The sequence below is a fragment of the Baaleninema sp. genome (assembly GCF_049974805.1).
In the GTDB taxonomy this organism is placed as follows: Bacteria; Cyanobacteriota; Cyanobacteriia; order Cyanobacteriales; family Geitlerinemataceae; genus Baaleninema.
In genome coordinates this window covers 1-42,311 of the sequence record NZ_JBNGCO010000022.1, presented here as the reverse complement: position 1 = coordinate 42,311, position 42,311 = coordinate 1, and the positions used below count along the sequence as shown (strand labels likewise).

Below are 42,311 nucleotides of genomic sequence, written 5' to 3'. Positions count from 1 at the left end.
GAAACTGAAGAAGTAGAAACTGAAGAAGTAGAAACTGAAGAAGTAGAAACTGAAGAAGTAGAAACTGAAGAAGTAGAAACTGAAGAAGTAGAAACTGAAGAAGTAGAAACTGAAGAAGTAGAAACTGAAGAAGTAGAAACTGAAGCTGAATTAGAAGAGTCGGGGGAAGAAGAAAGACTCGATCGCGAATTCGCCGTATTTGAATCCCTTCTCGGTGAAGAAGAAACCGAATACGAAGAGCATATCGAACAGGAAATTCTCGAAGAGGTGGTCAAAGCCGAAGCCGAACCGTCAGAAGCCGAAATTCTCGCTGCGTTTGAAACAGAAGTCGAAGAAATAGAAGTCGAAGAAATAGAAGTCGAAGAGGAATTCGAGGAAGACGCCGCAGCGAACGAGTTAACCGCTGTCGAAAGCGAATCCTTATCCGAACCCATCGCCGAGGCGGTTGAGGACGCGGAGGCGGACGCGGACGCAGAAATCGCCGAGGCTGCGATCGCTCCTTTTCTCTGGTCTGACGAAGACGACAGCGAGGACGAAGAGTCTTCCGAGTCCCCCGGTGTCGTAACGGCCAGCGATACCATTTCAACCTTAAACGAACTGCGAGGGGAATCCCTGGCCGCCGCCGACGATCGCCTCGACGACGAAGACGACGAAAACCCACAACTTCTCAGTCCCGATGAAGATGTCTTACTTCCCGAAGACAGGGAGACGGAATCGGGAAGCCATCGCAATGGCCGCGACTTCGATCTCGACGAGACCACGCGAAACCAACTCGAAGCCGATCTTCAAGACCTCGAACGTCCCGAAACCGCCTTAGACTGGGCCCTCGATTCCCCGACCGAATCTCAACCCCCCTCACAGCGAACGTCCGACAAGGTAGTGGAGGAGTTAGAACAGGCGTTCGAGGAACTCGCGGAGGCGTTTTTCGACGGCGACGAAGAAGAATTCGTCAATCCCTTCGTGTTTCGAGAAGAGTCCTTAGAAGACGCCGCCGTTTCTCCCCCGCGTCCGCCACTTCCGCCACCGCCTCGCCGCGTCAGCGTTCCGCCACCGATTTGGCTGGAAAACGACCACCATCGAAGCTGGTATTTGGGTCTCGATTGGACTGACGCTGGACTGTCGGCGGTTCTGTTCGATCGCGAGACGAATTCCCTCTATCCGTTGGGGTGGGAACGGGAAAGCCACAGTTCCCCAGTGTTTCAGCTTCCCTCAGTGGCCGTTCGGTCGGAGGAGGGTTGGACGGTGGGATTCGACGCCATGAGTGAAACCGGCGAGGAAAACGAACTTCGGATAAACCCGTTTCAGCCAGGTCTGGAAGTCGGCGTTCCGTGGACTGACGAAACCGGACGCGATCGCCCAGTGGTACAGTGGACGGAAACGATCGAACTTCCCTTATCGGAAGTCTGCGACGCCTTGCGATCGCTCCTCGAACAAGTCAAAACCGCTCGACCTTACGAAGGGTCTCCTCCCGTTCCCGCTAAGGTTCCCGATATCGCCTCGCTTTTTTCCAAACTCGGCGGCGTCGTGGTGGGAGAAACCGCCAATTCTGAGGAAGCTTATCGCTTCAACTTGCGAGAAGCGATTTTGAAAGCGGGACTCACCCCCCGTCCCGACCGTGTATTTTTCCTCGATCGCGCGATCGCCACGCTGTTTTTTGAATTACACCACAGCGAAGATTCCCAGGAGTCGCCACCGTCCCCGTCCTCCCCTCGCGGAAGTCTGTTAGTCATGGTTGCGGGACTCGACGGACTGTCGGTGACTTTAGCCAACCTCGTGGAGGGGAAAGAACGCCTCGTTCCTCAACCGTTCGTGTCTCGCTGTTTCCCCTACGGAAAACGAGCCGTCGAGGAAGATATTGTGGTGAAGGGGATTTTGGAAAACGACCCCGAGTTATCTCAGCAATTCGGCCTCAGCCAGAGCGATCGCGTTCCCGAAACCGGCCGTCCCGACCTTGAAACCCGCATTGCGTTTCGCCAGCGACTCAACAGTTCGCCGTCCTGGCCTCACCTACAAGAACTGATTGCAGACATCGACACCGCTCTCGCCGAGATCCATTACATCGAATTTGAGTTGAACGGTCGTCGCCACCGCCTCGATCGCCAAACCCTCGATCGCCAAATTCTCCGACCCTGGCTAGAATGGCTCAATCGGGAATTCAACCAACTGTTGAGCGTAACGGGGATATCCGTAGAAGGAATCGATCGCGTTCTGTGTCTCGGCGATTCCCTTCTGCGATCGAGTCTCGTTGGATGGTTGCGGTACAAATTACCGAACGCCGTTCGCCTCGAGACGCCGACGCTTCCCCTCGGCGTCAGCGAAACGGCGATGGGGTTGGCGTTGTTACCCCACTTTCAAGAAACTTTCGATGTGACCGAAACCTCGGGAGACTTTTTAGAACGCCATCAATACAGCGATTGGTTTCTGTTTCGCGAACTCCTCGAAACCTGTCCCGACGGGTCGTTTTCCGTACCCGACATCTTCGAGCGCCTGGAACAGCGAGGAATTCCCACCCGTCGAACCGGCGATCGCATCGCGCGTTTTCTCGACGGCGAACTTCCCTCGGGTCTCGTTCCCACCCCGCCCAACGAGGCTTGGTTGACCGCCGAATCCCGAGAATTACCCCGATACGCCAGACTTCGCGAAACTCCTACCTTCGTCCGAGACGACGATCGAACCTATCGGTCTAACCCCGAACAACGCAACCGCTGGCGTCAGTATTTCCAATTCCTGACCCGCCACAGCCGCCAAACCCTCCGCGACCCCCTCAGTGCAAAACTCGCCAACAGTAAACCGTGAGTGACGATCGATCGCCTCTCCGCGATCGTTTATCGTCCGATCGGTGGCGTTTTAATTGTTTTTTTAATCAATTCATAGGACGAACGGATTCGTGGAAAAGCATCAACGTTTTCTATCAATTATATATTATAGGAGTTGCGTACTTGTCGGTTAAGAAACCCGATTTTTTCGTCCCCGAATAACGAGATTTTGTTTAAAAAACGAGTTTTTGTATCAGTTCTATTTGCTAAAAATCTATAAAAATCTATATTGCGAATAAAACAACAAAACCGCGTTAATTCAACGCGGTTGTAGAAACCCGAAACAAGGGTAATTTGAAAATTTCAGAAGCGGATTCTGTCTAAGATAATCAAGGAGCAAACGGTCTGCAATACCCTTCGCCAGGGCTATACGACATCGTTTTAACAATACCCAATTCCGGACTTTAAACCCGCTTAAAAAATCAAATTGGCAATTACAAATCGCTCGCTTTATCTTCGGTCGCCTCGATATTTTGAGCGTAAGCTTCCAACAAGGTACTAACTTGCGAAAGAACCTCTTTCGGATCGGTTTTTCCGAGAAGTTGTCGTTCGGGGAAGAAATCCGGATGTGCCAAGTTTTGCTGAATCGCGTCGCTCACTTGCTTGGCAATCAAATCTAACAATTGTTCTTTCGCCCGCGCTCTTTGGAAGTTGGCCCCTTCTTCCGTCGTCGCGTAGAGGGGAGGGAGTCGGTTGAGGGCGTAGGCGGCAATATCTCCCACATCGAGCGTCCTATCGGTTGTCGCCTCAATTTCTGCCACCTTGGCGATGGTTTCCGAGAGAACCAACTCTTCCATGACGTTAATAAACTGCTTGCGAGGCAGTACCACCACGTCCCCGGTTAACAGGGCCCCCATCAAGCGATCGAGCGCCATATATTCCTCGATCGAGAGTTCGGAAGCCGTATTACAGATTCGTCCCACCTCCGCTTCCATGACGGGCGTGAGATAACCATCTGCCAGCGCCTGTTCGACAATTTTGACAATACTCATAGCCTATTCGTTATGCGTTACATCGATGTTGAAGTCTCCGGCTCAGTCGGTAGATGGATGCGACGGGGGAGATCGCAAAAAAAAGACATTCCGGGTGGGCGAGAAACTCTGAAATTATACTGCTTTCGTCGGCGCGATCGAAACGGCAATCGATGGCTCGATCGTCGGACGTTTAACATCAGACTTAAAACCTCAGCCTTAAACCTCAGCCTTGAAATTCCGTTGCAACCGTCCGAAAACCCCGATCGCCCAACGGTTCAACTCTATTTCAACCCCAAGTGTTGCCAAGGATAAGGATCGACCGATTCGCCGCGCACGTAAAGCCCCCAGTGCAAATGAGGGCCCGTAGAAATTCCCGTCGAACCCACGCCCCCAATCGTCTGACCGGCTTCGACCATTTGTCCTTCTCGCACGTCAATGCGGCTCAAATGGATATAAATCGTCGTAACACCCTGACCGTGATCGATGCCCACGGTATTTCCGTGTAACTCGAAGCCCTCTTCAACGCGCCCCACCAAAGCCACCCGTCCGGCTGCGGCCGCCCGAACTGGCGCACCCGTGGCGGCGGCGTAGTCGATGCCGCGATGGTAGTAATTACCCGCCCACTCTCCGTTATAGTAGCGGCGCACGCCGTACACCGTCGTCACCGGGCCGTCGCTCGGAGTCAGAAACGGCCCCGTCCAAAACCGCTGCGGCGTCACCAATTGTTTGAAAGCATCCACGAGATCGAACTCGTAATCCGTCCCTTCAATGGCATTGGTTTCGGCAGAAAGCCAAATCTCTTGAATGGGAAAATCGCGATCGCCCACATTCACCGACACCGTTTCCACCGTTCCGTCGCCGCTCACCTGCAACTGACGCACACCCGGACGTTCCAAAGGCGTCGTCGGTAAAAACGCCCGATAGCGGTTTGTCCCCACCGGAAAGGTCTCGTACCGCCGTCCGTTAGCCGTAACCGTCGGCACCGTAGCGTTGTCCGTCTCCGTTTCCACCAACACCGACAAGGTATCCCCCAACCGGGGATTGTCAGGAACTACGCGCACTTCCAACGCCGCCGCCGGGGAAGCCAGGGCAGCCAGTGTCACCGTCGCGGCCGACACCGCTGAAGAGAGAAATCCGCTTGGAGGGCTAAAACAAAAGGTTCGATCGCAGGTCATGATTAACGTCTTCGCCTACCGCCAAAACTCGCTATCTTGATTTTGAAAGCTTAACACTTTTCCTTTTTCTCCTTTCGCCCGTGCAAGAAGACTTCCGTCTGATTTTAGATTTAGTCACCGTTTTGGCGGCCGCCGCCGCTGGCGGTTTGCTGGCTTCCCTGTTGCGCCAACCCGTCCTCCTGGGCTATCTCCTCGGCGGCGTCGCCGTCGGCCCCACCGGCCTGGGTTGGATTAAAGAACTCGTACAAGTCGAAACCCTCGCCCAGTTCGGCGTGGCCTTTTTGTTGTTCGCCTTGGGGGTGGAATTTTCCCTCACAGAACTGCAAAAAGTCCGGGGTATCGCCCTCGGCGGCGGTGCGTTGCAAATTCTCCTCACCATCGCGGTCGCCACCGTCGTCCTCCCCCTCGTCGGTTGGGCCAGCGACCCCATCCAAGGCGTGTTTTTAGGGGCGACGCTTTCCCTTTCCTCCACGGCGGTCGTCCTCAAAACCCTGATGGAACGCAACCAAACGGAAACCCCCCACGGTCAAGTCATGTTGGGGATTCTGGTGGTGCAGGACTTAGCCCTGGGGCTGATGCTGGCGGTTCTTCCGGCGTTGAACGCTTCCCCGGAAGAGTTGGGACTCGCCGTCGCTTGGGCGTTGCTGAAAATCGTACTTTTCGGTTTGGCGGCGGTGGCGGCGGGGAAATGGGCGATTCCGCCTCTGTTGAGGTTTTTGGCGCAGCGAGAAAGCGACGAACTGTTTTTGTTGGGAGTGGTCGCCCTCTGTTTGGGGATTGCTATTTTGACCGATCGATTGGGCTTTTCCATTGAAATGGGGGCGTTCGTGGCGGGGTTGACCATTTCGGAAGTGGAATATGCCGACCAAACTCTAACTTACGTGGAACCTCTGCGAGATGTGTTTTCGGCCCTGTTTTTCGTGTCGGTGGGAATGCTCATCGACCCTCTGTTTCTCTGGCAACATCTGGATTCTATTTTGGGGTTCGTGGCCTTGGTGGTGTTGGGAAAATCCCTCATCGTGGTTCCTCTGGTGCGTCTGTTCGGCTACGACTTGAAAACGTCGATTTTGGTGGGGTTGGGTTTGGCGCAAATCGGGGAATTTTCCTTCGTCTTGGCCAGTAAGGGGCAGATGTTAGGGTTGGTGTCCAAGTCGGTGTATTTGCCGATTGCGGGAACTACCGCCCTGACGCTGGTGGTGACGCCGTTTATTTTGCGAGGGGTGCCGATGTTGTTGAATTGGCTGGAAACGCAGCCGATGTTTCAGTCCTATTTTGAGGGGACTGCGGCGGCGGTGGTGGAACCGGAAGACAGCGTTCTGGAGGGTCATGTGGTGGTTTGTGGATACGGCCGGGTGGGGCGAAATTTGGTGGGGCGATTGCGGGAAACGCCCAATTGTCCGGTGTTGGCGATCGATCGATCGGAAGCGGCCATCGCACAGGCCCGCACGGATGGTATTGCGTATTTGTACGGGAACGCTTCCAGTTTGCGGGTGTTGGAGGGGGCGCATCTCGATCGCGCCCGCACGATGGCCATCGCGCTTCCGGATGCGATGAGTACGCGGCTGTGTTTGAAACGGGCTTTGGAGTTGGCGCCAGACCTCGATATTGTGGTTCAGGCGAACCGGGAACAGGATATCGAACTGCTGTATCAACTGGGGGCGAAAGAGGTGGTACAGCCGCAGTTTGAGGGTAGTTTGGAGCTTTTATCGCACCTGTTGGCGGCGTTGGGACTTTCGCCGTTTCGCATTTCTCGGGAAGTGGAACAGATTCGCAACAGTCATTATTTGGAGTTGCGTCCGCAGCGGGAACCGGATGTGGTGGCGCGAGACTTGCAGGTGGCGGCGCAGGAGTTAAACAGCCGTTGGTTGTCGTTACCGACGGGATCGCCGCTTTTGGGGATGACGTTGGAACAGGCGAATTTACGACAGCTTACGGGGGTGACGCTGATGGCGATTCAGCGTCAGGAAGGGGAGGAAATCGATTATCCCGATGCGACGACGGCGTTGTTACCGAAGGATCGTTTGTTGGTGGTGGGAGAGGATGCGGAGTTGGCGGCGTTTCAGCAGTTGGCGACGGGAGAAGTAGCGGTTCTGGAGAATCGCCCCGCCTCTGTGTGGTTGCAGGTTTCGCAGGACAGTCCGGCGGTCGATCGAACGTTGGCGGAGTTGGACTGGCGCCGTCGGTTTCGGGTGCAGGTTCGATCGATTCGGCGAAAGGGACGTTTTATCCGTTTCCCTCACGGGGGGACGCCAGTGCGATCGGGCGATCGCCTATTGTTGTGCGGGAAGGAAAAGCAGATCGATCGCCTGCGGGAGTGGGCGAAATCCAGCGAAACCGTCGAGGAAGAAATAGTTTCAGAATAGAAGAACGCCTATAGAAGATCCCCAGAATTCCAGCCGAATTATAAGATCCCCGGCATCTTGGAGATGCCGGGGATCTCGTCACGACGATCTAGCCACGACAGAAATCTCGCGACGAGATGAGAAATCGCCAACTTCTCAAAAAACGCTCAAACCGACTCAAAAGCCCAGCAAGTTTCCGATGGCGTTCAACACGCTTTGATAAAAGTTGCCTTCCAATTCTCGGAACAGTTGAAAGGGTTCCCCCGGAGCGCCGAAAAACGGACGCAACGTCCAACCGAGTTGGCTACCCACAAAGGCAAAGAGAAACAACCAGGCTTGTAACAGGTTTTTGCGGTTTTGATGGCCGTTTACATCGTCTTGATGGGACATCATTTGCATCTCTTGATAGAGAAAGAATACCCCGACCACTCCCGTCAATCCAAAGATAGCAACGTTGAGCAGAATAAAGAAACTATAATCGGGAGCCGTAATCAGGAAAAACAGCGTGACAGGGGCGAAACTAAAGAGTAAAATACTAATAGAAGCCAGGGATGCCGTCAGGACTGCCAGATGTTGAGTCAAGCTTTTTCGAGACCCAAATAAAACGTTAAAAAAGTAGAGAGTTGGGAAACAAACAATGGCAGTCATGAGGTATAAAATCGGAACTTTGACTGCCGAAGAAAGGGTTTGCATCCAGGTGCTAAACGAGCCGATAATTGCACCGTAAACCGCAAAAAAAATCGAACTAGAAAAGAGCAGGGCTGTGATTTTGTATTTAACCTGTTTTCCTTGAGAGATTTCTGCCATGAATCCCACGCGATCGCGCAAGAGACTCATGAGGACGGAAAAGTAGCCTTCAACGGGTTGTCGTTTCTGAATTGTCATGTTTGACCTCGGTTAGGCATATCTCGAAAGGTATTGTTAATAAATGCCGTATTCGCGATGCGATCGAACGCTTCGGGGTTGAGGGAAAAAGTATCGGCGGCGTTATTCTCGAACTTGCAATTTTCAAGAACGATGGCGTTGGCGAGATTGGCATCAAATATCGCGGAATACTCGTCCGATACGGCATTATCGTTAAACTCACAACCGTTGAATTCGATTCCGGAAGAGTCGGGGGCATAAATTAAGGTAAATTTCTGATTGTAGGCAAACTCGCAATCGATAAACTGACTGTCGGTGACGGAAATTAAAGAGGCGATGCCGTAGGTACAATGGCGGACAGAGGTATTGCGGGCGATGAAATTTTGGGTGTTGCGGAGGATAAATCCGTAAGTGCCGCTACCGAACAGATTGCTATTTTTAATTTCGATTTGGTGGCATCCGGCTAAGCCGAGAACGCCGCCGCTGCAATAGCCTGTATCGGGGAAATGTCCCAGTTCCAAGTTGTCTAAAACGACGTTTTGGGCGTTAATCAAACTGAGAGCGGTGGCGTATCGGGGGCGTACCAGCAATCGGGGCGATCGCGCTCCCAATCCGATAATTTTTAAATTCTCGACGCCGTAAATATGGAATTGTTCGCCGTCGTGAACCGCCTCGAAGTTCACCGCATCGCTGGCGGCGGATCGATCGACATTCGTTAAATCGTAACTTCCGGGGTTGACGAAAATGGTACGGTTGGAACCGATGGCTTCGAGGAAGGCTTCGGCGGTACTGACGTAAATCTCGGTGTCGTCTGGGGTAGCGTCGGGGGTGGCGTCTGGGGTTGTCTCAGCAGCGACGCGGTGTCGTTGCGTTTCCACCGCAACCGAAGCCACCGCCGCCGCCAGACTCCAGCTTAAAAACCGTCGCCGACTCGTCAATGGCTTCCCGTTCGTGCGATCGATTGGTGTCATGGCTTTCTCCTCACTGGGCAATGGCTGCCTAAAATAGTTATCAGTTTCGATCGATACCCTTCCAGAAACCGCCCGTCATGCAAGTTGAATTTCACATTCTCCGACAAACCCGCGATCGCGCCCCTCGCATCCAAAGCTACACCCTCGACGTGGAACCGAGCGACACGATTCTAACCTGTCTCAATCGGATTAAATGGGAACAAGACGGAAGCCTCGCCTTTCGCAAAAACTGCCGCAATACCATCTGTGGCAGTTGTTCGATGCGAATTAACGGACGTTCTGCCCTCGCTTGTAAGGAAAACGTGGGAAGCGAACTGAAACGGCTGGAAACGACGAACGGGAACGTTCCGGCGATCGCGATCGCCCCCATGGGCAATATGCCCGTGATTAAAGACTTAGTAGTGGATATGACGCGGTTTTGGGACGATCTCGATGCCGTCGATCCCTACGTGAGTAGCAACGCGCGACGGGTTCCCGAACGGGAGTTTCTGCAATCCCCCGAAGAACGGGAAAAATTCGACAGCAGCGGAAACTGCATCCTCTGCGGGGCTTGTTACTCCGAATGCAACGCTTTAGAAGTCAACGAGAATTTTGTCGGACCCCACGCCTTGGCGAAAGCCCAGCGCCTGGTGTTCGACTCCCGTGACGATCGCACCGAGGAACGATTGGAAAATTACAACAATGCAAATTCCGGCGTGTGGGGCTGTACCCGCTGTTATTACTGTAATTCCGTCTGTCCGATGGAGGTGGCACCGCTCGATCGCATCGGCGAGGTGAAAAGCCAAATCCTCGAACAGAGCGATCCTCAAACCAGTACCGCCGTGCGTCACCGTAAGGTTCTCGTGGAGTTAGTGCGCGAGGGGGGCTGGATTGACGAACGCAAGTTTGGCGTGCAGGTGGTGGGGAACTACTTCCGCGATATCCGAGGGTTGTTGAGTATTGCGCCGTTGGGGTTGCGGTTGTTGGTTTCCGGTAAGCTGCCTCTCGGGTTCGATCCTTCAGAGGGAACGGCGGAAGTTCGCGGGATTGTCGATCGCGTGCGAGCCGAAACGAAGTCTTAAGCGATCGATTTCACCCTAGATTCTGCCAGATCCCCCACATCTCCAAGATGTCGGGGATCTTATACGTCTTGGGCTTGAAAGTCGCCAAGCGGCAACAGTCGACGCCGAAAAAAGGCACAAAAAAAAGCCCGTGACGAGACTTGAACTCGTGACCTCACCCTTACCAAGGGTGTGCTCTACCGCTGAGCTACACGGGCGCTGAAGATGGGCCGGGCTGGATTCGAACCAGCGTAGGCGTAGCCAGCGGATTTACAGTCCGCCCCCATTAACCACTCGGGCACCGACCCTCATTTCTTCAGTTGTCGTGACCACCGTTTCTGTGTCACAGATTTATATCTTAGCACAGCTATTTGAAATTGCAACCCCCTTTCGGAAAAAAAGTTGAATTTCCGCTAAAACGGCGGTAGGCGGGGCGATCGCGCCCCCCTCAGACGCCACCGAAATCGCCCATAGCCCCCTTCAGGGGAAGGACATTAGGGTATAAACGTCTCGTCTGATGCCTGAGTCGGCGGCGGACGTCGGGTCACTTTCGGGCGTTTGGAACCCTTCAACCCCACCCACGCGATATTGAAGTAACAGGCGGCTAACAGCAAACTCGACAATCCCAACCGGGCGATCGACTTCCAAACCCCCAGCTTGGAGGCTTCCTTGGCTTCCTTACTCTGTTGTTGAACCTTTTCGAGCAAACTCGTGCGAATCCCCTGAATTTGGCGGTCTAACGCTTGCGGATTTTCGCGCAACTCCTGCAACTGAGCTAACTCTTCCTCTGATAGCGGTTCGTCCCCCACCAACTCCCGAACCATCGTCTCTGAATCCGGCGACTCCTCCAAAAGTCTCAGATACAGTTGTTTTTGCTGCTGAAGCTGCACGTCGATTTGTTCGATACTGGCCGCTGCCTTCTCGTCGATAGTTGTCATGGCTTGACGACTCGCTGCGATCGCCGACAACGCATGAATCGGAATCACGATCGCGAAAATTGCCGCCAGAACGGCCGACAAACGAAACGCCAGGGTTTTCGTAGATTGAACCCATTTATCGGTTTCCTTAGCCCGCCCCACCATCGTCTCAAAGCCAATCCCCCCGAAAATCGCTCCGATTCCGATTAACGGAACCACCCCCTGCTCGACAATTTGCGAAGTGAAGTTCAGCCACCACGTCACCTCACCGAGGTTTAAAGGGAACAGTAACAGCAGGTAGTTAAGTAGCGATATAAAAATTAAGGTCGTACCGGCCAGTTTTAAGGCTCTGGCTGCTTGAGCTAGTGTTTTTTTTCGCTCTTGTACCTTCATCTGAAAAATCCACCGATAGAATTATGGCAACTGGAATTAAATCGTCCTAGGACTTACGCAGCAGGCCAGTGGTTAACGAAATTCCGTGATTTCCGCCCCCAGACAGGAACCCAACACTAGATTTCTTGACCGACAACTGCGTAACTCCTGGGTATTTTTCCGCTCTCGCCCAACTTCCCTAAAATAGGGAATCGCTGAAGGGAGAGAAATCGGCATCGATGTCGCCCTGACTTGGCAATGGTTACATGGTCGCCTGAACTCTTCACCAACGTCAATTTATTGACTTTACAAAAGCTGCATAAATTCACTTTTTTACTTCACAATTTCTTTACATACAATTGAATTGACGCTTTAGTTTACCTCGGATACCATTAAATTAGGTATTGTATTTTTTGCTTTATTCCTAGCAAGAACCCTTCTCCTTGTCAGCATTTTAAAATTCCGAACAAACACGGAAGACATTGCTTGCAACATACAAAATTTACGTAAAAACACAGAGACCCGAACCATGTCCATCGCGAAAAAGCACCTCGCTGCCCTAACCTCAACCGCCTTGTTACTACTCGGTAGCGTCGCCGCTGCCCCCGCGAAGGCGTTACCCATTTTCGGCACCGAGAGCGACCACGACCTTCAAATGATTGTTGATGGAGAAGTGGCCCTCGACAACATGCAAACGAACTTCCTCAATAGCTTGTCGAGCCGCTTAGTTGCCGATACTGAGGTTGCCAGTTTTGCCGAAAAACCGACAGCTCTCCTGCAAGACCCCAGCCGTATGGATAATCTATACGCCGGAACTTCCGTCGATCCGAGCAGTCCCCCCACAAGTGGCATGGTATTTACCAAAGAAGGTTGTAGTGTTGCCGCTGACTGTGGCTTAAAAGCGATCGGACTGGCGAACACCCTCAAATGTGCGTCTTCGGGATACGATCCCGAAGCCTGGGCGAAATGTTTGCGGGAGAAAGATTACGACGCTTACATGGCGGCGACTGCTTGCACTTGGGGAAATTGCCCCGGCTTTACCGCCCTTCCCGGTGAAGGGGTTTACGCTTGCTCGCAACCGGAAGGTTTAGGGGTCTTCGCCACGCCGGGAAATCTCAGCGAGACCATCGCCCTCAATTAAGCCGCCTCACCGTTTTAAAGTTCTCACTCCCTACGTCCTCCTTTTCTGGGGGGCGTTTTTTTGCGATCGAGCGAGAATCGATCTCTCGCCTCCTCCAGAATTCGCCGCCAATGCCACACTAGAAACGTTGCCAACCCGCAGAACTCACGATGACTTCGACCCTCTACCGTCAAATTCAAACGTTCTACGACAGTTCCACCGAACTCTGGGAGCAAGTTTGGGGCGAACACCTCCACCACGGCTATTACGGCGATCGAAATCCGCAAAACCTCGATCGCCGACAAGCCCAAATCGACCTTCTCGAACAACTCCTACAGTGGGTCGAAACCTGCGGTAACGCCACCCCGCTCTCGTCTAACACCCAAGTTCTCGATGTCGGATGCGGCGTCGGCGGAAGCAGCCTCTACCTTTCCCGCAAATACGACACCAAAGCCACCGGAATCACCCTCAGCCCCGTTCAAGCCCAACGGGCCGCCGAACGCGCCGCCGAAGCCCGACGGAGCGGCTCTCTGGGCTTCCTCGTCGCCGACGCCCTCAACGTTCCCTTCACCGATAACAGCTTCGATTGGGTGTGGTCTCTCGAAAGCGGCGAACATATGCCCGACAAAACCCAATTTATCGAAGAATGTTACCGCCTCCTCAAACCCGGCGGTACTTTCGTCCTGGCCACCTGGTGTCACCGCCCCATCTCGGAAAGCCAAGGACGCCTCACCGCTTCAGAAGTTCAGCATTTATCGGAAATTTACCAGATTTACCACCTGCCTTACGTGATTTCTCTGCCCGAATACGCCGAAATCGCCCAGAAAACGGGATTTCAAAACGTAAAAACCGATGATTGGTCCGAAGCCGTCGCCCCCTTTTGGAACGACGTTCTCAATTCCGCCTTCGATCCGGCAGTGGTTTTGGGTATCCTGCAATCGGGATGGGAAACCCTACGCGGGGCGTTAGCCATCGGTTTGATGCGCGACGGCTACCAACGGGGTTTGATTCGTTACGGCGTCCTCTGTGGAACTAAACCCGTGGTTTAGACTGAAAATCGTGAAAAACCCATATTCCTGACAGTTGCATGGATTCTACACCGATCGCCCAATGGCACAAGACTCGATCGATCCTTTATGCCTTTTGGAAGTTTAGCCGCCCCCATACCATCGTCGGTACGAGTTTGAGCGTTTGGGGATTGTTCGCCCTAGCGGTGGGCGTCGGCGAATTCACCACCGCCAGTTTACTTCCGCCGCTGTGGGCGTGGTTGGCGTGTTTGTGCGGGAACCTCTACATCGTCGGTTTGAACCAACTCGAAGATATTGAGATCGATCGCGTCAACAAACCCCATCTTCCCCTGGCGTCGGGGGAATTTTCCCCCTCTCAAGGAAGAGGGATTGTCGGTTTGACGGGAATCGCTGCTCTCGCCGTCGCCGCAACTCAGGGAATTTGGCTGTTTGCGACTGTCGCCGTCAGTCTCGCCTTGGGAACGGCGTACTCGCTTCCGCCGCTGCGGTTGAAACGGTTTCCCTTTTGGGCGTCGTTTTGTATCTTTACCGTGCGCGGTGTGGTGGTGAATTTGGGGCTGTTTCTTCACTTCAACGATGGATTTCCCCTGTCGCCGGAAGTTTGGGCGTTGACGCTGTTCGTGTTGGGCTTTACCTTCGCTATTGCCATTTTTAAAGATATTCCCGATTTCGAGGGAGACAAACGCTATAACATCTCAACCCTGACGATTCGTCTGGGGGCCTCTGCGGTGTCTCGCCTCGCTTTAATTGTCATTTCGCTGTGCGATGTAGCGATGGCGGTGGGGGGGTGGTTGTGGCTTCCCGACGCCAACGGAACTCTCGTCGTGACGACACATTTGGCGGTGTTGGCGTTGTTGTGGTGGCGTCGTCGGAATTTGGATTTGGACGATCGAACTTCGATCTCCCGGTTTTACCAATTTATCTGGAAGCTCTTTTTCCTCGAATACATTATGTTTCCGATGTCTTGTCTGTTGCAGTGAACGGCGAACCCTGTCTCATCATCCCCTCATCCCCTCATCCCCTCATCCCCTCATCTCCTCATCCCCATCTCGCATAATATGAGTGATGCACTCATCCTTAAGGGACTCAACATAAAGGAGTTGTCATGGACGTTAAAACTTTAATTCTCGCGATTACCCCGGTTTTCGTGGTCTTGTGCCTGTTTTTCGGGACGCGGAACGGATACTACGATACCGATAAGTACCACGGAAACGGATCGGCTCACTAAATCCTTGGTTTTTGAGGGATTTAGCTTGAAATAGCCGCGATCGCATCGAGTTCGGACAAACAACGACAAACGACCTCGTTTCCGAACTCTCGATCGAACCCCGTTTTCAAGACCGATCGATCGCACCCGCTCGCGCGGGTGTTTTGTTATGTAACCCTGACATTCAATTGACAGCCAAAGCCGTTAACTGTAATAATAAACACAGACAGAAAACCAATCGTTCATCCTCTTCGCGCCGCACGGCTCGAGTTGTAGAGAGCCAACGGGCGGGAGGACGGAAGTAGGGAGAGATCCTGAAGGAACGCGCCTCTATCGAACCCGATACACAGTCACGACACGTAATGGAGGCGAAAACCATGAAACTCTGCTATCGCGGTATCCCCTACGATTACACTCCCCCTGAAGTGGAAACCACCCCGAGCGATCTGGTGGGAACCTACCGGGGAATTGACGTGCGATTCCGCAATCCCAAGAAACCCTTGGTCTTGCAACCGACCCTCGACCTGAAATATCGCGGCGTCGCCTATCGCACCAACGGCGCACCTGCTGAAGACGCGCCCAAACCGACGGTTCAACCAGAAACCGTTCCGGCACCCGTCGCCGAAGTTGCACCGGAACCCGCTATGGCGGTCTCTTTGCAACAACGGATGCGCGAGTTGATGCTCAAAGGCGAAGTGGCCACGCGCCAACGCCAACAAACCATGTTGAACCGCTTGGCGTCTGAAGTCGGCTTAACGGTCGATGTGGACGAATACTGGCGTCAGTTCCATCGCTTCGTCGATGCGGGCGATCGCGCCACCTACGGTCCGAGTGCAGTGGCCGTAAGCTAAGCTAAAGCTAAGAGAAGAGATTTCGTAACGATAACTGCTAGGGGCAAACGCCGTTTGCCCCGACTAGCACCATGATAAAGCTCGATCGATGAAATTCAGAGATCGAGCTTTTTTCGCTTAAGCTGGGTTTCCACTCACCACAGAGACAGATCCCCCCGCAAAGGTGGGAGACACCCCTGTTTTAAACTTTGATTCTCTATAAAATCTCGGAATTCCTAACGGAAATTTTCGGGATTGAAGCGGGGGTTCTTGGGAGAAGACGGGGCGGGAGAATGGCTGTAATTAGAATCCGTTAACTGCGCACCCGTGCCACCGTCAGCGGGGTCGAGAAACGGTCGCAAGTCTACCCAAGCCGAACTTTGAGGCGCTCGATCGCCCGAAAGTCCGCCCGGTAAATCGATACCCAACAACTCTTCAATTTCGCGAATTTCTCGACCTTCTCCCGTTAACGCCATCACCGCATCGGTGGAAGTTCCCGCATCGGCGAGGACGATATTTTCAAACACTAAATCCCGAGTTTGTTGAGGGTCTTGACCGGGAGGAACCGTCAAAACAATGCGACAGGCGGGATTGGCTTGAGTGGTCACGCAAACGATATCGTAACCGTTTTCGACCGCCGTTCCCAACTCCAACAACCCATCGGGGCGATAGGACTCCAGACGGCGGCTAATTTCCTCACAGCGACGTTGTGGCGTCCATCCGCCGCCGAGTTGCGTCGGCGACGCCCAAGCGTAGCCCCGACCCGGTTGGCTTTCGGGATAGTACATCACCGTGTACTGGTTGTTAATCCCTTCACAGGTGAAGCGAGGGGAACTGGTGTCGGGGGATGGCGGCGTCGGTTCGGACTCCGACGGTTCCGAGGAGGGGGGAAGTTCGGGAATTTGCGCGATCGCCGTTCCCATCGTTCCTAAGAGAACCGCGACGCCGACCGCCAGAGAGGTTTTCGGACCGATCGATCGAGCAATAGAGTTAAACATAGTCCATCAAATCGTAACAGCACGGCGGACGACCCCGACGCAACAAGAGGGTTCGCAAGACCGCTCGTTACGTTCAGACGGATTTCTCCGCAAAAAGTTGCCAAAACCCCAGCGAGATCGCCCCAAACTGTACCGTGCTTGACAAAACTTCATCTTTCCCTGCTACCATCGGAAAGTTAATAATCCGCAATCATCTATAAAATACAGAGCATATGACTGCGATCGCTTCAGAGCCGAAGCCTGTCACGACGGTTCCCAAGGAATTTCTCGGACCCCCCGAAGCGTTAATCAATCCAACAGTCTTGTTGATGTTGGGCGCCACGGGATTAGTCGTGTTATCAGTCCTCGGCTACTGGGTTTGGAACTTTCCGGGTTTTATCTGCTTTCTGATGAACGTCACCGCCCTCCACATGGCGGGAACCGTGATTCACGACGCCTCCCACAACGTCGCCCATAAGAATAAAGTCGCCAACGCCGTCCTCGGCCACAGCAGCGCCCTCATGCTCGGCTTCGCGTTTCCAGTCTTTACGCGAGTCCACATGCAACACCACGCCAACGTCAACGATCCGGAAAACGATCCGGATCATTTTGTATCGACAGGCGGACCGTTATGGATGATTGCGGCGCGGTTTTTCTACCACGAAATCTTTTTCTTCAAACGTCGGCTCTGGCGGAAATACGAACTTCTCGAATGGTTTCTCAGCCGAGCCTTCCTGTTTACGGTGGTCGGATTGGGAATTTACTACGGCTTTGTCGGCTACATTTTAAATTACTGGTTTTCGGCGGCGCTGGTGGTGGGATTGGCGCTCGGTTTGTTTTTCGACTATCTTCCCCACCGCCCCTTTAAAGAACGCGATCGCTGGAAAAACGCCCGCGTCTATCCCAGTCGCATCCTCAACGTGCTGATTTTGGGACAGAACTATCACCTCATTCACCATCTCTGGCCCTCGATTCCCTGGTACGGCTATCAAGGAGCCTACTACGCCACCAAATCCCTCCTCGATGAAAAAGGCGCCGATCAATCTCTGGGGATTTTTCAGGGGGGTAAAAACTTCTTTAGCTTCCTCTACGACGTATTTTTGGGGATTCGCTTTCACAGTAACAAGGCGAAAGTAAAATAGGTGTGGCGATCGATCCCCCTTTCGACGCGATGGTGAGAATTGTTACAATGTATTAAGCGATCTCACATCGGTGGCAGATTTTTTATGGATGTTCGAACCGCAACACCGCCCAAAGGCGCGATCGAAACCGCTCCGGATTCTCTCGAAGCGTCCGATCGACCCCTTGAAGAAGCGTTGCTCGAGCCGATCGAAGGAAACGACGACTTCGACGACGACAACAAAGCCTTACGCTACGACCCCGAGATGGTTTCGGCTCGCTATCGCAAGCGGCCGTTTCGCGTCTGGGGTCGCTTCTTAGAAATCGTCTGGCCGTTTCTGATGTTCTTCCTGAGTCTGTGGTGGGATCGCCGGACGGGGAACACAGCCAAACACGAAGGCCGCCGAGCCGTCCGCTTGCGGGAAATCCTCACCGAACTCGGTCCGGCGTACATCAAAATCGGACAAGCTCTCTCGACGCGCCCCGACTTGGTACCGCCGCTGTACCTGGACGAACTGGGTAAACTACAAGACCAACTTCCGCCGTTTCCCAACGAAGTGGCCTATCGCTTCATCGAAGAAGAACTCGGCGCACCTCCCGATAAAATTTACGCCGAACTCTCCGAGCGTCCCGTCGCGGCGGCGTCCTTGGGACAGGTTTACAAAGGAAAACTCAAAAGCGGCGAAACCGTGGCGGTGAAAGTTCAGCGTCCCGACTTGCTCGAACGAGTCGCCCTCGATATCTATCTGCTGCGAACTCTGGCGCAAATCACGCAGAAGACCATCACACGGCTTCGCAGCGACCTCGTAGCCATCATGGACGAGTTCGCCTGTCGTATTTTCGAGGAAATGGACTACAGCCACGAAGCCCGCAACGCCGAACGCTTCGCGTCGCTGTACGGTCACGTTAAAGGCATTTACGTCCCCTGCATTTACGAAGACTATACCCGTCGTCGCGTGTTGACGATGGAGTGGATTACGGGAACGAAACTCACCAACCTCGAGGCGATTCGCGAACAGAACATTGACGCCCGACATATCATCGAAGTGGGGGTGCAATGTTCGTTGCGACAACTCCTCGAACACGGCTTTTTCCACGCCGACCCCCACCCCGGAAATCTGCTGGCCATGCCGGACGGACGCTTGGCGTATCTGGATTTTGGCATGATGAGCGAGGTCAAGACCTATCAGCGTTACGGCCTCATCGAAGCGGTGGTTCACTTGGTCAACCGAGATTTTGAAGGGTTGGCGCAGGATTACGTCAAGCTGGAGTTTTTGACGCCAGATACGGACCTGACGCCCATCGTTCCGGCGTTGGCGTCGGTGTTTAACAACGCCTTGGGGGCCAGCGTGGCGGAGTTGAACTTTAAGAGCATTACCGACCAGTTGTCGGCGTTGATGTACGAGTATCCGTTTCGGGTTCCGGCTTATTACGCCCTGATTATTCGATCGCTCGTGACCCTCGAAGGGATTGCGATTAACGTCGATCCGAATTTTAAGGTGTTGAGTAAGGCGTATCCTTATGTGGCGAAACGGTTGCTGACAGACCCGTCGCCGCAGTTGCGATCGTCGCTGCGAGAGTTGCTGTTTAAGGAAGGACAGTTCCGCTGGAACCGTTTGGAGAACCTGTTGAGAAACGCTAAAGACAGTGACGATTACGATTTAGCTAATGCGTTGAATCAGGCTTTGGACTTTCTGTTTTCCGAACGGGGCGAGTTCATCCGCGAGCGCATTGTGGACGAAGTGGTGAAAAACGTCGATTTGCTGTCTCAGGATGCGGTGCAGAATACGAATACGGCGTTACGGGACTGGTTGAACTTGTCTCGCAACGGTAGCCGTCCGGCGCAACCGCAGAAAATGACGGAGAGCGATCGAGAAAACCTAGAACGGGTCAAGCGGATTTGGGACATCCTGCAAGATACCCCCGGTTTCGACCCCATGCAACTGGTGCGTTTGGTTCCCGACTTGTTAGCTAAACCGGAAACGCAACAGATGGGACAGGAAATCGTAGGGAATTTGGCTCAGCGAGCGGCGGCGCGGTTGATTCGCAGCGTCTTCCTCGCCGATGAGCCGAAACGCCAGGCTCCCGTTCGCTATTCCAACAAACGCGCCTTACCTCCGGCGCGATCGGCTTAGGGATTTCGCCGTCTCGATCGTTCGGTTCTCCACTTGCTCGTTGGAAAGTTTTTCGCCGCCGCGTTTGAGGCAACGCGGCGGCGTCTTTTCGTCAAAAGCAGTCGTGAAAACCGTCTTCCGTCGCCGGATTCCCGATATCTGACCCCCTGGCACGTTAGAATATTTGTACTATAATGAGAACTGTAAGGAAAAAAAAGGAACGACATCGCGCCATACAGGGGGCCTTAATGGTTTCGACGTGTTGGAGAAATCCGAAGCGTGATGCAGGCCGAGAGTGAGTCTCCTCTCGTAAATCCAAGGCTCAAACTAAAAAGTAACTGCGAACAACATCGTTCCTTTCGCTCGTAAGGCAGCTGCTGTTGCCTAAAAACCTCTAACAGGTTCGAGCACTCATAGTCTGACTCCGTTAAGGGCTATGGGTAAACCCCAACGGATGCGCTAGTTCGTCGCCTCTGGTCGGCGCTCTAGCAAAGACTCTACCAGAGCATCCCGCCATCCGGGATAATGGATGGTCCCCGCTCTGAGGGTAAAAAGAGCTAAGCCTGTGAACGATCGTGAGGTCACTACCCAAGGCGGACACGGGTTCGATTCCCGTAGGCTCCATTTCAAACGCTCACTGAATCCCCAATTTGATAAGCGACCCGGTTTCTTTGGAAATTGGGTCGTTTTTTAGGGAGGGGATGAGGGGATGAGGGGATGGGGAGATGGGGAGATGGGGAGAAACTGTTCTCTGTTCCCTGTAAAAGCGGTTTTTGGGATTCGATCGAATTGAAATTGTTCGATAGTTTTTGATTTATTTAAATTATACGAAATTATAACAAAATAAAGCTCTGTTGCCTTGGGACTGGTATAACGTCTGAAATGCCTTGAAATTATCTCTAAGGTGGCTTTTATCTCGTGATTGCTGAAATCGCTCTCGGGTTGAGTCGATCGATTTCCTCAAAATAATTTACAAAAAGTTGAAAATATTTAAAATAAAAAACATTTTATCGTTTTAATAAAAAATGACTCGAAGAGTGACAGTTTGTCGAAAAATAAGATACGGTTTGTGTAGCGATTTCAAAAGCGTTTTAATTACTCAAAATGTCCGATTCGATCGATCGACCGGGAATTGACCGCGTTCCGATAATACGACCGTTTGCGCCCCAGCCTACGGCTGACGGATCTCGTACCTTTTACTCTGAGGAATTTGGCGAATTTTTTCACTCGCATCACGGCGCCAAACAAGAAGCCGAGTCGAAATTCGTTCGATCGACCTTTCTACACGAACAAGCGAGAAAACCGGTTATCCATCTTCTGGATATTTGCTACGGATTGGGTTATAATACCGCCGCCGCACTCGAAACGATTTGGCGGGAAAATCCCTATTGTCAGGTGGTTTGGATGGGTTTAGAATCCGACGCAACGGTAGCATCCGCCGCCATTACGCATCACCTTCTCGACGATTGGTCGAACGACGTACAATGGCGTTTGGCGGAAATCGCCCGACATCAGGAGTTTGAAGACACTTATTTTCGCGGGAAACTCTGGTTGGGAGACGCGCGAGATACGATTTTAAAGGTGCGCGAGTCGGGATTTGGCGCCGATGCGATTTTTCTCGATCCCTTTTCGCCGCCGAATTGTCCGCAGTTGTGGACGGTGGAGTTTTTGCGCTATGTCGCCGACTGTCTGAAACCAACGGGGTATTTAGCCACTTATTCCTGTGCGGCGTCGGTGCGATCGGCGTTATTGGAAGCGGGGTTGAAAATCGGTTCGACGTCGCCTATGGGACGAAAAACGCCGGGAACGGTCGCCAGTTGGAGCGATCGCAAGCTTCCGCCACTGTCGCAACGGGAGTGGGAACACTTACAAACTCGCGCCGCTGTTCCCTATCGCGATCCTACGTTGTCAGACGTTCCCGAAACCATCCGAAACCGCCGTCATGGGGAACAGGAAACCAGCGATCGCGAACCGACAACGCAGTGGAAAAAACGCTGGAAATCTTCAAATAGTTGATAATTGACAACTTCTCCCCATCCCATCATCCCATCATCCCATCATCCCGATCTAGGGGGATCGAACAGACGGTTTGGACGGGGAAGGCTTCGACGAGTCCGATTTCGCATAGGGTTACGTTGTCGAACAAATCGCTCGATCGCACGATTTCGAGTGCTTTGGCGATTTCGTCCGGTTTGAGGTGTTGTGCGATGGTGCAGTGGGGAACCCAGCGATGGGGTTGGTAGTATTCGATCGATACAGCGTCGATCGCTTTCAACTGTTGGTGAAATTGCTGGTGTAATTGTAAGAGCGATTGGGTGACGACGGGGGCGAGGAAGATAATCCCTTCGTCGGTGGGAAATACGCCGACGGAGGAAAATTGTAATTCCAAGCTGGATTCCTGTCGGGAAATCGTTGAGACGAGGGTGGCGAGTTCGCTGGCGTTCCCGTCTGCGAGAACGGCGAGACTGATGTGGGGACGAGAGTGAAATCGCGCGGGGCTTCCCGAGGCGATCGATCGCACCTTTTCCCAAAGCTGGCGAATTCGGTTGGAGGAGTTTTCGTCGAAATAGAGTTCGACGGAGTAGGTTTTGTGAGACAACATGGTACTTCGATCGACCCAAATTCCACTGTACTCTCGATTCTCTCTAGAAACGAACTAGAAACGAAGCCGATTCGACAAAATCGACTAGAGAAGACGCACGGTGTCGGGAACGGAGGACAAACACAGTTGTAACAAAGGATCGTCAGGGGAACGTTCGTAGGCTTCGATGTAGAGTTGCGTTAACAGATGGCGCACTCGTTCGCCGGAAAGGGTTGGGCTGCGGTATCCCGGCGCGATCGCCAACAGCATTTCTGTGGGGAGATCTCCGGCTAACGGTGGAAGGATATACCGCACGTTTTCGAGGAATTTCGCCCCGAGACGGCGGTAAAAGTCCAGTCGTCGGGTGGAAAATTTATCTTCGTCGTTGGGACGTTCGGCTTCGATGAGAAGATAGCGATCGCGCGGTTTGAGGTGTTTCAACAAATCTTTTAAAAACGCCGAACCGATTCCGCGATTGCGATAAGCGGCGTCGGTGGCGATATAACCGAGGAGAACGAGATCGCTATCCTGAAGGCTGTAGAGAATTGTCATGAAGACGACGGTTTCGCCGTCTTTTCCAATCCAGAGTTCGTAAACGCCTCGGGTGATGCGATCGATAACTTTTGCGCGGCTGACTCGTTCCCTGGCTGGAAACGCCGCTTCGTAGATGTCAAGCGCCCTGGCGCAGTCGTCGCCGCCAACGTCGTCGGTTTGGAAAAATCGAATCACGGGAAACTTCCACTCAAACGATTTTCGTATCGTACACCCGAAACCTAGGACTCTTGGGGATTTTCCCCATTCTTCCGATTGTCGTCTCGATTGTCTGGTTTTTGCAAACTCTGTACCATCGCCTCTCGTCGCTGTTGGATATCGGCGGCGTTGGGGCTGAGTTTTTCGGCGATTCCGTAAGATCGAATGGCTTCGATGGGGCGGTGGAGTTGTTCGAGGATGTCGCAGCGTCGTACCCAGGCGTCGTAATTCCCCGGTTGTAGCTGAATGGCGCGATCGATGGTGGCGAGGGCTTCCGGGTAGCGCATCAGTTTCAATAAAACCTCACTGCGTTTCAGCCACAGCGGAAGGCGATCGGGCCATAGCGTCAACGCCAAATCGTAAGTGTTGAGGGCGTCTTCGTAACGTTCTAAGCGTTCGAGGAGGCTTCCCTGTTTGAGGCGAACGGAAATTTGAGTCGGTTGGAGTTCTTGGGCTTGGTTGTAGGTGGCGATGGCCTCGTCGTAGCGTTTGAGTTGTTCGAGACAGTGGCCGCGTTCCAGCAGCGCCCGATAGGACCACATATCCACAGGTAAGGCCACCTGTACCACTTTATCGTAAGCGGCGATGGCCTTATCGTACCGTTGCAAGTTAGCTAAGACTTCGCCGCGATAGTACCAGGCTTCGGCGTAATCGGCTTGAATTTGAATGGCGTTGTCAAAGGCGATAATGGCGTCTCGATCGCGGTTGAGGAGATAGAGGACTTTTCCCCGTCCCAGCCAACTGGGGGCGAAATCCGGGTTGAGATGAGTGGATTTGTCGAAGGCGTCGAGGGCTTCGGAATATTTTTGACTTTCGTAGAGGGCGATGCCTTTACCGTACCAGGCTTGGGCGGAGTTCGGCTGAAGTTCCAAGGCGCGATCGAAACAAGCCACCGCCGCTTCTCCCCATTGGTGGCGCATGGCCATCCCTTTGAGAATCCAGGGTTCTACAGCGTTGGGTTGCTGTCCGATGGCGCGATCGTAAGTGGCGATCGCTTCCGTGTAGCGTTGAAGAGATTCGAGGAGGCGTCCCCGCGTCAGCCACAAATCCACCCGTTCCGGTTGCAGTTGTAAGACGCGATCGAGGGCGGCGAGGGCGTTATCGTATTGTTGCAAGAATTCCTCGCACTGAGCTAATTTCAGCCACAGCAGCCAATCCTGGGGGGACAGTTGCGTGGCGTGGCGATAGGCGATCGCCGCCTCGGAAAACTGGCGAATTTCCACGAGTAAATCCCCGAGGTGACTCCACGCGGGGAGAAGGTTGGGTTTCAGGCGCAGGGTTTGGCGATAAGCGTCGATGGCGTCGTTATATCGCCGCAGTTCCGCGAAGCCTTGGGCTTGGTAATACCAGGGTTCGTAGCGGTTGGCCTGGATTTGGGTGGCGCGATCGAGGGAGGCGATCGATTCTTCGTACCGCTGCATTTGATATAACAGGCGTCCCCGCAGCAACCATCCCCAAACGTCGTTGGCGTTGAGTTGGAGGGCGCGATCGTAAGCGGCGAGGGCTTCGCTGTCGCGGTTGAGTTTCGCCAACGCCTGACCCCGCCGCAACCACGCCGGACGAAATCGCGGGTTGAGTTGGAGGGCGCGATCGTAGCAAACCACAGCGTTTTCGTACTGGCGGGATTGGTACCAGCGATTTCCTTTTTTATATTCTGGGGAGATTCCCAACAGACGAGAGGACATCCCCGCCATCCACTGTTTGACGCGCTGTCCCAGGGGCGGTTGAGGGGGAGTCCCTTGCGGTTGGGGTGGGGGAGGGGAAGACGCTTCGGTAGTGGAACCCGTCACCGTCTCGGGAGTCGAGTCGGTGTCCGGTTGCGACGATGACGCGTTCGCCTGAAGGTCGAATCCGGATGGGTTCGTCATATCGATGGTGCGGTAAACCTCGTTGGATGGTGTTATTATAGGCGCTTCGAGCGAGAGTCAGCAATTCTGAAAACGGGGCGATCGATCGGGCGTTAACTCTGATACCATCGAAAGCGATCGCAAAAAGATCGATCGCCGTTTTAACCTCTTTTTTTTATCCTTTATTTTATCCGATTTAATTCATGGACTTTTCGGCAGTTCGTCAGAGCGATACCTCTGGTAATTTTTTACGAAAATCGCAAGATTTACAGGCTGAAGTTTCTCGGTTAAAGCGTGAAATTCAAGAAAATCCTGAAGCTTACAGTCTTTACGAAAAGCTCGGCGGCTTGTTGGAGAAGCTACAGAATAAATCAGCGGCAATGACGGCTTATCAAATCGCAGTCCGCTTGGGAACAAATACCGCGAATACTTTTTTTCGCATTGGGTTTTTATATCAAAAGCAAGAACGATACCGCGACGCTATACCATTTTATTTTAAGTGTTTGCAATTTCAACCCAAGTCTTGGATGGCCATTGCAAACCTTTCGTCTTCGTATTTTGGCTTAAAAAATTACGATAAATCCCTAGAATACCAAGATTTACTCAAAAAAGTCGATCGCGATCGCGTCAATACTGGTATCTACCAACTTCTCGGAAAGCACTATTTAGAAACCAGCCAGTTTTCAAAAGCCGTTCGTTGTTGTCAGTCGAGTTTAGAACTCGCCCCCAATGCAAATAGCTATACCAATCTTGGGATTGCTTATCGAAAGTTGGGGGATTTAGAGAAATCGATCGAATCCTATCGTCAATCGTTGAAAATCGACCCCGATTCAAGTTGGACGCATTTCAGCTTGGGAAACGTCCTGTCTCAATCCGGGCAAAATATACAAGCCTTAGAAAGCTATAAAAAAGCACTAATTCTTTATCCCAGTCGAATAGAAATTCACGAAAGATGTGGGGTTGTAGAATTAAGACTTGGTAACTTAGAATCCGCATTAAATTATTATATAAAATACCTAGGCTTTTGTCAAGATAATTACAAAATATATCAAGCGATCGCCCGAATTTTTCAGCAAAAAGGACAAAAACAAGCGGCTCAACTGTGCCTTCAAGGAAAACTTCCGCCCCAAATCGAATCGAAAATCGAGCATTTTAACGCCACTCGTTGGGAATCGTCGAAGCTGTCCGCAAAATCCTTCGATCGCTATTCCATTTACGAACCGGAAGTCTTTCAAATGTCGCCACCCAAAACGGTCGATCGAACCCTTCACCCCACCTTTCGATCGCAAAAGCGATATCTCCCCGAAAACTTCGTCTTAAAAATTCCCAACGGGCAAGCCTTATACCACTTCGACACCAGCATTTCAACATCAGACAAACAACTGGTATCTGACGTTTCCTCAGCTCGAGATATTTTGCGCCTAGAAAATCAAACTCCCAATCAACACATAAACGGACGAGTGGCATTTATTCCGTTGCGACTTGGCGAAAATTACTATCACTGGACGTTTGACATTTTACCCAGGCTCCACTTGCTCAGAAAAGCGGGATTCGACTGGAATTCCCTCAATGCGATCGTCGTCAACCCGATTCAATTTCCCTTTCAACGACAAAGCCTCGAAGCCTTAAACATCGATATCAGCAAAATTCGCGACGCCAACGGCTTAAACTTTACAGCAGACGAACTGCTCGTTCCCACCTTAATAGGAGACGTAACGAGTACCCCAACAAAATGGATCTGCGAGTTCTTACGAGAGATGTTTCTCCCGAACCCTCATCCCCAACCGACTCAACGCATTTACCTACGCCGTCAAAATACCAAATATCGCCGCGTTCTCAACGAAGAAGAAGTCATTCGATTTGTTGGAGAATACGGCTTTAAACCCGTTTCTTTAGAACAACTTTCCGTTCGAGAACAAGTCCAAACTTTGGCGACAGCTGAAGCCGTCGTCGCGCCTCACGGCGCCGGAAACACAAACTTAGTCTATTGCGCTCCCGATACGCCAGTCGTCGAAATTTTCGCCCCCGATTACGTCGTCGATTACTATTGGGCGATCGCCGATCGCGTGGGACTCGATTACGCCTATCTCCTAGCGGACGATCCCGCTACCTACCACCTTTCACGAGGGGAACGTCCGCCGCAATATTTCGGTTCTCACTGTCAAGATATTGTGGTGAATCTCGAAGCCTTAGAAGCCATTTTAAAAAAAGTGGGAGTCGATCGATCCCTTGCGTCCCGCCGCCCGCGCTAAAATAAAATCCGAAATCCAAGTATCTGCCGTATCCCGTTATAGCTCAACCCAAGCACTTAACAGAACCTTATATGGTTTCCGATTCTCCAACTCCCACCGAACGCGACGTTGTATCCGAACTGACAGAGACTTCCGAACCCACCCCCTCCGGAGGACTCAACCTGCACCGCCACATCCGCCTCAAAAGCGACGGCGGCCACCTCATCGTTCAGCTTCCGCCTCAAAGCGACAGCGACGCCGCCGGAGAATTGACTTGGCTGGAATTGTGGCAGCAACTCAAACATCGCCTGCAAGCCAGCGATCGATCCTGGCAACCCAACACCCGCGTTCGCGTCATGGCTGGCGATCGACTCCTCGACAGTCGCCAACTCCAAGAACTCGACGACGCTCTCAGCGAGGCACAACTCAAGCTCGATCGCATCTTCACCCGTCGGCGTCAAACCGCCGTCGCCGCCGCCACCGCCGGCTATTCCGTCGAACAACCCCTGCCCCAAGACTTACTCCAACAAGACGACGAACCCACCGCAACCGCTCTCGCCGAACCCCTATATCTCCAAACCACCCTGCGATCGGGCACCGAAATCCGCCACCCCGGAAACGTCGTACTCGTCGGCGATGTCAATCCCGGCGCCGAGGTAATAGCAGAAGGCGATATCCTAATCTGGGGTCGGTTGCGCGGAGTCGCTCACGCCGGCGCCGCCGGAAACCGCCAAGCCTTGATTATGGCCTTACAAATGGAGCCGACACAGATTCGCATCGCCGATTCAGTCGCCCGTGCGCCATCCGACAAACCCAGTCAATATTATCCTGAAGTGGCTTACGTCACGCCCCAGGGAATTCGTATTAGTCGAACAACGGATTTCGTTCGTCCGACTTCTACCATTTCCAAAAGCAATTGACGCGATCGCACCCTCGATCGACCCTCGCACCCTGGCGTCACCCCTCGATGTCAGCCTAACCAATGGTACATTGAGACCTGTACGCCAGTTGACGCGATCGACCCAGAGGCCACCCCTCTTTCCTGACCGTATAGTTTTTATCGTTACCACGTAATGAGTCGCATAATTGTCATCACCTCTGGCAAAGGCGGGGTGGGAAAAACCACAACCACCGCGAACCTTGGCATGGCACTGGCGAAACGAAACCGCAAAGTCGTTTTAGTCGATGCCGATTTCGGGCTTCGGAACCTCGACCTGTTGTTAGGATTAGAAAACCGCGTCGTCTATACCGCCGTCGAAGCCATTGCTGGAGAATGTCGGCTCGACCAAGCCTTAGTCAGAGACAAACGCCACAGCCAACTCGCCCTACTTCCAGCGGCTCAAAACCGCATGAAAGACGCCGTTAGCCCCACACAAATGAAACAATTAGTCATGGGGTTAGCGAAAAAGTTCGATTACGTCATCGTCGATTCCCCAGCGGGAATCGAACAGGGATTTCAAAACGCCGTATCCGCCGCTCGAGAAGCCGTAGTAGTGACGACACCGGAAATCGCCGCCGTTCGCGACGCCGACCGAGTTGTTGGCTTACTCGAAGCCAACGGAATTCGCAAAATTCGCCTCATCGTCAACCGCATCCGTCCGGAGATGGTGGAAGCCAACGACATGATGTCCGTCGAAGACGTACAGGAATTGTTGGCGGTGGAGTTGTTGGGAATTATCCCCGACGACGAACGGGTTATCGTGTCTACTAACCGAGGCGAACCCTTGGTGTTGTCCGAAGACCCCTCTCTCGCCGGACAAGCCTTCGATAATGTCGCCCGCCGTTTGGAAGGCGAAACGGTGGATTTTCTGGAACTGACAACGCCGCCAGAAGGCTTTTTGTCCCGTCTGCGAAAACTTCTCACGTCTCGGATTCTGTAGCTTCAATTCTGTAGCTTGAATGTAATCTTTACTCAAACCACTGGCTGATGTTAATGGAATGGCTCGCCCGATTGTGGCCGCGATCGAACAAAAAAAACAGTCGTAACGACGTCAAACAACGGCTCAAACTCGTGATCGCCCACGATCGCGTTGATTTAAACGCCACAACAGTCGAGGCGATGCAGAAAGAAATCCTCGACGTGGTATCTCGCTACGTCGAACTCGACACAGAAGGGTTGAACTTCGCTCTCCAAAGCGACAAACGCATGACTTCCCTCACGGCGAACCTTCCCATCCGTCGGGTGAAACCCGCCTCCGACGAAGCCTCCTCTGAAACCGAAGAGACGGAAAAGGTTTCCTTAGAAATCGAGTTAGCCAGTCCCAGCGAACCCGCTGAAGTGGAAGAGGCGACAGCGGAAGAAGCGGAGGAGGAGACGGAGAAAACTCAAGATTGAACGGAGTATGGGTCGAAGGGCGATCGAATTTTGCGTATATTAAATACTGTTAAGCAAGATCGATCGCACTCAAACAACAAACCCGTGAACCTCCAACAGTCTTTCAAACTCAATTATCTCCATCAGTGGTTAACCGACGACTCCCTCAGTACCCTCTGGGAAGACAGCCTAACAGTATTGTGGGGAGACTGGCTCGATTTACGAGTTCGCGTCGCTCAAGTCGCCGCCTCCGGACTCATCTCGCCGCTGATTTACATCGTCGCTTTCGGCTTGGGATTGGGGAGTTCCATTCGTCCCGGCACTGCCATCGGTGGCGATTACAGCAGTTACCTACAGTTTATTTTACCGGGGATGGTGGCGTTATCGTCCATGGCTATTAGCTTCGGCGGTACCACCTTCTCTATTTGCGGCGAACGCCTTTATAGTAAAACCTTTGAAGAAATCCTGCTGCTCCCGGTTCATCCCCTGGCGTTGCACCTGGGTAAAATGATGGCTGGAATCGTCCGAGGGTTGATGACTTCGGTTTCCGTGATGGTGGTTTCTGTGCTGTTTCTCGGTTTTTCGGGCGGCGGATTTCCCGTGATTTGGAGTTTCTTCAATCCTCTATTTTTACTGGTGTTAGTGTTAAACTGCGCCGTATTTTCCGGCTTAGGCGTTATCGTTGGCTTAAACGTAAAATCCATTGAAAGCGTCGGTTTGCTCAACAACTTTCTCATCGTTCCCATGTCGTTTTTAGGGGCGACATTTTTCGACCCCGCGACGCTTCCCACAGCTTTAAAAGTGGTGGTGTTTTGTTTACCGTTGACTTATACCAGCGTTGGATTGCGCTCTGCGGCTTACGACTCGTTTTCTAATTTTACCTGGTTTAGTCTTCCGGTGTTGTTGGTAGTGGCGATCGTCTTATCCTTTATCGGAGCCTATCAATTTTCAACGCAACAAGATTAGTCAGTAATTAAGTAGCCGTGTTGTATAAAATGCGGCTACTACGAGATTTATTAAAACTCGATGGGTTGGATAATTCACCACATAGAAACAGCGTACACAGACAGTTTTGGGGTGTACCTCACCTTACCTTAAAAAAAATAACCTTCGCGTAGGTTGGATGAAACGGAGTGGAACCCAACAGCCACTCGTTCGCTGAATTTAGATTTTGAAAATTCCCCCGAATCTCGAGTAAATATGACAGTAAAAAAGGCTCTTCGCCGTTTAGGGTGACAGAAAAACTGACTTCACGAGATTTCAGGGGTTTTGGCTCTCGATTCTCCAGGTATTTGTATTTTGCTATACATTTTCCCCCGCAAACGGCGGAGACCCGTAAAAAAACGATACAACCTGAGTATTTTTGACTTTTAAATAACTCGCTATAAATTGTTTTTTTATTGTCTAAAATAGATTCATAAAATAGATTTATTAAATACACTTTTAAAATATAATTGCTATAGTAGAAACAAGCCGAAACTCCTTTTGAATCTTATGCCATTTGAATATCCGCAAACGAAAACCATCGAACAAGTCGATACCTATCACGGTACAGCCATTAGCGACCCCTACCGCTGGCTAGAAGACCCCGATTCCGACGATTCTCGGGCGTGGATCGACGCGCAAAACCAACTGACCTTTAAATTCCTCGAAAACATCAAAAGCCGTTCAAAAATCAAAGAGCGCGTCACGCAACTTTGGAATTACGAAAAATACGGCACGCCGTTTAAACGCGATCGACGCTATTTTTACTTTAAAAACGACGGCTTGCAAAACCAAAGCGTTCTCTACGTTCTCGACGACCTCGACGGCGAACCTCGCGTTCTTCTCGACCCCAATACCCTCTCCGAAGACGGAACCGTTGCCCTCAACAACTACGCCGTCAGTGAAGATGGAAAATTACTCGCTTACGCCCTCTCTTCCTCCGGTTCCGACTGGCAAGAATGGCACGTTCGCGATGTGGAAACGGGCAAAGATTTACCAGATTTGGTGAAGTGGAGTAAGTTTTCTGGCGCGTCTTGGACCCACGACAGCCACGGCTTTTTCTATAGTGGTTACGACGCCCCCAATGAAGAAAGCCAGTACGAAGACGTTAATTACTATCAAAAACTCTACTACCACCGCATCGGAACGCCGCAATCAGAAGATTTGCTGGTGTACGATCGACCCGATCGAAAAGAATGGGGCTTTAGCGGCTTCGTCACCGACTGCGGACGCTATTTAATTATCTCCGTTTGGCGGGGAACCGAACCGAAAAACCTGATTTTCTACCGAGATTTACAAGATCCCGAATCCTCGATCGAAGAACTGATTCCCGAATTCGAGGCACAATACGATTTTGTCGGAAACGACGGTCATATTTTCTGGTTCCGAACCGATCGCGACGCCTCCCGCTACCGTCTCATCAGCATCGACACGGTGACGAAACAACAGCGGGAAATCCTTCCGGAAGGGGAAAACACCCTAGAATTCGTCTCGGTTCTCAACCGTCAGTTCGTGGTGGAATATCTCAAAGACGCTTGCAGTCAAATTCAGATTTTCAACCTCGAAGGTGTCTTGATTCGAGAAGTCGAACTTCCCGAAATCGGTTCCGTGGGGGGATTTGGTGGAAAACCCGAAGACACAGAAACCTTTTACAGCTTTACCGGATTTACCACGCCGACGACGATTTACCGCTACGACATGACGACGGGGGAAAGTACCGTTTTCCGCCAACCGACGGTGGATTTCAACCCCGACGATTACGAAACCCAGCAGGTTTTCTACCACAGTCAAGACGGAACGCGGGTTCCGATGTTTATCGTTCACAAAAAAGGGATCGATCGAAACGGAAACAACCCCACCTATCTCTACGGTTACGGCGGCTTCAACATTTCCCTAACGCCGATGTTTTCCGTCGGATTGCTAGTGTGGATGGAACTCGGCGGCGTCTTGGCGATTCCCAACCTGCGAGGCGGCGGCGAATACGGCGAAACTTGGCATCAAGCGGGAACCAAACTGAACAAACAAAACGTTTTCGATGACTTTATCGCAGCAGCGGAGTGGTTAATCGAACAGCGATATACCGCTTCAGCGAAACTCGCCATCGGCGGCGGAAGTAACGGCGGCTTGCTGGTGGGGGCTTGTATGACGCAACGTCCCGATTTGTTTGCGGCGGCGATTCCCGAGGTGGGAGTGTTGGATATGTTGCGTTTCCACAAGTTTACGATCGGTTGGGCTTGGTGTTCCGATTTCGGTTCGCCAGACGACCCGGAGGAGTTTAAGGCGTTGTACGCTTATTCGCCGTTGCACAATGTCAAATCGGGAACGGCGTATCCGGCGACGTTGTTAATTACCGCAGACCACGACGATCGCGTGGTTCCCGCCCACAGTTTCAAGTTTGCGGCGACGTTACAAGCGGCGGACGCGGGGGAAAACCCGATTTTGATTCGCATTGAAACGAAAGCCGGTCACGGGGCTGGGAAACCCACGGCGAAACGGATTGAGGAAGTGGCGGACAAGTGGGCGTTTTTGACTCAGGTTTTGGAAATGGCTTGATGGGATGAAACGAGGGTTTCGCGAAGTCCCCGGATGAGACCAGATCCCCGGAATCTTGGAGATTCCGGGGATCTTTTTCACTCATCATCCCATCATCCCCTCACCTCATCATCCCCTCATCCCATCATCCCCTCACCTCATCATCCCTCAATGGGGAGTTCGATAATAAATTCCGTTCCGCTGTTGAAGGTGGATTCAAAGGAGAGGCTTCCACCGTGGTTTTCAGTAATGACTTGATAACTAAGGGACAAGCCTAAACCTGTCCCTTTTCCCGTCGGTTTAGTGGTGAAGAACGTCTCGAAGAGATGGGGTTTGACGTCTTCGGGAATTCCACGGCCGTTATCTGCAATGCAAATCGCCACGCGATCGCCCCGTTCGTCGGTAATGCGTTCGGTCCGAATGCGAATGAGATTGGGATTGTCTTGAATCTGGCTGAAACTGCGTCCCTGGTTGGATTCTTCTAAGGCGTCGATGGCGTTAGACAACAGGTTCATAAACACCTGGTTCAACTGACCGGGACGACAGGGAACGAGGGGTAAATCGCCGTATTCGCGAACCACTTGAATTTCGGGGCGACTGTCGTTGGCTTTGAGGCGATGTTTGAGAACCACGAGGGTACTGTCGAGTCCTTCTCGAACGTCGAAGAGGGTTTTGTCGGCGTCCAATCGGGAAAACTGACGTAGCGAGGTGACGATTTCTTGAATGCGATCGACGCTGACTTTCATCGACCCCAACATCGGCGGTAAGTCTTCGATGAGAAATTCTAGGTCGATGTCTTCGGCGTGTTCTTGGATTTCTGGGGCGGGGTTGGGAACGTATTGATGATAGAGTTCCAAGTGTTCGCGGAGGTCGCGGACGTATTCTTCAACGTGGTTGAGGTTTCCCGAAAGACAGCCAAGTGGGTTGTTGATTTCGTGGGCGACGCCGGCGACGAGTTGTCCTAAGCTGGAGATTTTCTCAGTTTGGACGAGTTGGGATTGGGTTTTTTGCAGGGCGTTGAGGGTTTGTTCGAGTTGTCGAATTTTTTCCCGTTCGCGGGTTTCGGCGTGTTGGCGTTTGATTTCGGCGATCGTCCGGGCTGCAAACAGGCGAATCAGGGTTTCGGCGTTTTGGCGTTTGGTGGGAGGAAGGGGGCTATCGCTGAAAATGCAGATGTGACTGACGAAGCGGCGAGTTTTGGGATCGCGGAGGGCTAAGCCCAGGTAACAATCGGGGTCGCGAGGATCGCCTTTTGAGGTATATCGGGTTTGGGGGTCGTTGGGAATGCAGTAAACGGACTCGTCGTCGGGGATGGCGGCGGAACTGAGGCGGGGCGGGTTGTCGTTGAGACAAAGAACGTCGTATTCGATCGAATCGCTGAAGTTCCCGTTTTCGCAAAAACACAGCGATCGAACCCCTTGCGGTTGCGTCCCGTTCCACCGAACCACTTCGCCGATGATGGCACATTCGATATCGAGGGAGAGGGTGAGATAGCGGGTAAAGGCGTTGTAGTAAGCTTCTCCTGTGACAGATGCTGTCGCGGCGATCGCATCGGTTAACACCGAAGGCGATAAAAACGTAGGGTTAAACGTCCCGTCGTCTAATTGCAGGGTATCGAGGGGGGCGACATCGCGATCTGACATTTCCAGTGGCTGAGGTTGCAGCGTGAGTCTCGTTCTGAGACGATCTCAGGGTTTGAGTATAGGCTGAAAAGAATTCTTAAGATACGATCGAAGTCACAGACAAAGGGGGATGTATCGGTCATGTCGGATGCTATTCGAGAGGTGGTTCTCGTCGGTGGGGGTCACGCCCACGCCATCGTCTTGCGACAGTTTGGCTTGCATCCTTCTCCCCATCTGCGTTTGACCCTGGTTTCGGACGTGGAACAAACGCCCTATTCGGGGATGTTACCGGGTCACGTGGCGGGATTTTACGACTTCGAGGACTGTCATATCGATTTGAAACCTCTAGCGGAATTCGCTGGGGCGAGGTTTGTTCGAGGACGAGCCAGCGGGGTCGATTTACAAGAGAATATTTTACAGTGCGATGAAGGTCGATCGATCCCCTTCGATAATCTTTCTCTCGACATCGGGAGTACCCCCGCCACCGTCCGCGTTCCGGGGGCGATGGAACACGCCATCCCCGCCAAACCGGTTTCCCACTTTTTGCAACATTGGTATCGCCTGCTAGAAACAGTGAAGGCGAACCCGCAACAACCGCTGAGTTTGGGAATTGTCGGCGGTGGGGCGGGGGGCGTCGAACTGGCGTTAAACGTGCGATCGCGGTTGCATCGGATGTTACAACAAGCGGGACAGTCTTCCGATACCATTTCTCAACAACTGCAATTACACCTGTTTCATCGGGGTTCGGAGTTGATGTCGGGACATGCCCCAGTTGTCCGCCGCCGACTGCAACGACTCCTCGTCCGTTACGGGGTTCGCCTGCATCTCAACGAAAGCGTGGTGGCGGTGAAACCGGGGGTTGAGGTAGTGTGCGAGTCGGGGTTACAGCAAAGGTGCGATCGCCTGTTTTGGGTCACGCAAGCCTCCGCCCCATCCTGGTTAGCAGCGTCCGGTTTAGCTACAGACGAGGCGGGTTTCGTTCTCGTTGGCGACACCTTACAATCCCTGTCTCATCCCCAGATTTTCGCCGCTGGAGACATCGCCACGATGAAACACTATCCGCGTCCGAAAGCGGGGGTGTTTGCGGTTCGTCAGGGACAACCGCTGTTTGAGAACTTGCGGCGGTTGGGGAATGGGGAATCCCTGCGTCCTTACGTTCCGCAAAAGCAGATTTTGGCGTTGATTGGAACGGGAGACGGACGGGCGATCGCTTCTCGGGGAAGTTGGGGATTGGGACCTTGGCGGCTGTTGTGGTGGTGGAAAGATTGGATCGATCGACGGTTTATGACGCAGTTTGAGGGTTTGTCGGGGGAATAAATCTTGGGGTTGCGAGGTGTGAAAACGTCCAGTTTAGATGTTTTTTGTAGTTTTAAAACCTTCAATATTGGTCGGATAAAAATTAAGTGTGTGGAACAAAGCCCGACACTCGCAAGGCTTAGGCTCGTTTTTATTGCGTTGGAATCAATAGATTTTACTAATATTGAATGGGTGTTCGGAGTTTGAGGTGATAAGCAGATTTTATGTCTCCCTACCCAAATTTTGTATTCAAATTTACAAATTACACCCTAATCTCCGAAGACCCTGTTCAATGAGAAACGAAGGGAGATTCACTGATTTTACGAGGCAGCTCGTTTATAAAAAATGAAGCTTATATAGCCATAGGAAATGATTCGTGGCCAAATCCCCGATCGATCCAGGGCTGTGCGAGATCCCCGGCATCTCCAAGATGCCGGGGATCTAGAGACAGATCTAGAGACAATCCGATCTTCGTTCGATCTTGAGTGGAAGGAAATACAATAAAAGTACGAAAAAGTCAATTAATCTTTTCGCCCAATGATAAAAACAATCCGAAACTAACCATATAATTGGAAGATTTCCCAAATCACATCTAAAAAACCCGGCACTTCCAAAATACCGGGTTGAAAGATGACGATTGAGTCAGAAATTTTTTCCAGGTTTTTACCAACTATCGACGATGCTATCCTGTTGAATCACGCGGTTTCCTTCGTAAATGGTAAACGTGCCGTTGTAGGAATCGATAACGTAAGCATACGCACCGCTATTCGCCGAATAAGTGCCGCGTCCCGATACCGCTGGAACCCAATCTAAGCCGTTATCGCTCATACCGCCGTAGTCGTTTTTATCGCGACTGAAGTAATATAAACCATCCGATGCCGAACAGATAAAAACGAAAAAGTTGTTGGTTTCAAACCCCCGCGTCGCCCGCAAACCGTAATCGCTACAAAGGTTCCATTGGGCGAGGCGAGTTTCTGTCGAAACATTGGGGGAAACTCCGGCGATGGCGACGCCACTACTGAACAGAAGGGCGAGGGCTGTCCCCGTTCCTGCTAACGTCGGGAAAATCGGAAATCGAGATCGATCGCCACTCATGACCGTGACTCCAAAAGTAAGAAAGCCTTACTTCTAGCCTAACATTCCAATTTCAGGCGAAAACCCGCTCTCGACAGCTCAAAAATCGAGAACAGGTCGGCGATCGCATGGCTGGGAGGTTATTTTCCCGCCATTTCCTGTTTTTTCTCTTTCTTAAGATCCCGAGATCCGGCGGCTTCGAGTTCCGCATCCATCAAAGTGCGCCCCGTCGCCGCTAAATAAACGTCATCGAGACTGGGGCGAGATTGGGCGATGCCAAACGTCGGAAGTCCCACGTCTTTCAACGCCTGCTGAACTCCCATCAGAGCGTCGCTTTGGGGCGTTACCACCAGGTTGAGGGCGTTTCCTTGGGCGTCGTTGATAATGGCTTCGCGGACGAAGGGCAGTTTTTCGAGGATGTCTTTGGCTTTTTGCGCTTCCTCGAGGGGGGCAAATTCGCGAATGCGGAGGGTGATACGATCGCCCCCCACTTTATCTTTTAACTGCGACGGCGTACCCGTATCGATGACAACGCCGCGATCGATAATCGCCACGCGATCGGCCAGGGCGTCCACCTCTTCGAGATAATGGCTGGTAATCAACACCGTGGTTCCCTGTTCCCGCAGTTGTCGCAGGAAGTTCCACACCGTCACCCGGCTTTCGATGTCCAAGCCTACCGTCGGTTCGTCGAGAACCAACACATCGGGATCGTGAAGGAGTCCCGAGGCTAAATCTAAGCGTTTGCGAAGTCCGCCGGAATAGGTTCCCGTTTTGCGATCGGCGTATTCCCCCAATCCGAGAAGATCGATCGCCCGATCGATCCGTTGGGGAATCTCCTGCTTCGGCAGATGGTACAACGCCGCTTGCAGTTGCAGCAGTTCTCGCCCCGTCAACACCTTATCCAGGGCGACTTCTTGGGCGATATACCCCAACAAACGACGGGCGACTCTCGGCTTTTCCAACACGGAAATTCCCGAAACTTCGATGCGCCCGGAATCGGGATTCGTCAGAGTACACAAACAGCGAATCGTGGTGGTTTTCCCGGCACCGTTGGGTCCGAGTAACCCGAAAATTTCGCCGGGTTCGATGTCAAACGAAACATCCTTCACCGCTTCGATATCGCCGTAGGATTTCTTCAGATTTTCGATGAGAACCGCAGGAGCCATAGTTTAACTGTTCGGTGTTTAGTTTTAATAGTTCGCTGTTCACGCTCCAAAGGTGCGTGACGAGTTGGCCGGTTGGGCGCGAGAAATCTCGGGTCTTTAGGTCACGCACCCTACGACTTCTTCTTAATTTATCGAATTTTGCTGTAGTCGATGCCGTCGCGGATGTCGATGCCTCGTAGTTCCGTAACTCGCCCCGTGAGACCTTCTAATTCCTGACGAACTTGGGCGGAGGTGATGGAATTGAGGGGAACATCGCCTTCTTTGGCTAAGGCGGCGGCGACGCCGACACCCTGTCCGTGGTAGACGTTGGCGGTGTTGATGCGTCCGACGGAAACGGCGATTCCTTCGTACCCCGCAGAACGTCCGGTGACGGCTAAATTTTCGATGTTCTTCGCCAAACCATGTTCGATGCCGAAATTGTACTGCGGCAGCGGCGGAATGGGAATCGACAAGCCGTCTACGCCGCCTCGGAAGTCGAAGTCGTAGGAAAAGGTGCCGATCGAATTTTCTGGTAACGTCCCCCCTTTGATAATTTCTTGTCCCGAGAGGGGATCGACGACATCGCGAACGCTGATGCTGTGGCGGACGTAGACTTCTGGGGGGAACGTCAGCGTTAGGCTGTCGTCTCCGGCGTAGGCTTGCAGCCAGGATTCCACGTGCTGCATTTCCTCGAGCATTTCCGGCGTCGGTTGAAAGCCGTTGGCTTCGATCGATCGCACTTCGTCGGTGGTGTATTTAAACAAAAAGCCATTCCACGAAATCCGTTCTGCACCTAACTCGCAGACGTTGGCTTTGTCCCAGAAAAAGCCCTCGAGAGAAAACCGCTGACCGCGATCGAGGTGGTACGCTGCGCCGATGGCAATACTTTTAAAGTAATATCCGTCTACATAGGCTTGATAAAGCGGTCGCTCGAAGCCTGCTAACCAAAATCCCGCTGTAATGGGATCTTCTTCGGCGTAGATACTCTCGACGATCGCATCGAGGCGAGAACCATCGCTGTGAATTCCCGCTTCCAGGGTTCTCAATTCTTCGATACTCAACCCCTCGACAATCGGAACGATCGAGGTGGCGAGAGTCGATTGTTGCAGTTCCGGACTTTGGGATTCGTAACCGCGATCGTAGGGCATTCCCGCCGCGATCGCGAATTCGGCGTTTTGCGTAGCGTCGATAAAGGAATCCGCCCGCAGCCGTTTGTTATATCCCGTCACCTGGGCGTAGTCGATTCGATCGCCCGCTAAAACCGGCTCCAGCGGCGCGTTGGAGAGCAAACTCACCCCCGCCTCCGCCAGCATTTCCCGCATCGCTCGATCGCCCCGTTCCGCGTCCAAACAAGAGGCCGCCACCTCTGCTTTATCCAAAAACTCCAAAAAACACTGACTGTAAGGCTGAGCGTACCAACGGGGCGTTTTATCAAAGTCCAAATACGCCAGTCCACCCCGCGTTAAAACCCCTCCCAGCATAGCCTCACTGGGCTGAGAACGCACCAAAACCACCTTCGACCCCTCGCCGAGGGTTTTCTTTGCCCAAATCGCCGCACAGACCCCAGGAAGCTCGTCTCCGTACACCACCACATCGTAAGTTTGGTATTGCGGCGGGGTCGGCGTAGGCGTCGGTTCGGCTTCTGACGGCGAGTTCACCGCAGTCAGTGGCGATCGATCCGGCGAAGGCGATTCCGGAGCGATCGCCCCAAACCCAGCCGCCACCAGAGCAGCGATCGCCCCCAATCCCAAAACCGTCCCTCTTCTCATCTCCCCATCTCCTTAGCGTCGGCGATAAAACGGTTTCTTCACCACTTGCGCCGGGTACAGCTTACCGCGTACTTCCACCTCGAGGCTGTTTCCCACTTTAGCCAAGTCCGAACGCACGTAAGCCAAAGCGATGGGATAGCCTAACGTAGGAGACGGTGCGCCGCTGGTGACGCGCCCGATTTCTTCACCGTTATGATAGACGGCATAGCCGTGACGAGCGATATGTCGTCCTTCCATTTTCAGCGCCACGAGTCGCCGCCTCAGTCCCTCCTCACGTTGGCGTTCGAGGAGGGGACGACCGATAAAATCGCCTTTACTGTCGAAATGGACCAACCATTTCAACCCCGCCTCTAAAGGTGTCGTTTGAGTATCGATATCTTGTCCGTAGAGGGAGAGACAGGCTTCGAGACGCAGCGTATCTCGCGAACCCAAGCCGCAAGGCGTCGCTCCCGCCTTGAGGAGTTCTCGCCACAACCGCCGTCCCGCTTCCGGTTCCAGCATCACCTCGAACCCGTCTTCTCCGGTATACCCCGTGCGTGCGACGAAGGCAGAAGTCCCAAAAATCATCGGTTCGCCGTGGCCGAAAAACGGAATTTCCGATAAATCCGTATCGACGAAGTTTTGAAGAACCGCTTCGGCTTTGGGTCCTTGAACGGCGAGGAGAACGCGCGATTGCGTGAAATCTTGTAAGTCAACTTTGTGGCTGCCAAGATGTTGCAAAATCCAAGATTTGTCTCGTTCGCGGGTGGCGGCGTTGACGATGAGGAAAACCCGCTTTTCCCCTTGGTGGTAAACGATCAGGTCGTCGATAATTCCGCCGTCGGGATTGAGAAATACCGTATATTGGGCTTGTCCCGGTTCTAAGCGGTATAAATCCGAGGGAACGAGACGCTGTAATTTTTCGAGAAGGTTGTCGCCTTCCAAGAGAAATTTCCCCATGTGGGAAATGTCGAAAACGCCGATCCCCGTTCTGACCGCTTCGTGTTCTCGTCGAATTCCTTGAAATTGCAGAGGCATTTCCCAGCCTGAAAATGCCGTGGTTTTCGCGCCGGATTCTCCATAGAGGGAAAAAAGTGGAGACCGCGCTAAAGAAGAGGGTTGGGGGGCAGTGGAGCCGTTCGGTTCTGTCACGAAGATAACACCTGCTTTCACACTCAGCGCTTTTCTAAGATACGATACAACGAGGGAGCTGCGATGGTAAGACCGCCACTTAAGTACATATGACTACGCCCAGTACTGCGACTTTTGCCGAACGTCCGTCAGCCATGCTTGCGACTGACCGGGGTAATCCCCTCAGCATCGCCCCGATGATGGATCGTACCGATCGGCATTTCCGCTATTTCATGCGACAAATTACGCGCCGCACGTTACTTTATACGGAAATGCTGACGACGGGGGCAATTCTACATGGAAAACGCGCGAAATTGCTCGGGTTTTCCCCTGAAGAAAAACCTCTGGCGTTGCAACTCGGCGGAGACAATCCGGCGGAGTTGGCACAGTGCGCCCGTATCGCGGAAGATATGGGATACGACGAGATTAATTTGAACGTCGGTTGTCCGAGCGATCGCGTGCAGAACGGGAATTTCGGCGCCTGTTTGATGGCTGAGCCGGAGTTGGTGGCGCAGGCTATCGAATCGATGCGACGAGCGGTTAAAATTCCGGTAACGGTCAAACACCGCATCGGAATCGACGATCGCGATCGATACGAGGATTTGGTCAAGTTCGTCAGAATCGTATCTGAGGCGGGATGCGAGCGATTTACGGTTCACGCTCGCAAAGCCTGGTTAAAAGGACTGTCGCCCAAGGAAAACCGCACGGTTCCGCCGTTGCGCTACGAGGATGTTTACCGCCTCAAACAGGATTTTCCCCATTTGTTTATCGAAATTAACGGCGGGTTTAAAACCCTCGATCGAATCCAAGAACAATATAAATATGTCGATGCTGTGATGGTAGGACGCGCCGCCTACGATACGCCGTTTCTCTTTGCCACGGTCGATCAAGACATTTACGGTGAAACTACACCGCTTCCGACGCGCCGTCAAGTGGTCGAACAAATGCTCGGCTACTGCGATCGATGGGTGGCGCACGGATACAAGTTACACGCCATTACCCGCCATATGCTACAGCTTTTCGCCGGACAACCGGGAACGAAAGCCTGGAAACGCTACATCAGCGAACACGCGCACTTACCCGGCGCCGGTGCGGAAGTGTTGGAAATGGCTTTAGCTAGAGTTCCGAGAGTTTAGGTCAGCACCCCCGGCTGAAGCACGGGGGCTTCATGCCCCCAGCTTCAGGTAGCT

At 52.6% G+C, this 42,311-nt stretch carries 34 protein-coding genes, 2 tRNA genes, 1 other RNA gene and 1 riboswitch; of the genes, 21 read left to right on the top strand and 16 right to left on the bottom strand.

From position 1 onward, the window contains the following. A partial coding sequence (locus tag ACP5D4_RS06635) for a hypothetical protein (RefSeq protein WP_428010841.1) occupies positions 1-2,796 on the top strand: 2,796 nt, incomplete at its 5' end. A 454-nt stretch (positions 2,797-3,250) separates the two neighbouring features. Here ACP5D4_RS06635 and ACP5D4_RS06630 read toward each other — a convergent pair. Beyond that, positions 3,251-3,808, bottom strand: coding sequence for a late competence development ComFB family protein (locus tag ACP5D4_RS06630; RefSeq protein ID WP_428010840.1), 558 nt, complete (start codon positions 3,806-3,808; stop codon positions 3,251-3,253). 12 nt (positions 3,809-3,820) lie between these two features. On the opposite strand from ACP5D4_RS06630, the gene ACP5D4_RS06625 reads away from it, so the two are divergent. Continuing rightward, positions 3,821-4,102 carry a hypothetical protein gene (locus tag ACP5D4_RS06625; RefSeq protein WP_428010839.1) on the top strand — a complete coding sequence of 94 codons (282 nt, stop codon included), beginning with the start codon at positions 3,821-3,823 and terminating at the stop codon, positions 4,100-4,102. Here ACP5D4_RS06625 and ACP5D4_RS06620 read toward each other — a convergent pair. Beyond that, positions 4,072-4,965, bottom strand: a complete 894-nt coding sequence (locus ACP5D4_RS06620) for a M23 family metallopeptidase (RefSeq protein ID WP_428010838.1) — start codon at positions 4,963-4,965, stop codon at positions 4,072-4,074. The genes ACP5D4_RS06625 and ACP5D4_RS06620 overlap by 31 nt on opposite strands. A gap of 80 nt (positions 4,966-5,045) precedes the next feature. Between ACP5D4_RS06620 and ACP5D4_RS06615 the strand changes: the two genes are divergently transcribed. After that, on the top strand, positions 5,046-7,328 hold the full coding sequence (locus ACP5D4_RS06615; protein WP_428010837.1) for a cation:proton antiporter: 2,283 nt from the start codon (positions 5,046-5,048) through the stop codon (positions 7,326-7,328). Positions 7,329-7,484: 156 nt separating this feature from the next. On the opposite strand, the gene ACP5D4_RS06610 is transcribed toward ACP5D4_RS06615, so the two are convergent. After that, the gene (locus tag ACP5D4_RS06610; RefSeq protein WP_428010836.1) at positions 7,485-8,192 is read right to left on the bottom strand and encodes an actin-binding WH2 domain-containing protein; all 708 of its coding nucleotides are present in this window, start codon (positions 8,190-8,192) and stop codon (positions 7,485-7,487) included. Continuing rightward, positions 8,189-9,142, bottom strand: coding sequence for a right-handed parallel beta-helix repeat-containing protein (locus ACP5D4_RS06605; protein WP_428010835.1), 954 nt, complete (start codon positions 9,140-9,142; stop codon positions 8,189-8,191). The genes ACP5D4_RS06610 and ACP5D4_RS06605 overlap by 4 nt, the downstream gene beginning before the upstream one ends. Before the next feature lie 77 nt (positions 9,143-9,219). Here ACP5D4_RS06605 and ACP5D4_RS06600 point away from each other — a divergent pair, with 77 nt between their 5' ends. After that, positions 9,220-10,203, top strand: a complete 984-nt coding sequence (locus ACP5D4_RS06600) for a succinate dehydrogenase/fumarate reductase iron-sulfur subunit (RefSeq protein ID WP_428010834.1) — start codon at positions 9,220-9,222, stop codon at positions 10,201-10,203. Positions 10,204-10,328: 125 nt separating this feature from the next. On the opposite strand, the gene ACP5D4_RS06595 is transcribed toward ACP5D4_RS06600, so the two are convergent. The 3 genes from ACP5D4_RS06595 to ACP5D4_RS06585 form a co-directional block, all read right to left on the bottom strand. Beyond that, positions 10,329-10,400: transfer RNA gene (locus ACP5D4_RS06595), tRNA-Thr, on the bottom strand. Positions 10,401-10,408: 8 nt separating this feature from the next. Next, a tRNA-Tyr gene (locus ACP5D4_RS06590) sits at positions 10,409-10,490 on the bottom strand. A gap of 186 nt (positions 10,491-10,676) precedes the next feature. Next, complete coding sequence (locus tag ACP5D4_RS06585; protein ID WP_428010833.1) at positions 10,677-11,492, bottom strand: HpsJ family protein; 816 nt, start codon at positions 11,490-11,492, stop codon at positions 10,677-10,679. Positions 11,493-12,000: 508 nt separating this feature from the next. On the opposite strand from ACP5D4_RS06585, the gene ACP5D4_RS06580 reads away from it, so the two are divergent. The 5 genes from ACP5D4_RS06580 (at position 12,001) to ACP5D4_RS06560 (ending at position 15,677) form a co-directional block, all read left to right on the top strand. Further along, positions 12,001-12,612, top strand: a complete 612-nt coding sequence (locus tag ACP5D4_RS06580; RefSeq protein WP_428010832.1) for a hypothetical protein — start codon at positions 12,001-12,003, stop codon at positions 12,610-12,612. Between the two features lie 149 nt (positions 12,613-12,761). Continuing rightward, positions 12,762-13,640 (top strand): methyltransferase domain-containing protein, encoded by an 879-nt coding sequence (locus tag ACP5D4_RS06575; RefSeq protein ID WP_428010831.1) that lies wholly within the window; start codon positions 12,762-12,764, stop codon positions 13,638-13,640. Between the two features lie 38 nt (positions 13,641-13,678). Continuing rightward, positions 13,679-14,599: a homogentisate phytyltransferase gene (locus ACP5D4_RS06570; RefSeq protein ID WP_428010830.1), complete on the top strand. Its 921-nt coding sequence runs from the start codon at positions 13,679-13,681 to the stop codon at positions 14,597-14,599. A 125-nt stretch (positions 14,600-14,724) separates the two neighbouring features. Continuing rightward, positions 14,725-14,847 carry a hypothetical protein gene (locus ACP5D4_RS06565; RefSeq protein ID WP_428010829.1) on the top strand — a complete coding sequence of 41 codons (123 nt, stop codon included), beginning with the start codon at positions 14,725-14,727 and terminating at the stop codon, positions 14,845-14,847. A gap of 216 nt (positions 14,848-15,063) precedes the next feature. After that, positions 15,064-15,155: riboswitch (Glutamine riboswitch) on the top strand. 48 nt (positions 15,156-15,203) lie between these two features. Next, entirely contained in the window at positions 15,204-15,677 is a 474-nt protein-coding gene (locus ACP5D4_RS06560; protein WP_428010828.1) for a DUF4278 domain-containing protein, read from the top strand. Positions 15,678-15,892: 215 nt separating this feature from the next. Here the strand turns inward: ACP5D4_RS06560 and ACP5D4_RS06555 are convergent, their stop codons facing one another. Then, positions 15,893-16,654, bottom strand: a complete 762-nt coding sequence (locus ACP5D4_RS06555; RefSeq protein ID WP_428010827.1) for a COP23 domain-containing protein — start codon at positions 16,652-16,654, stop codon at positions 15,893-15,895. A 212-nt stretch (positions 16,655-16,866) separates the two neighbouring features. On the opposite strand from ACP5D4_RS06555, the gene crtR reads away from it, so the two are divergent. The 4 genes from crtR to ACP5D4_RS06535 all read left to right on the top strand — a co-directional run bounded on the left by crtR (position 16,867) and on the right by ACP5D4_RS06535 (position 21,882). Next, the gene (gene crtR, locus ACP5D4_RS06550; RefSeq protein WP_428010826.1) at positions 16,867-17,775 is read left to right on the top strand and encodes a beta-carotene hydroxylase; all 909 of its coding nucleotides are present in this window, start codon (positions 16,867-16,869) and stop codon (positions 17,773-17,775) included. An 84-nt stretch (positions 17,776-17,859) separates the two neighbouring features. After that, positions 17,860-19,887, top strand: a complete 2,028-nt coding sequence (locus ACP5D4_RS06545) for an ABC1 kinase family protein (protein ID WP_428010825.1) — start codon at positions 17,860-17,862, stop codon at positions 19,885-19,887. A 218-nt stretch (positions 19,888-20,105) separates the two neighbouring features. Further along, positions 20,106-20,493, top strand: a transfer-messenger RNA (tmRNA) gene (gene ssrA, locus ACP5D4_RS06540). Positions 20,494-20,970: 477 nt separating this feature from the next. Beyond that, a complete protein-coding gene (locus ACP5D4_RS06535) occupies positions 20,971-21,882 on the top strand; it encodes a tRNA (5-methylaminomethyl-2-thiouridine)(34)-methyltransferase MnmD (protein ID WP_428010824.1) in 912 nt (303 codons plus the stop codon). A 25-nt stretch (positions 21,883-21,907) separates the two neighbouring features. On the opposite strand, the gene ACP5D4_RS06530 is transcribed toward ACP5D4_RS06535, so the two are convergent. The 3 genes from ACP5D4_RS06530 to ACP5D4_RS06520 form a co-directional block, all read right to left on the bottom strand. Continuing rightward, positions 21,908-22,468, bottom strand: coding sequence for a 2'-5' RNA ligase family protein (locus tag ACP5D4_RS06530; protein ID WP_428010823.1), 561 nt, complete (start codon positions 22,466-22,468; stop codon positions 21,908-21,910). An 84-nt stretch (positions 22,469-22,552) separates the two neighbouring features. Further along, complete coding sequence (locus tag ACP5D4_RS06525) at positions 22,553-23,176, bottom strand: GNAT family N-acetyltransferase (protein WP_428010822.1); 624 nt, start codon at positions 23,174-23,176, stop codon at positions 22,553-22,555. A gap of 44 nt (positions 23,177-23,220) precedes the next feature. Beyond that, a complete protein-coding gene (locus ACP5D4_RS06520; RefSeq protein WP_428010821.1) occupies positions 23,221-25,065 on the bottom strand; it encodes a tetratricopeptide repeat protein in 1,845 nt (614 codons plus the stop codon). Positions 25,066-25,247: 182 nt separating this feature from the next. Here ACP5D4_RS06520 and ACP5D4_RS06515 point away from each other — a divergent pair, with 182 nt between their 5' ends. The 6 genes from ACP5D4_RS06515 (at position 25,248) to ACP5D4_RS06490 (ending at position 33,126) form a co-directional block, all read left to right on the top strand. After that, complete coding sequence (locus ACP5D4_RS06515) at positions 25,248-27,296, top strand: tetratricopeptide repeat protein (protein ID WP_428010820.1); 2,049 nt, start codon at positions 25,248-25,250, stop codon at positions 27,294-27,296. A 71-nt stretch (positions 27,297-27,367) separates the two neighbouring features. Continuing rightward, positions 27,368-28,195 carry a septum site-determining protein MinC gene (minC, locus tag ACP5D4_RS06510; protein ID WP_428010819.1) on the top strand — a complete coding sequence of 276 codons (828 nt, stop codon included), beginning with the start codon at positions 27,368-27,370 and terminating at the stop codon, positions 28,193-28,195. A gap of 153 nt (positions 28,196-28,348) precedes the next feature. Next, entirely contained in the window at positions 28,349-29,155 is an 807-nt protein-coding gene (gene minD, locus ACP5D4_RS06505; RefSeq protein ID WP_428010818.1) for a septum site-determining protein MinD, read from the top strand. A 53-nt stretch (positions 29,156-29,208) separates the two neighbouring features. After that, entirely contained in the window at positions 29,209-29,610 is a 402-nt protein-coding gene (minE, locus tag ACP5D4_RS06500) for a cell division topological specificity factor MinE (RefSeq protein WP_428010817.1), read from the top strand. An 84-nt stretch (positions 29,611-29,694) separates the two neighbouring features. Then, complete coding sequence (locus ACP5D4_RS06495) at positions 29,695-30,555, top strand: ABC transporter permease (protein ID WP_428010816.1); 861 nt, start codon at positions 29,695-29,697, stop codon at positions 30,553-30,555. A 528-nt stretch (positions 30,556-31,083) separates the two neighbouring features. Beyond that, entirely contained in the window at positions 31,084-33,126 is a 2,043-nt protein-coding gene (locus tag ACP5D4_RS06490) for a prolyl oligopeptidase family serine peptidase (protein ID WP_428010815.1), read from the top strand. A gap of 140 nt (positions 33,127-33,266) precedes the next feature. On the opposite strand, the gene ACP5D4_RS06485 is transcribed toward ACP5D4_RS06490, so the two are convergent. After that, the gene (locus ACP5D4_RS06485) at positions 33,267-34,748 is read right to left on the bottom strand and encodes a sensor histidine kinase (RefSeq protein WP_428010814.1); all 1,482 of its coding nucleotides are present in this window, start codon (positions 34,746-34,748) and stop codon (positions 33,267-33,269) included. 120 nt (positions 34,749-34,868) lie between these two features. On the opposite strand from ACP5D4_RS06485, the gene ACP5D4_RS06480 reads away from it, so the two are divergent. Beyond that, positions 34,869-36,044 carry an FAD-dependent oxidoreductase gene (locus tag ACP5D4_RS06480; protein ID WP_428010813.1) on the top strand — a complete coding sequence of 392 codons (1,176 nt, stop codon included), beginning with the start codon at positions 34,869-34,871 and terminating at the stop codon, positions 36,042-36,044. 642 nt (positions 36,045-36,686) lie between these two features. On the opposite strand, the gene ACP5D4_RS06475 is transcribed toward ACP5D4_RS06480, so the two are convergent. The 4 genes from ACP5D4_RS06475 to gcvT form a co-directional block, all read right to left on the bottom strand. After that, positions 36,687-37,118: a hypothetical protein gene (locus tag ACP5D4_RS06475; RefSeq protein WP_428010812.1), complete on the bottom strand. Its 432-nt coding sequence runs from the start codon at positions 37,116-37,118 to the stop codon at positions 36,687-36,689. Between the two features lie 119 nt (positions 37,119-37,237). Next, a complete protein-coding gene (locus tag ACP5D4_RS06470) occupies positions 37,238-38,263 on the bottom strand; it encodes an ABC transporter ATP-binding protein (protein ID WP_428010811.1) in 1,026 nt (341 codons plus the stop codon). A 128-nt stretch (positions 38,264-38,391) separates the two neighbouring features. Further along, a complete protein-coding gene (locus ACP5D4_RS06465) occupies positions 38,392-40,011 on the bottom strand; it encodes an FAD-dependent oxidoreductase (protein WP_428010810.1) in 1,620 nt (539 codons plus the stop codon). A gap of 12 nt (positions 40,012-40,023) precedes the next feature. Next, positions 40,024-41,163 carry a glycine cleavage system aminomethyltransferase GcvT gene (gene gcvT / locus ACP5D4_RS06460; protein WP_428010809.1) on the bottom strand — a complete coding sequence of 380 codons (1,140 nt, stop codon included), beginning with the start codon at positions 41,161-41,163 and terminating at the stop codon, positions 40,024-40,026. Positions 41,164-41,276: 113 nt separating this feature from the next. On the opposite strand from gcvT, the gene dusA reads away from it, so the two are divergent. Continuing rightward, on the top strand, positions 41,277-42,257 hold the full coding sequence (dusA, locus tag ACP5D4_RS06455; RefSeq protein ID WP_428010808.1) for a tRNA dihydrouridine(20/20a) synthase DusA: 981 nt from the start codon (positions 41,277-41,279) through the stop codon (positions 42,255-42,257). The last annotated feature ends 54 nt before the right edge of the window (positions 42,258-42,311 follow it).

Excerpts from the sequence above, each read along its gene's own strand:
- minE (WP_428010817.1), top strand. The coding sequence starts at position 29,209 with ATGGAATGGCTCGCCCGATTGTGGCCGCGATCGAACAAAAAAAACAGT.
- dusA (WP_428010808.1), top strand. The coding sequence starts at position 41,277 with ATGCTTGCGACTGACCGGGGTAATCCCCTCAGCATCGCCCCGATGATG.
- ACP5D4_RS06520 (WP_428010821.1), bottom strand. The coding sequence starts at position 25,065 with ATGACGAACCCATCCGGATTCGACCTTCAGGCGAACGCGTCATCGTCG.
- ACP5D4_RS06565 (WP_428010829.1), top strand. The coding sequence starts at position 14,725 with ATGGACGTTAAAACTTTAATTCTCGCGATTACCCCGGTTTTCGTGGTC.
- ACP5D4_RS06610 (WP_428010836.1), bottom strand. The coding sequence starts at position 8,192 with ATGACAATTCAGAAACGACAACCCGTTGAAGGCTACTTTTCCGTCCTC.
- ACP5D4_RS06585 (WP_428010833.1), bottom strand. The coding sequence starts at position 11,492 with ATGAAGGTACAAGAGCGAAAAAAAACACTAGCTCAAGCAGCCAGAGCC.
- ACP5D4_RS06545 (WP_428010825.1), top strand. The coding sequence starts at position 17,860 with ATGGATGTTCGAACCGCAACACCGCCCAAAGGCGCGATCGAAACCGCT.
- ACP5D4_RS06515 (WP_428010820.1), top strand. The coding sequence starts at position 25,248 with ATGGACTTTTCGGCAGTTCGTCAGAGCGATACCTCTGGTAATTTTTTA.
- crtR (WP_428010826.1), top strand. The coding sequence starts at position 16,867 with ATGACTGCGATCGCTTCAGAGCCGAAGCCTGTCACGACGGTTCCCAAG.
- ACP5D4_RS06530 (WP_428010823.1), bottom strand. The coding sequence starts at position 22,468 with ATGTTGTCTCACAAAACCTACTCCGTCGAACTCTATTTCGACGAAAAC.
- ACP5D4_RS06600 (WP_428010834.1), top strand. The coding sequence starts at position 9,220 with ATGCAAGTTGAATTTCACATTCTCCGACAAACCCGCGATCGCGCCCCT.
- ACP5D4_RS06490 (WP_428010815.1), top strand. The coding sequence starts at position 31,084 with ATGCCATTTGAATATCCGCAAACGAAAACCATCGAACAAGTCGATACC.
- minD (WP_428010818.1), top strand. The coding sequence starts at position 28,349 with ATGAGTCGCATAATTGTCATCACCTCTGGCAAAGGCGGGGTGGGAAAA.
- ACP5D4_RS06560 (WP_428010828.1), top strand. The coding sequence starts at position 15,204 with ATGAAACTCTGCTATCGCGGTATCCCCTACGATTACACTCCCCCTGAA.
- ACP5D4_RS06475 (WP_428010812.1), bottom strand. The coding sequence starts at position 37,118 with ATGAGTGGCGATCGATCTCGATTTCCGATTTTCCCGACGTTAGCAGGA.
- ACP5D4_RS06580 (WP_428010832.1), top strand. The coding sequence starts at position 12,001 with ATGTCCATCGCGAAAAAGCACCTCGCTGCCCTAACCTCAACCGCCTTG.
- ACP5D4_RS06485 (WP_428010814.1), bottom strand. The coding sequence starts at position 34,748 with ATGTCAGATCGCGATGTCGCCCCCCTCGATACCCTGCAATTAGACGAC.
- ACP5D4_RS06535 (WP_428010824.1), top strand. The coding sequence starts at position 20,971 with ATGTCCGATTCGATCGATCGACCGGGAATTGACCGCGTTCCGATAATA.
- minC (WP_428010819.1), top strand. The coding sequence starts at position 27,368 with ATGGTTTCCGATTCTCCAACTCCCACCGAACGCGACGTTGTATCCGAA.
- ACP5D4_RS06630 (WP_428010840.1), bottom strand. The coding sequence starts at position 3,808 with ATGAGTATTGTCAAAATTGTCGAACAGGCGCTGGCAGATGGTTATCTC.
- ACP5D4_RS06625 (WP_428010839.1), top strand. The coding sequence starts at position 3,821 with ATGCGTTACATCGATGTTGAAGTCTCCGGCTCAGTCGGTAGATGGATG.
- ACP5D4_RS06555 (WP_428010827.1), bottom strand. The coding sequence starts at position 16,654 with ATGTTTAACTCTATTGCTCGATCGATCGGTCCGAAAACCTCTCTGGCG.
- ACP5D4_RS06465 (WP_428010810.1), bottom strand. The coding sequence starts at position 40,011 with ATGAGAAGAGGGACGGTTTTGGGATTGGGGGCGATCGCTGCTCTGGTG.
- ACP5D4_RS06605 (WP_428010835.1), bottom strand. The coding sequence starts at position 9,142 with ATGACACCAATCGATCGCACGAACGGGAAGCCATTGACGAGTCGGCGA.
- ACP5D4_RS06570 (WP_428010830.1), top strand. The coding sequence starts at position 13,679 with ATGGATTCTACACCGATCGCCCAATGGCACAAGACTCGATCGATCCTT.
- ACP5D4_RS06620 (WP_428010838.1), bottom strand. The coding sequence starts at position 4,965 with ATGACCTGCGATCGAACCTTTTGTTTTAGCCCTCCAAGCGGATTTCTC.
- ACP5D4_RS06575 (WP_428010831.1), top strand. The coding sequence starts at position 12,762 with ATGACTTCGACCCTCTACCGTCAAATTCAAACGTTCTACGACAGTTCC.
- ACP5D4_RS06480 (WP_428010813.1), top strand. The coding sequence starts at position 34,869 with ATGTCGGATGCTATTCGAGAGGTGGTTCTCGTCGGTGGGGGTCACGCC.
- ACP5D4_RS06470 (WP_428010811.1), bottom strand. The coding sequence starts at position 38,263 with ATGGCTCCTGCGGTTCTCATCGAAAATCTGAAGAAATCCTACGGCGAT.